The 54,314-nt window shown below is 59.0% G+C and carries 37 protein-coding genes, 1 tRNA gene, 2 rRNA genes and 4 pseudogenes (2 of these 44 only partly in view); 16 read left to right on the forward strand and 28 right to left on the reverse strand.

The window, feature by feature from the left end:
- Positions 1–645, forward strand: a pseudogene (locus tag O3W47_RS04515) (LysR family transcriptional regulator); it begins 254 nt to the left of the window's first position.
- 121 nt (positions 646–766) lie between these two features.
- Here the strand turns inward: O3W47_RS04515 and O3W47_RS04520 are convergent.
- From O3W47_RS04520 to O3W47_RS04530, 3 genes and pseudogenes are all read right to left on the reverse strand, one after another.
- A pseudogene (locus O3W47_RS04520) lies at positions 767–1,847 on the reverse strand (alpha/beta hydrolase).
- A 23-nt stretch (positions 1,848–1,870) separates the two neighbouring features.
- Positions 1,871–2,335 carry a cyclophilin-like fold protein gene (locus tag O3W47_RS04525; protein WP_269313095.1) on the reverse strand — a complete coding sequence of 155 codons (465 nt, stop codon included), beginning with the start codon at positions 2,333–2,335 and terminating at the stop codon, positions 1,871–1,873.
- Positions 2,332–3,519 carry an MFS transporter gene (locus O3W47_RS04530; protein WP_269313096.1) on the reverse strand — a complete coding sequence of 396 codons (1,188 nt, stop codon included), beginning with the start codon at positions 3,517–3,519 and terminating at the stop codon, positions 2,332–2,334. The genes O3W47_RS04525 and O3W47_RS04530 overlap by 4 nt, the downstream gene beginning before the upstream one ends.
- 117 nt (positions 3,520–3,636) lie before the next feature.
- Here O3W47_RS04530 and O3W47_RS04535 point away from each other — a divergent pair, with 117 nt between their 5' ends.
- The 6 genes from O3W47_RS04535 (at position 3,637) to O3W47_RS04560 (ending at position 18,209) form a co-directional block, all read left to right on the forward strand.
- Positions 3,637–4,530, forward strand: coding sequence for a LysR family transcriptional regulator (locus O3W47_RS04535; RefSeq protein WP_120947705.1), 894 nt, complete (start codon positions 3,637–3,639; stop codon positions 4,528–4,530).
- Between the two features lie 767 nt (positions 4,531–5,297).
- Positions 5,298–8,240 carry an ice nucleation-like protein gene (locus tag O3W47_RS04540; protein WP_127758117.1) on the forward strand — a complete coding sequence of 981 codons (2,943 nt, stop codon included), beginning with the start codon at positions 5,298–5,300 and terminating at the stop codon, positions 8,238–8,240.
- A 94-nt stretch (positions 8,241–8,334) separates the two neighbouring features.
- Positions 8,335–9,300, forward strand: a complete 966-nt coding sequence (locus O3W47_RS04545; protein ID WP_127758116.1) for a glycosyltransferase — start codon at positions 8,335–8,337, stop codon at positions 9,298–9,300.
- Between the two features lie 220 nt (positions 9,301–9,520).
- Positions 9,521–11,566 carry an O-linked N-acetylglucosamine transferase, SPINDLY family protein gene (locus O3W47_RS04550; RefSeq protein WP_442864606.1) on the forward strand — a complete coding sequence of 682 codons (2,046 nt, stop codon included), beginning with the start codon at positions 9,521–9,523 and terminating at the stop codon, positions 11,564–11,566.
- A gap of 102 nt (positions 11,567–11,668) precedes the next feature.
- Positions 11,669–12,826, forward strand: coding sequence for a UDP-galactopyranose mutase (gene glf, locus O3W47_RS04555; protein WP_020811333.1), 1,158 nt, complete (start codon positions 11,669–11,671; stop codon positions 12,824–12,826).
- Between the two features lie 196 nt (positions 12,827–13,022).
- Complete coding sequence (locus tag O3W47_RS04560) at positions 13,023–18,209, forward strand: beta strand repeat-containing protein (RefSeq protein WP_269313098.1); 5,187 nt, start codon at positions 13,023–13,025, stop codon at positions 18,207–18,209.
- Positions 18,210–18,311: 102 nt separating this feature from the next.
- Here the strand turns inward: O3W47_RS04560 and O3W47_RS04565 are convergent, their stop codons facing one another.
- The 11 genes from O3W47_RS04565 to O3W47_RS04615 all read right to left on the reverse strand — a co-directional run bounded on the left by O3W47_RS04565 (position 18,312) and on the right by O3W47_RS04615 (position 32,412).
- Positions 18,312–19,739 (reverse strand): FAD/NAD(P)-binding protein, encoded by a 1,428-nt coding sequence (locus O3W47_RS04565; RefSeq protein WP_135398750.1) that lies wholly within the window; start codon positions 19,737–19,739, stop codon positions 18,312–18,314.
- Between the two features lie 181 nt (positions 19,740–19,920).
- A complete protein-coding gene (sfnG, locus tag O3W47_RS04570) occupies positions 19,921–21,024 on the reverse strand; it encodes a dimethylsulfone monooxygenase SfnG (protein ID WP_269313099.1) in 1,104 nt (367 codons plus the stop codon).
- Between the two features lie 22 nt (positions 21,025–21,046).
- Positions 21,047–21,637: an FMN reductase gene (gene msuE / locus O3W47_RS04575; RefSeq protein ID WP_269313710.1), complete on the reverse strand. Its 591-nt coding sequence runs from the start codon at positions 21,635–21,637 to the stop codon at positions 21,047–21,049.
- Positions 21,638–21,932: 295 nt separating this feature from the next.
- Positions 21,933–23,876: a methyl-accepting chemotaxis protein gene (locus tag O3W47_RS04580; protein ID WP_080819762.1), complete on the reverse strand. Its 1,944-nt coding sequence runs from the start codon at positions 23,874–23,876 to the stop codon at positions 21,933–21,935.
- A gap of 300 nt (positions 23,877–24,176) precedes the next feature.
- The gene (locus O3W47_RS04585) at positions 24,177–26,066 is read right to left on the reverse strand and encodes a M48 family metalloprotease (protein ID WP_269313100.1); all 1,890 of its coding nucleotides are present in this window, start codon (positions 26,064–26,066) and stop codon (positions 24,177–24,179) included.
- A gap of 8 nt (positions 26,067–26,074) precedes the next feature.
- Entirely contained in the window at positions 26,075–28,111 is a 2,037-nt protein-coding gene (locus O3W47_RS04590) for a DUF4034 domain-containing protein (protein WP_269313101.1), read from the reverse strand.
- A gap of 128 nt (positions 28,112–28,239) precedes the next feature.
- Entirely contained in the window at positions 28,240–28,566 is a 327-nt protein-coding gene (locus O3W47_RS04595; RefSeq protein WP_127758109.1) for a hypothetical protein, read from the reverse strand.
- A gap of 119 nt (positions 28,567–28,685) precedes the next feature.
- Positions 28,686–29,462 carry an ABC transporter permease gene (locus tag O3W47_RS04600; protein WP_003523941.1) on the reverse strand — a complete coding sequence of 259 codons (777 nt, stop codon included), beginning with the start codon at positions 29,460–29,462 and terminating at the stop codon, positions 28,686–28,688.
- A complete protein-coding gene (locus O3W47_RS04605; RefSeq protein WP_127758107.1) occupies positions 29,449–30,270 on the reverse strand; it encodes an ABC transporter ATP-binding protein in 822 nt (273 codons plus the stop codon). Before O3W47_RS04605 ends, O3W47_RS04600 begins: the two co-directional genes overlap by 14 nt.
- Positions 30,271–30,279: 9 nt before the next feature.
- A complete protein-coding gene (locus O3W47_RS04610; RefSeq protein WP_269313102.1) occupies positions 30,280–31,281 on the reverse strand; it encodes an ABC transporter substrate-binding protein in 1,002 nt (333 codons plus the stop codon).
- Positions 31,282–31,329: 48 nt separating this feature from the next.
- Complete coding sequence (locus O3W47_RS04615) at positions 31,330–32,412, reverse strand: 4-oxalomesaconate tautomerase (RefSeq protein ID WP_269313103.1); 1,083 nt, start codon at positions 32,410–32,412, stop codon at positions 31,330–31,332.
- Positions 32,413–32,517: 105 nt separating this feature from the next.
- On the opposite strand from O3W47_RS04615, the gene O3W47_RS04620 reads away from it, so the two are divergent.
- Entirely contained in the window at positions 32,518–33,414 is an 897-nt protein-coding gene (locus O3W47_RS04620) for a LysR family transcriptional regulator (protein WP_111793759.1), read from the forward strand.
- Between the two features lie 106 nt (positions 33,415–33,520).
- Here O3W47_RS04620 and O3W47_RS04625 read toward each other — a convergent pair whose 3' ends face one another.
- A complete protein-coding gene (locus O3W47_RS04625) occupies positions 33,521–34,066 on the reverse strand; it encodes a MarR family winged helix-turn-helix transcriptional regulator (protein ID WP_269313104.1) in 546 nt (181 codons plus the stop codon).
- Between the two features lie 148 nt (positions 34,067–34,214).
- Here O3W47_RS04625 and O3W47_RS04630 point away from each other — a divergent pair, with 148 nt between their 5' ends.
- From O3W47_RS04630 to O3W47_RS04640, 3 genes are read left to right on the forward strand one after another with little or no spacing between them, the layout of a single operon-like run.
- Entirely contained in the window at positions 34,215–34,550 is a 336-nt protein-coding gene (locus O3W47_RS04630; protein WP_080819752.1) for a cupin domain-containing protein, read from the forward strand.
- A gap of 27 nt (positions 34,551–34,577) precedes the next feature.
- Positions 34,578–34,982, forward strand: a complete 405-nt coding sequence (locus tag O3W47_RS04635) for a VOC family protein (RefSeq protein ID WP_269313105.1) — start codon at positions 34,578–34,580, stop codon at positions 34,980–34,982.
- A 33-nt stretch (positions 34,983–35,015) separates the two neighbouring features.
- Complete coding sequence (locus tag O3W47_RS04640; protein ID WP_269313106.1) at positions 35,016–36,374, forward strand: peptidase S41; 1,359 nt, start codon at positions 35,016–35,018, stop codon at positions 36,372–36,374.
- Between the two features lie 237 nt (positions 36,375–36,611).
- Here the strand turns inward: O3W47_RS04640 and O3W47_RS04645 are convergent, their stop codons facing one another.
- Positions 36,612–37,385 (reverse strand): SDR family NAD(P)-dependent oxidoreductase, encoded by a 774-nt coding sequence (locus O3W47_RS04645; protein WP_137453485.1) that lies wholly within the window; start codon positions 37,383–37,385, stop codon positions 36,612–36,614.
- An 87-nt stretch (positions 37,386–37,472) separates the two neighbouring features.
- Between O3W47_RS04645 and O3W47_RS04650 the strand changes: the two genes are divergently transcribed.
- Positions 37,473–38,108, forward strand: a complete 636-nt coding sequence (locus tag O3W47_RS04650) for a TetR/AcrR family transcriptional regulator (protein ID WP_269313107.1) — start codon at positions 37,473–37,475, stop codon at positions 38,106–38,108.
- Positions 38,109–38,294: 186 nt separating this feature from the next.
- Here the strand turns inward: O3W47_RS04650 and O3W47_RS04655 are convergent, their stop codons facing one another.
- The 6 genes from O3W47_RS04655 to O3W47_RS04680 form a co-directional block, all read right to left on the reverse strand.
- Positions 38,295–38,579: a MurR/RpiR family transcriptional regulator gene (locus O3W47_RS04655; RefSeq protein ID WP_269313108.1), complete on the reverse strand. Its 285-nt coding sequence runs from the start codon at positions 38,577–38,579 to the stop codon at positions 38,295–38,297.
- Positions 38,580–38,635: 56 nt separating this feature from the next.
- Entirely contained in the window at positions 38,636–39,655 is a 1,020-nt protein-coding gene (locus O3W47_RS04660) for a Gfo/Idh/MocA family oxidoreductase (RefSeq protein WP_269313109.1), read from the reverse strand.
- A gap of 26 nt (positions 39,656–39,681) precedes the next feature.
- Entirely contained in the window at positions 39,682–40,473 is a 792-nt protein-coding gene (locus tag O3W47_RS04665; protein ID WP_269313110.1) for a TIM barrel protein, read from the reverse strand.
- An 82-nt stretch (positions 40,474–40,555) separates the two neighbouring features.
- Complete coding sequence (locus O3W47_RS04670; RefSeq protein WP_003523955.1) at positions 40,556–41,344, reverse strand: ATP-binding cassette domain-containing protein; 789 nt, start codon at positions 41,342–41,344, stop codon at positions 40,556–40,558.
- A complete protein-coding gene (locus O3W47_RS04675) occupies positions 41,344–42,465 on the reverse strand; it encodes an ABC transporter permease (protein ID WP_137453489.1) in 1,122 nt (373 codons plus the stop codon). The genes O3W47_RS04670 and O3W47_RS04675 overlap by 1 nt, the downstream gene beginning before the upstream one ends.
- A 127-nt stretch (positions 42,466–42,592) precedes the next feature.
- A complete protein-coding gene (locus O3W47_RS04680) occupies positions 42,593–43,546 on the reverse strand; it encodes a sugar ABC transporter substrate-binding protein (protein WP_174022630.1) in 954 nt (317 codons plus the stop codon).
- Positions 43,547–43,727: 181 nt separating this feature from the next.
- Here O3W47_RS04680 and O3W47_RS04685 point away from each other — a divergent pair, with 181 nt between their 5' ends.
- A complete protein-coding gene (locus O3W47_RS04685) occupies positions 43,728–44,738 on the forward strand; it encodes a LacI family DNA-binding transcriptional regulator (RefSeq protein WP_269313711.1) in 1,011 nt (336 codons plus the stop codon).
- A 391-nt stretch (positions 44,739–45,129) separates the two neighbouring features.
- On the opposite strand, the gene O3W47_RS04690 is transcribed toward O3W47_RS04685, so the two are convergent.
- Positions 45,130–45,993 (reverse strand): hypothetical protein, encoded by an 864-nt coding sequence (locus O3W47_RS04690; RefSeq protein ID WP_269313111.1) that lies wholly within the window; start codon positions 45,991–45,993, stop codon positions 45,130–45,132.
- Between the two features lie 23 nt (positions 45,994–46,016).
- Positions 46,017–46,154, reverse strand: a pseudogene (locus tag O3W47_RS04695) (hypothetical protein); the annotation flags it as partial.
- On the opposite strand from O3W47_RS04695, the gene O3W47_RS25355 reads away from it, so the two are divergent.
- On the forward strand, positions 46,154–46,288 hold the full coding sequence (locus tag O3W47_RS25355; protein WP_442864614.1) for a hypothetical protein: 135 nt from the start codon (positions 46,154–46,156) through the stop codon (positions 46,286–46,288). The pseudogene O3W47_RS04695 and the gene O3W47_RS25355 overlap by 1 nt on opposite strands.
- Positions 46,289–46,348: 60 nt before the next feature.
- Here the strand turns inward: O3W47_RS25355 and O3W47_RS04700 are convergent.
- Positions 46,349–50,134 (reverse strand): annotated as a pseudogene (locus tag O3W47_RS04700) (tandem-95 repeat protein); the annotation flags it as partial.
- Here O3W47_RS04700 and O3W47_RS04705 point away from each other — a divergent pair.
- On the forward strand, positions 50,020–51,012 hold the full coding sequence (locus O3W47_RS04705; protein WP_269313113.1) for an HlyD family type I secretion periplasmic adaptor subunit: 993 nt from the start codon (positions 50,020–50,022) through the stop codon (positions 51,010–51,012). The pseudogene O3W47_RS04700 and the gene O3W47_RS04705 overlap by 115 nt on opposite strands.
- 34 nt (positions 51,013–51,046) lie before the next feature.
- Positions 51,047–51,295 (forward strand): hypothetical protein, encoded by a 249-nt coding sequence (locus O3W47_RS04710; RefSeq protein ID WP_269313114.1) that lies wholly within the window; start codon positions 51,047–51,049, stop codon positions 51,293–51,295.
- Positions 51,296–51,345: 50 nt separating this feature from the next.
- On the opposite strand, the gene O3W47_RS04715 is transcribed toward O3W47_RS04710, so the two are convergent.
- The 3 genes from O3W47_RS04715 to O3W47_RS04725 all read right to left on the reverse strand — a co-directional run.
- Positions 51,346–51,422 (reverse strand) — tRNA-Met (locus O3W47_RS04715).
- A gap of 102 nt (positions 51,423–51,524) precedes the next feature.
- Positions 51,525–51,639: ribosomal RNA gene (rrf, locus tag O3W47_RS04720) — 5S ribosomal RNA — on the reverse strand.
- A 389-nt stretch (positions 51,640–52,028) separates the two neighbouring features.
- Positions 52,029–54,314 (reverse strand): 23S ribosomal RNA (locus tag O3W47_RS04725) (it continues 514 nt past the right edge of the window).

The following is a 54,314-nucleotide window of genomic DNA, read 5'->3' on the forward strand; positions in this document are numbered from 1 at the left end:
CGCCCACAAGGCAGATGAAGGGCGTCTGAGGATCAGCGCGCCGACATGGCTCGGCAAGACGGTGCTGCCGCCGATCCTGTCCGGTTTCCGGGAACTCTATCCGAAAATGTGCTTCGAGATCTCGCTGTCGGATGGTCTCGTCAACATCGTGGATGACGACTACGATCTGGCGATCCGTATATCGTCGGCCCCATCGGACAAATTCACAATCTGGCGCAAGATCAGGGCCGTGCCGAGAATATTGGTGGCGGCCCCGGGCAGCCGGTTTACGCAGATGGAACATCCCGGCGAACTGACCCCTGACGATTGCCTTGCCTATAGCGGCGAAAGCCGGAGGGAGAACTGGGTCCTGTCGGATGGCGGATCGAGCATCGCCATCTCCGCGGGACGCGCCTTCAGCGCCAATAATGGCGAGGTTCTGGCCGATATGGCGGCGGGGGTGCAGGTGTGGCCATGTTGCCGGGATTCCATATCGCCGAACACATCCGCAGCGGCCGGCTCGTTCATGTCCTGCCCGGCTGGGCGCCGCAGGAACTCTGGTTGACGCTCTATTATCCGCCCTATCAGAAACTGCCGCCCCGCATTGCGACCTTCTCGAAATTCTTCGAAGAGCAGCTACCGGCGCATATGGTAATGCTGGACTAGAGCCTACAAACCGCAACGCCGCCGACGCGCACGAGCGCGCCGGCATGCTGCGTGACGTAAATGTAGCGGCAGCAAGAGCTGGCAATGGCCCGGGCTGCCGTGACATTTTTATGGTCGGCTTCTACGCCAGATGCTGGTTGAAGAAGGCGGCGATCCGGTCGAACGGGATCTTGTCGGCGCGGTCATACAGGTCCGTATGGTTGGCGTCCGGAATGATCACGAGTTCCTTCGGTTCGGCAGCCGCCGCGAAAGCGGTCTCGCTGAAATAGCGGGAATGCGCTTTCTCCCCATGGACGAACATCACCGGGCGCGGCGATATTTCGGCAATATAGGTCAGGATCGGCATATTCATGAACGACAGGGGTGTCGTCTGCGTCCAGGCATTGCCGGAGTTGACGGCACGCGCATGGTAACCGCGCGGCGTCCGGTAATAGTCGTGATAGTCGATCAGGAACTGCGCTTCGCCACCCTTGAGATCGTTATAAGGCGGTTGATAGGCGGGGCTTCCCCTTTTCCGCATCCTGCCAGCGCTGCCGGCTCATCTGCTCCAGCGCCTGCGTGCGCTGTTCGAGGGTAACGCTGTCGTTGTAACCTTTGGACATCACCCGCGTCATGTCATACATGGTGCTGGCCACGACTGCCTTCACGCGCTTGTCCACCGCGACCGCATTCAGCGCCATGCCGCCCCAGCCGCAGATGCCGATGACACCGATGCGTTCGCGATCCACATAGGATTGCAGCCCGATATAGTCCACCGCGGCACTGAAGTCCTCGGTGTTGATATCCGGGGAGGCGACGTTTCGGGGCTCACCGCCGCTTTCTCCGGTATAGGACGGATCGAACGCCAGCGCGGCAAATCCGCGCTCCGCCATGGTCTGTGCATAAAGGCCGGACGACTGTTCCTTCACGGCGCCAAAGGGACCGCTGATGACAAGAGCGGCCAAAGGCGCAGTTCCACGGTTCTTTGGCAGGTAGAGATCACCTGCGAGAGTGATGCCGTAGCGGTTCCTGAACGAGACCTTCTGGTGGTCGACATTGTCACTCTTCGGGAAGACCTTGTCCCACGTGGAGGTTTGGGCGAAGGCCTGTGTAGTACCCGCCATCGGCGCCATGCCCATTGCGGCGACGGCGAGGCCCGTTGCCTTCATCAGGTTGCGCCTGCCGGTATTGCAGGTTTCATCAGTTTCGATTGGCTTGCTCATGCTGGGAACTCCTGTGGTTCGGTTCATTGGACGCGTTCGATACGCAGCGGAAATTCCCCGGGGATATGGAGCGCTTCATAACCTTCATCGAAGCGTCCCAGCCGGATGAGGCCGGGATGCCTGTAGTCGGCATAGAACATCGCGAGATTGCCCCAGGGCATGTAATAACAAAGGTCGTAAGGCCGCTCGTTGCCGAACGGACCATGGCCTTCGACTGTCAGTTTTCGAGGGAGATAGGCGATCTTCTCGTTGGAGCCGAAGTCGGCGATCTTGAGATCGAGCGGCAGCATGGATGCGAAATCGCGCGCCGACGGATTGTCGTAGAGCGTCGCCATCATCGTGTTTTCTCCGAAAGTCAGCTTGATCTTCAAGTCGCTCCGCTCCTGATTGTTGGGGCTGCTTTTGCTGAAAGCCCGCCCGGGCAAGATGATCGCAGCGGCCAGCGCCAGCAGGGCGCGTCTGGAGGAAGAGGTGAGGCGAACATTCATGATGGCCTCCGCACCAGCCGCCAGGCGGCAAAAGAGGCAAGCGAGGAACCGCAGAGCAGCAATGCGCTCAAGGTGAAGGCGGACCACCAGCCGAAACTGTCGAATAAAATGCCGCCGACAGAGGCCCCCGCCGTGATCGCCAGTTGAATGACCGCAACCTGCAGCCCGCCGCCGGCCTCTGCATCGTCGGGCAGAATGCGGCTCAGCCAGGTGCCCCAGCCAACCGGCGCGGCGGTTCCAAGAAAACCCCAGCCGACAAGCGCGGCGACAACAGGAAGTTTCGTATCACCAAAGACGACCATGAAGAGCGCGATACCGGCCATCATCAACGGAATGATCACAAGAATGCTGAAAAGACGGCGCTGCAGCAACCGGCCGATGACCCATGTGCCAACCGCTCCGGCCAATCCCATGATCAGCAGCAGCAACGACAGCACCGTGATTTCGACCCGCGTGACCTGCTCGAGAAAGGGTCGCAGATAGGTGAAAAGTGCGAACTGACCCATGAATAACAGCAGGATCGCGATCATGCCCGCGGCCACGGCTGGACGTCCAAGCAGCCTGAAAACATTCGAGGATGCACGGTCGCGCTGAGGCGGGAGTTCCGGCAGGACGATCCATTGCCACAGGAACGCAAGCAGGCCGATCGGCACGACAAGAAAGAAGGCGCCGCGCCAGCCGATATAGGCGCCCAGCAGGCTGCCGAGCGGGGCGGAAACCGTTGCCGCAACCGCATTGCCGGCATTCAGCAGGGCAAGCGCCTTCGGCACCTGGGCATGGGAGACAAGACGCATGACGATGGCGGTGGACATCGACCAGAAGCCGCCGATAGAAATGCCGAGCAAGGCGCGGCCAAGCATCAGAACCGGGAAAGACGGTGCAAGGGTGACCACTATGCCGGACAGCATCAGCAGCGCCGTCAGGCCGAGCACGACAACGCGCCGGTCGAACCGCCGGGTCAGGCCGGCAATGAACAGGCTGGTGATGACCGCAAAGATGCCGGAGACGGAGATCGCCTGCCCCGTATTGCCTTCCGAAACCCCGAGATCGGTGGCGATCGGCGTCAGCAGGCTGACGGGCATGAATTCCGAAGCGATCAATACGAAAGCGCAGAGCGTCATGCAAAGCACGGCGCTCCATGCCGCGCGCCTGCTGCCCATCTCTTCGTCATAGGTAAGAGCCATTCGCACAAAAATCCCGGTTTCTTTCGATGGCGGGAAGATATTGCCGGACGACTTTACGGACAATCCGTGCTAATCCGCATGGACTTATCGAAATTCAATATTAATCAGGGGATTCTGATGCAGCGAGAGGACATGAAGGATCTCCTCTGGTTCATGGAGGTTGCCAAGGAGCGGAGCTTCACAAAGGCTGCGGCGACGCTTGGAACATCGCAGTCGACATTGAGCTACACCATCAAGCAGCTGGAAGCCCGGCTGGGCGTGCGCCTGCTGACGCGGACGACCCGCAGCGTGGCCACGACGGAAGCCGGCGAGCGCCTGTTTCTGTCCATCGCTCCGCGATTTCAGGGCATCGAGGCGGACCTGGCGGACCTCGTCGCCTTTCGCGAAAAACCCTCAGGCACCGTGCGCCTGACGCTGTCCGATCACGCCCTTCAAACGACCGTCTGGCCAAAGCTGAGCCGCGTGCTCACCAACTATCCTGATATCCATGTCGAACTCTATAGCGACAACGGCATGCGCAATATTGTCGAGGAACGCTTCGATGCCGGCGTGCGACTGGGCGAGAGCGTCGACAGGGACATGATTGCCGTCAGGATCGGTCCGGACTGGCGTCTCCGGGCCGTGGCTTCGCCGGACTACTTCGCCAGACACGGCATCCCTGCGACACCACAGGATCTGGTCGGCCATGTCTGCATCAATACGCGTCAGGCCACCTGGGGCGGATTTTACAGCTGGGAGTTTGAAAAGGACGGGCGAGAACTGCGGGTCAGAGTTGACGGGCAACTCAGCTTCAATTCCTCGATCTCCCAGATCGACGCGGCGATGAAAGGCTACGGGATTGCATATGTTCCGGAAGATCTTGTCGAGGCGCACATAACCGAAGGGAAATTGCAGGCGGTTCTGGACAATTGGAGCGCGCCCTTCACCGGTTATCACCTCTATTACCCCAGCAGGCGTCAAATGTCTCCGGCGATGAAGGTGATCATCGACGCCCTGCGCCATCATGCCTGATACAGGGGATTGAAGTCTGACGAGGACAACCGCGTCAGACCAAAACAGCCCGTCATTCGTGGCGGGTCATCGCGCTTTGGACACCCATTTTCTGGAATCCCCCAATTGGCACATCGCCAATTCGCCGCGTGACGCGCGCCTGTCCGTCCAAAGCATTACCGTAGCCCGGAAACCGGAAATAACAGCTTCCGCTTCAAAAAAACCAACTACACGGCACCCGAAATAAAGGCGACAAAGCAAAGCATTGTTCGATTCTGGCAGCCGTTACATAGACGGATCAGCTGCCGGCAAGAATCTCGGGACAGTTTTAGACGAAAATAACGGTCAAACCCTTGCGCTCTCGCCCCTCCAAACGGATACTACTTATCCGAGAGCAGCCATGTCTGATTGCCCGCAGTGGAAGATGATCGAATCGATAGTTAGCTTTGTAATTTTATACTCCATAAGACTCTAAGATACGCAAACATCAAGAATAAAATGCACCGCCTCCAAATATTAACTAGGCTTTAAATGTTGGCCTGATATGACACGCACGTCGCGAAAATCTTAAGCGACGGAAATTATTAAGCGGCATTCGCACAAGCTAGCGTGGAAAATCCGGGCCCCCTTCTCCGGCTCGAATTGCATGATGCGTTTCCAGCGCAGGTTCACATGAGCCATGTTCTCCACAATTTCGCTTTATTTGCGGATGTCGGACCGCTGTCATCACGGGCAGTGTCTGGCAGCAGATAGGCGTGACCAGTCGCCATCCGGTAAAGGACACGTTCATGACGTCTATTCTCTCCTCACTGTCTGCTGTGCAGATTTCCAAGCTTTCCACTTCCACGATCGCCAGCCTAACCTCGGAAGACGTGAATGCGCTGGACAGCACCAAGATCAAGGCCCTCTCGTCGTCTCAGATCGCTTCTTTGAGCACAGATAACCTTGCTCTTTTCAGCTCTGAAGATCTTCGGGCCATTTCGGTCAGCGCCTTCAAGGGCTTGACTCTGACCCAGATCGCAAAGCTGAGCTCCGCTCAGATCAGCGGCCTGTCGGCGTCTCAGGTTACGGCGCTTTATACCAGCCAGATCGACGCCCTCTCGACCGACCAGATCAAGGCTCTCAACTCGGCTCAGGTCGCCGGTCTCAGCTCCGCACAGGTTGCAACCCTGAACAGCAGCGAACTGGCGCTGTTCTCGACCGACGAAATCAAGGCGATCAGCGCCAACGCCATCGCCGGCCTGTCCGCAGCCGCGCTCGCTGCTCTCAGCACCGAAAACGCCGCCGCCCTGACAAAGTCTCAGATCGCCGCCCTGTCTTCGACGCAGCTGAACGCCCTGTCTTCCGACAGCCTTGCCACCTTCTCCGCCGACGAGATCAAGGCCATCAGCACCAAGCTCCTCGCCGGCCTCGATGTCACCAAGCTGAGCACCGGTAACGTCGCCGCCCTGAGCAGAACGCAGATTTCGGCGCTTTCCTCGGCACAGTTCGCAGCTCTGTCGACGGACCAGATCAAGGCCCTCAACTCCGATCAGGTCGCCGGCCTCAGCTCCGCTCAGGTCGCAACCCTCAGCAGCAGCGAGCTGGCTCTGTTCTCGACCGACGAAATCAAGGCGATCAGCGCCAATGCTGTCGCCGGCCTTTCCCTGGCTGGTCTCGGCACTGAAAACGCCGCTGCACTGACCAAGACGCAGATCGCCGGTCTGTCTTCGACACAGCTGAACGCCCTGTCCTCCGAGAGCCTTGCCACTTTCTCGACCGACGAGATCAAGGCCATCAGCACCAAGGCGCTTGCCGGCCTCGACGTCACCAAGCTGAGCACCGGAAACATTGCCGCCCTGAGCAGAGCGCAGGCGGCAGCGCTCTCCTCTGCACAGTTCGCAGCCCTGTCGACGGATCAGATCAAGGCCCTCAACTCCGATCAGGTCGCCGGCCTCAGCTCGGCTCAGGTTGCGACCCTCAGCAGCAGCGAGCTGGCACTCTTCTCGACCGACGAAATCAAGGCCATCAGCGCTAACGGCATTGCCGGCCTTTCCGCCGCTGCACTCGCTGCTCTCAGCACCGAAAACGCTGCGGCGCTGACAAAAACGCAGATCGCCGGTCTGTCTTCGACGCAGCTCAACGCCCTGACTTCCGATAGCCTTGCCACCTTCTCGACCGACGAGATCAAGGCCATCAGCGCCAGAGCCCTTGCCGGCCTCGACGCCAGCAAGCTGAGCACCGGCAACGTCGCCGCCCTGAGCAGAACACAGGCAGCGGCACTGTCCTCGGCACAGTTCGCAGCCCTGTCGACCGACCAGATCAAGGCTCTCAACTCCGATCAGGTCGCCGGCCTCAGCTCCGCGCAGGTCGCGACCCTCAGCAGCAGTGAACTGGCCCTGTTCTCCACCGATGAAATCAAGGCCATCAGCGCTAACGCCGTTGCCGGCCTTTCCGCAGCAGCGCTCGCTGCTCTCAGCACCGACAATGCCGCTGCACTGACCAAGACTCAGATCGCCGGCCTGTCTTCGGCACAGCTCAACGCCCTGACTTCCGATAGCCTTGCCACCTTCTCGACCGATGAAATCAAGGCGATCAGCACCAAGGCCCTTGCCGGCCTCGATGTCACCAAGCTGAGCACCGGCAACGTCGCCGCCCTCAGCAAAACGCAGATCACGGCACTCTCCTCGGCACAGTTCGCGGCGCTGTCGACCGACCAGATCAAGGCCCTCGGCTCGGAGCAGGTCTCCGGCCTCAGCTCCGCTCAGGTCGCGACCCTGAGCAGCGCCGAACTGGCTCTGTTCTCGACCGACGAAATCAAGGCCATCAGCGCCAATGCTGTCGCCGGCCTTTCCCTGGCTGGTCTCGGCACTGAAAATGCTGCCGCGCTGACCAAGACGCAGATCGCCGGCCTGTCTTCGACGCAGCTGAACGCTCTGTCTTCCGACAGCCTTGCCACCTTCTCGACCGACGAGATCAAGGCCATCAGCACCAAGGCGCTTGCCGGCCTCGACGTTACCAAGCTGAGCACCGGCAACGTCGCCGCCCTGAGCAAAGCACAGGCGGCAGCGCTCTCCTCTGCACAGTTCGCAGCCCTGTCGACCGATCAGATCAAGGCCCTCGGTTCCGAACAGGTCTCCGGTCTCAGCTCCGCTCAGATTGCAACCCTGAGCAGCGCCGAGCTGGCTCTGTTCTCGACCGATGAGATCAAGGCCATCAGCGCCAACGCCATCTCCGGTCTTACCCTGGCCGGTCTCGGCACTGAAAACGCCGCCGCTCTGACCAAGACGCAGATCGCCGGCCTGTCTTCGACGCAGCTTAACGCTCTGTCCTCCGACAGCCTTGCCACCTTCTCGACCGATGAGATCAAGGCCATCAGCACCAAGGCTCTCGCCGGCATCGACGCCACCAAGCTGAGCACCGGCAACGTCGCCGCCCTCAGCAAAGCACAGGCGGCAGCGCTCTCCTCGGCGCAGTTCGCGGCCCTGTCGACCGACCAGATCAAGGCCCTCAACTCCGATCAGGTCTCCGGCCTCAGCTCCGCGCAGGTCGCGACCCTGAACAGCACTGAACTGGGCCTCTTCTCGACCGACGAGATCAAGGCCATCAGCGCCAATGCCATCGCAGGCCTTTCCACCGCTGCCATCGCTGGTCTCAGCAGCAGCCAGGCCGGTGCGCTCTCGGCCCAGCAGCTGAAGGTCATGAACGATGCACAGGTCGAGGCGGTCATCAAAGCCTACAAGGCAGTATAAGCCTTAAACGACCCGACAAAACCTACGACGCGGCTCAGGCCGCGTCGTAACATTTTAATTGCAGAATGCCCCAGAAGGACATTCAGTATCTGTCATGGCAAAAATATCCGTCATCATCCCGGCCTACAACATGGCCAGTCTTATCGGCGAGACACTCGACAGTGTTCTGCGCAATGAAACCGAGATGGATATCGTCGTCGTCGACGATGCCTCCACCGACAATACCTGCGACATCGTCGAGCAATACATCGCGCGGCACGCCAATATAAGGCTGATGCGCAGCGAGACGAACACCGGGCCGGGCGTTGCCCGCAACAGGGCGCTGGCGACCATCGACAGCGAATATTGCCTGTTTCACGACGCTGACGACCTCCTGCACGACGGAGCTGTCGATACCGTTCTGCCCTTGATGGATGAGACGAATATCGATGTCGCCGCATTCAGATATAGCGTGCTGAGAACGGCAGATGGCCCTGCCGGCGAAATGGCGCCTATCGACAAGAATATCTGGGACAGCGTCCTCGGCAGCCGCGACAGTGCAATGATCGACCTCGACTCGACCGCGCAATTCCTGGTGACGATCAATTACCCATGGAACAAGATACTGCGGACCTCTTTCATTCGCCGGACGAACTGGCGCTTCTCCACGGCGCGGATCAACGAAGATATCCTGCCGCACTGGGCGGCCTATATGAATGCCGGACGGTTTCTGGCCATTAACAGCAGCCTGACAACACACCGTCTCGTCCCCGGGCGGGAGCAGCATACGAGCACGTTCGACGAGCGCCGGCTTGAGATGTTCGCGGCGCTGAAAGACATCGAGAAGCTTTTCCTGGACAATCCGATCTTCAGGGCAAAATATTACCCGATCTTCATCGTCTTCAAGGCGGGTTTGCTGGAATGGGCGGCCAAGCAGATGCGGCAGGACCTGCACGGTCTTTTCCGCGAATATGTCGCACATTCATATCAATACTTCACGGATGAAGACTTCGACAGTGTTTATCGGATCAACCCGTCGATCGCGCTGGCGAGCTACAGGATGAAATACTCTCATCGCTAGATCATGAGAGTGATCCTTACTGCGGCATGACAGCATCAATCTCCCGGAAGCCGGCGCCTGACCGGGAGGAAACTTCGTCCGGCCACACCACAGGCTGATCCGGGCAAGCAACCCCGCTTCAAACACATCCAGCCACAGGCAAGTTACCTGCTATAGCTAAGGACGGCCCATCAACAGGCTGTTCTTATCTTCGACCCTTTGTCGCTTGCCGCAGGATGTCATGACCGCCAATCCCGTCTCACCTTCAAACGACGCCGCCGCTCCCAGCGCCCTTGATCTTGCGCGGAACCAGCGGATGAGTCTCATGGATCTGCTGAGCGTAACCGAGGCGCTCAGTGCCGCCGGTCAGCGAGCCGCGGCTGCGGAACTCTACAAGACCTGGGTTGCGTTCAACGACAACAATCCCGTCATTCATCTCGCCTATTTCAACTATGCCGTTGCGCTCAGCCAGCTTGGCGACCGTGCAGGCGCCGTCCAAGCTTTCCGCGCCTGTTTGAAGGCCAATCCGCAATTCGCTCCCGGTTACATCAATCTCGGTCGTGTCCTCGAAGATAGCGGGTTGATCGGCCAGGCCGTGGAACAATGGTCGCATTATGCCGAAACGACGAAGCACCTCGACGCCGAAGCGATTGGCCATCGGCACATGGCCCTGCAGAACATCGGCCGCGTTCTCGAAGGCGCCGGAAAGCTCGAGGATGCTGAAACCGCCTTGCTGCAGGCGTTCGAGCTGCGGCCGGAATTGCCGGAGGCAGGCCAGCACTGGGTGTCGTTGCGGCAGCGCCAGTGCAAGTGGCCGGTGCTTGCACCCTCCAGCCATGTCCCTGCCCGCAAGATGCTCGATGCGATGTCCTCGCTGACACTGAGCTGCTACGCCGACGATCCAATGTTCCAGCTGGCCAAGGCATATCGCTACAGCAAAACGGTGGTCGGCACGCGGCCGGACCTCAGCCGTTTTCCGCGCAGATCGCCGAAGCTGAAGTCCGGAACCGGTGAGCGGCTGCGCGTCGGTTACCTCTCGTCGGATCTTCGCGATCATGCCGTGGGCTTCGCTCTCTGCGAGGTTCTGGAGTTGCATGACAGGGACAGCCTTGAGGTCTTCGCCTATTATTGCGGTAACGTCCGCAACACCGACAGCACGCAGGAGCGGATCAAGGCAGCAGTCCATTGCTGGCGGGATATCCACGGCCTGGACGATGCCGCTGCGGCATCGCAGATCATCTCCGACGAAATCGATATTCTGATCGACGTGAACGGCTACACCAAGGACGCGCGCACGAAGATTTTCGCCTATCGCCCCGCGCCGGTCATCGTCAGTTTCTGCGGTTACCCCGGATCGATGGGAAGCCCGTTCCATCAGTACCTGATTTCGGACGGTTACATGATCCCGCCGGAGAACGACATCTATTACTCCGAGAAGGTCCTGCGCATCGCCTGCGACCAGCCGCTCGACCGCAAGCGGCCCATCGCCGCCCGGCCAAGCCGGGCCGAGGTGGGGCTGCCGGAGGATGCGTTCGTCTATGCCAGCTTCAACGGCATGCAGAAGATTACCGAAAGCTGCTTTGCGCGATGGATGACGATCCTGTCGCAGACGCCGGGCAGCCTGTTGTGGCTGCTGGCAGGCGATGAAGACGTCAATCAGCACCTGCAGGCCATCGCAGAAAAAAGCGGCGTCTCACCTGACCGGCTCGTATTTGCGCCGAAGGTTCCGAACCCGCAGCACATCGCCCGTATCGGCGTTGCCGATCTGTTTCTGGACACGTTCCCCTATGGCGCACACTCCACGGCCGCGGACGCCATAACATCCGGCCTGCCCGTCCTTACCATGTCCGGCAAGACATTTGCGGCACGCTTCTGCGGCAGCATCGTCACCGCAGCGGGTGTTCCGGAAATGATCTGCTCTTCGCCGGAAGACTATGTCGCCCGCGCCATCGGTTTCGAACGCGACAGGAAGAAGCTTCTGGAGGTCAGAGAATCGATCGCCCGGCAGCGGGATACCAGCGTATTGCGGGATATTCCCGCCCTGGCGCGCCGTCTGGAAGAGCTGTTCTGGCAAATGCAGGGCGAATGCGAACGCGGCGAGACGCCGGTGCCGGATCTCAGCAATCTCGATCTTTATTACGAGCTGGGCGCGGAAGCCGTGTTCGAGAACGTGGAGTTCGAAGACGAGCAGAGCTATCGCAATCGCTATCTCAAGAAGCTCTCTCAATGGCACGACTATTCGCCAATTCCCTATGACAATCGCCTCTGGCGGAAACCGGATAACTGAGCACGGGATAGTCTCGGCCGGCCGGGGCATGCGCTGCGCGGCACCTCTTCGATGCAAATCTCGACCGCCCGCCGGGCGACGTATGAACGGGACTGATTACCAATGTTCGCGGACGAAAGAATTGTGATTGTGGGCGCCGGACTTTCCGGCGCGGTCATCGGCCGGGAGCTGGCGCTGGCAGGCCACAGGGTCGATATCGTCGATGCCCGCGACCACATTGCCGGCAATTGCCACACCGAACGCGACGGTGAGACCGGCGTTATGGTGCATGTTTACGGTCCGCATATTTTCCATACCGACGACAAGGAAGTCTGGGACTATGTGAACGGCTTTCAGACATTCATGCCTTACAAGAACCGGGTCAAAACGACGAGCGGCGAGCGCGTCTATTCGCTGCCAGTCAATCTGCACACGATCAACCAGTTCTTCGGCAAGAATTTCCGGCCCGATGAAGCCAGAGCCTTCATCGAGGAAAAGGCCGACAAGTCGATTACCGATCCACAGACCTTCGAGGAGCAGGCGCTGCGTTTCGTCGGCCGCGATCTCTATGAAGCCTTCTTCAAGGGATACACCGAGAAACAATGGGGCTGCTCGCCGACAGAACTGCCAGCCTCCATCCTGAAACGCCTGCCCGTGCGCTTCAACTATGACGACAACTACTTCTTCCACAAATATCAGGGCATGCCGGAAACCGGCTATACGGACATGATCGAACGCATCCTCGATCATCCGAACATCAGCGTCAAACTTGGCACACATTTCCAGCGCGCCGAAGCGCCGGCCTCTGCACACGTCTTCTATTCCGGTCCGCTCGACGGCTATTTCGACTTTGAATTCGGCCGTCTGGCGTACCGGACGCTCAATTTCGAACGCTTCACCTATGACGGCGACTACCAGGGTTGCGCGGTGATGAACTATGGCGACGTTTCGGTGCCCTTTACCCGCATCACCGAACACAAGCACTTTTCTCCGTGGGAAGACCATGCCGGCTCCGTCTGCTACAGGGAGTTCTCCCATGAATGCGGCCCGCAGGACATTCCCTATTATCCTATCCGGCTGGTCGAGGACAAAGAACAGCTCGCCGAATATGTGGCGCGCGCCGAACGGGAAGCGTCGGTAACCTTTGTGGGGCGGCTCGGGACCTATCGTTATCTCGACATGGATGCGACCATTCGCGAGGCGCTCGACACCGCCCGCCTCTATCTCGCCCGGCGAGCGGAGGGCGCTCCCATGCCGGCATTCCTGCATTCGCCCGTCTGAGGGACGGGCCTGTCCGTTCTCTTCCATCAAAGCAGGCAATTAACGCTCCAGCGGCTGAAGCGTAACAACTTCAGGTTCAGGCAAGCCCGATTGCGTACTCAACATTTGAAAAATGGTGGACCTGCGTAACCGACCCCCTTCCGGGGCTTTAGCAGAAAATCCACCTGTTGGGCCTGGACTTTAGGATTTTTCAGACATGACGTCGATCATTTCTTCCCTGAACGTCAATCAGATCAGATATCTTTCGACAGAGGCGGTCGCAGCCTGGACAACCGACGACGTGGCGTCGCTTTCCACAACGCAGATCAAAGCGCTCTCGTCGGCCCAGATCGCGGCACTGGATGTGGAGGATGTCAAAGTCCTCAACTCACAACAGTTGAGCGCCATTTCGCAGGGGGCCATCGTTGGCCTGACGCTGGATCAGCTCAACATTCTCGATCAATACGCCATCAAAAGCCTTAATTCGAGCCAGATTTCTGCGCTTACCACCACCCAGCTCCATGCCCTGACGACGGAACAGGCGGAGGCTTTGACCTCATCTCAGGTACGCGCCCTCAATGCGACGCAGATTGCCGCGCTGAGCGCGGAAGATATAGCGACGTTCTCAACCGCCGATATCGCAGCGCTCACGAGCAAAGCCATGCCGGGTCTGAGCACGGAGGTGATCGCAGGGCTTACCCCCGAGCAGATCGCGGCCCTGAGCACGAGCGCCGTTGCGAGCCTGACGACCGACCAGATCGCGGTCCTGAGCCCGGAACAGGCCGAAGCCCTGTCGCCGGCGCAGGTCAAAGTGCTGAGCTCTATGCAACTCGCTGCCCTCGGCACGGACGATATAGCGACATTCTCGACCGCCGACATCGCGGCGATTACCGTCAAGGCCATGCCGGGCCTCAGCACCGAGGCAATCGCAGCGTTTAGCCCGGACCGGATCGCCGCCCTCAGCGCAAGCACGATTGCCGGTCTGACGATCGACCAGATCGAAACCCTGAGCACCGCCCAGATCGCCGCATTGACGACGGCGCAGATTGCCGCACTCAAGACGACGCACATCGCCGCCCTGAGCACCAGCCAGGTCGAAGCCCTGTCGCCGGAACAGGTGAGGTCGCTGAGCGCGGCACAATTCGTGGCTCTCAGCGCGGAGGACATCGCGACATTCTCAACCGCCGATATAGCGGAGATCACCGGCAAAGCCATGCCCCGTCTGGGTACGGAGACGATCAGCACCCTTACCAAAGAGCAGATCGCCGCATTGACCACGGCCCAGATGAACGCCCTTGGCGTAGCGCAATTTCAGGCCTTGAGCGCCGGTCAGATCGAGGCCCTGTCAACCGCTCAGATTGCCGCCCTCAGCACCGGCGTGGTCGCAAACCTGATAGCCGACCAGATCGAAGCCTTCAGCACCCAGCAGGTAGAGGCCCTATCCTCGGCACAGGTGAAGTTGCTGAGCTCGATCCAGCTTGCGGCCCTGAGCGCGGAGGACATAGCAACATTCTCGACCGCCGATATCGCGGCGATCACGAGCAAAGCCGTGTCCGGCCTGAGTGCTGACGCAATCGCCGCGCTTTCCACCGCCCAGATCGCCGCCATGACCACCAGCGCCATTGCCGGCCTTACGGCCGATCAGATCGAGGCTTTGAGCACCGAGCAGGTCGAGGCCCTGTCTCCGACGCAGGTGAAGTCCCTGAGTTCAGCGCAGCTCGCAGCCCTGAGCATCGAGGATCTGGCGACATTCTCGACCGCCGATATCGCAGCGATCACGAATAAGGCCATGTCGGGCTTGAACACCGATGTTATCGCGGCCTTCACCACCGCTCAGATCGGCGCCCTCACCACCAGCGCCATTGCCGGCCTCACTTCCGATCAGATCGAAGCCCTGAGCGGCAATCAGGTCAGCCTTCTATCCACCGCGCAGATCAAGGCGTTGAGCTCGGTTCAGGTCGCCGCCCTGGGCAACGATGTGGCCGCCCTGTCCACCAGCCAAACGGCCATGTTGAGCACATCGGGCATCAAGGGCCTGACCAGCGATCAGATTGCGGCCCTCAGCATCGATCAGTTCGCGGCCCTGACCACGGCCCAGATCGCGGCTTTCGGCTCGGGGCAGATTGCGGCATTGAGCACGGACAATATAGCATCGCTTTCCGTGGCCCAGCTTGCGGCAATGAGCACCTCCGGCATCCTGGGACTTTCGACCGGCCAGATCGCCGCCCTCAGCACCGACCAGGTTTCCAAGCTGTCGACCAAGCAGATGGCGCGGTTGAGCTCGGCACAAATTGCCACCCTCGGCACGGACGACATAGCCGCTCTTTCAACAGCCCAGATCGCCTCCCTGAGCGCTGCGGGCATTACGGGACTAAGCGCGCAGCAGCTGGCGACCCTCACCACCAGCCAGGTCGAAGCCTTAACGAGCGCGCAAATCGTCAATCTCGGCTCCACACAGATTTCGCAGCTGGGGACGGACGATCTGGCGAAATTCACGACCAAGGACATCGCCGCAATCACTTCCAGCGCAATCGCAGGACTGTCGGCAGAGACCCTCGCGTCCCTGACGACAGCCCAGATTGCCGCCCTGAATGTACAAAGCATCGGTGCGTTGAGCACCGCGCAGATCGCCGCCCTGAGTATCGCCCAGGTCGAGGCCTTGACCACCGCCCAGGTTGGCGCTCTCAGCTCGAAACAGATCGCCGCCTTGAGCGCGGACGACATTGCGACATTCTCGACCAAGGATATCGCCGCGATCAGTTCCAGTGCGATCGCCGGATTGTCGGCAGAGACCATCGCCTCCCTGACGACAGCCCAGATTGCCGCCCTGAACGTGCAAAGCATCGGTGCGTTGAACACCGCGCAGATCGCCGCCCTGAGCACCGCACAGGTCGAGGCCTTGACCAGCGCCCAGGTCGGGGCGCTCAGCTCGACGCAGATAGCGGCCCTGAGCGCGGAGGATATGGCCACGTTCTCGACCAAGGACATTGCTGCCCTCAGTTCGAATGCAATCCCGGGCTTGTCAACGCAAACCATAGCGTCGCTGACGACAGCGCAGATCGCAGCGCTGAGTACGGCTGGCGTTAGTGGGCTGAGCACCGGGCAGGTCGCAGCGCTCACTGGCGATCAGGTGGACGCCCTGACCAGTACCCAAATCGCGGCACTCAACTCCAAACAGGTTGCGGCCCTGAGCGTGGCTGACATCGCCTCGCTTTCAGCAGCCCAGATAGCCTCCCTCAGCACGGCGGGCATAACGGGCCTGACCACTGACCAGATCGCGGCCCTCGACACCGCGCAGGTCGAGGCTTTGACCGATACTCAGGTCGGTGCTCTCAGCTCGAAACAGATTGCAGTCTTGGGTACGGACGACATGGCAACGTTCTCGACCAAGGACATTGCCGCGATCAGTTCAAATGCCATCCCGGGCTTGTCAACGGAGACCATCGCGTCGCTGACCACGGCCCAGGTCGCAGCCTTGAGTGCGGCTGGCGTTGGAGGGCTGAACACCGGGCAGGTCGCCGTCCTGACGAGCGATCAAGTCGACGCCCTGATCAGTATCCAGGTCGGCGCCCTCACCTCCAGACAGGTTGCCGCCCTCAGCGTGGCCAGCATCGCCTCGCTTTCGGCAACCCAGATAGCCGCCCTCAGCACGGCGGGCATAGCAGGCCTGACCACCGATCAGATCGCCGCTCTCAACACCGCACAGGTCGAGGCCTTCACCAGTGCTCAGATCGGTGTCCTCAGCGCAAAACAAATTGCGGCCCTCAGCGCCGGTGGCCTTGATACATTCACTGCCGCCGAGCTGGCTGTCATCAGCTCGAGTGCAATCTCGGGCCTGTCGACAGCGGCAATCGCTTCGCTGACGACGGCGCAGATCGCCGCCCTGGGCGCGGCCGCAGTACCCGGCCTGACCACCGCCCAGATCGCGGCCCTCGGCACCGGTCAGGTGGATGCCCTCACCAGCGCCCAGATCGCCGCCCTCACCTCCAAGCAGGTTGCGGCTCTGAGCGTCGCGAGTATCGCCTCGCTCTCGGCAGCCCAGATCGCCGCCCTCAGCACGGCGGGCACGGCGGGCCTGACCACCGATCAGATCACGGCCCTCGACACCGGTCAGGTCGAGGCCCTGACCGGCAGTCAGATCGGCACTCTCAGTTCGAAACAGATCGCGGCCCTCAGCGCCGGCGATCTCGATACATTCACTGCCGCCGAGCTGGCCGCCATCAGTTCGAATGCGGTCTCGGGCCTGTCGACAGCGACCATCGCTTCGTTGACGACCGCTCAGATCGCCGCGCTCGGCGCGGCGGCAATACCGGGCCTGACCACGGATCAGATCGCGGCTCTCGGCACCGGTCAGGTGAGCGCGCTGACCAATGCGCAGATCAGCGCCCTCACTTCCAAACAGGTTGCGGCCCTGAATACGGCCGACATCGCCTCCCTTTCCGTCAGCCAGATAGCGGCTCTGGACGCCAAGGCGATTGCAGGCCTTGGCAGCGCACAGACCGGTGCGTTGAGCATTGAACAGGTCCAGACATTATCCACCCGGCAGATAGCATCGCTGAACTCGGATGCGCTCAAGGGCCTGTCCGCGGAGATGCTGGAAACCTTCTCGACGGAGGAACTCGCGGCTATCGGTTCAAGCGCGATAAAGGGACTGTCCACGGACTTTATCGCCGCTCTTTCCACCGCCGAGGTTGCGGCCCTGAGCACGGCTGGCGTCGCCGGATTGACCGGCGATCAGATCAATGCCCTCGGCAAGGACCAGATCGAAGCACTCTCCACCAGCCAGATCGCCGCATTGAGTTCGGCCGGACTTGCGGGATTGACGGCGGATGATCTGGATACATTCTCGACCGGGGAACTCGCCGCCATCAGTTCGACGGCGATCAAGGGACTGTCCGCCACCGTCGTGGCCTCCCTGTCTTCTCAGGAGATCGCCGCTTTGACGACGGGCCAGGTGGCTGCGCTGAGCTACGGTCAGGTCGCGGCAATGGGGTCCGCGCAAATCGGAGCGCTGTCACTGTCACAGGTCAGCGTCCTCAACGCGCTGCAGGCAGCCGCGCTTGGCGGCGACGACCTGACGGCATTTTCCACCGAGCAGATCATCAGCCTGAGTTCGAGCGCGATCTCGGGATTGGGCACCAGTACGCTCGCTGCCCTGACGGCCTCCCAGGCGGCAGCCTTCACGCCAGGCCAGGTCGCCGCCATGACATCGGCGCAGGTTACGGCCCTAAACAGCGCCAAGACCACCAACAGCTCAGTGCAGGATATCGCCTCCCTGATCTCAACCACCGATGAAACGACTTCAACCCAGGAGAGCGCGACCAGCACATCAGTGGAGGCTTCAAGTGAAACGCAGGAGGCGTCTGACGTCGCTGCAACCATTTTGTCGTATCTGGACGTCTGACTTTAGCCTGCGAATAGAGGGAAATAACCGGGCCGGGATAGCTGCCGTCGCCTGATGGCAGCCGTCATTTCGCCGGCTCATCAACGCCGCGTCAGTTTGCGTTCAGACCGGCGCCGGGCTGCTCGTCGCTGACGCAAGGCTCCGTGCGATTTCTCCGGCAACGAAGATCGCGTGCTCGGTGACCTGGGGCAGGCCCATCAGCTCACCAAAGGTTCCGCGCGCCAGCGGACCGCCGATCAGCAGCGTTTCAATGGCCTGGCCGCGGCTGTCGAGGGCGCGGGATCGCTCGTCGCAGTGAATGCCCAGCCCCGTCGGGCAAAAGGTCAAAAGCCCCGCCTGCTCCAGACCGGAAAGAAAAGCCTGCGATTTCAGAATTCCACCATGGGCGGGACCGGTCGTCACGACGATAGCATCGACGTCGAGCCGCGCGACGTCCCTTTTGCCACGAAACCGCAGATCGACATGCAACGAACCGTCTTCGCCAGCCTTTGCGGACACAAGCGACCCGGCGACGATCTGTAGCTGGCCCGAAATTATGGCCTCATCCAGAAGTTTCTCCACCTGCGGCGCGATCCTGAACCGGTGCGCGTCCCAGAAGGGCCGCAACCACCGCACCACCCTGCGCTTTTCGATCAGCGGAAGGTTCCGCCATATGTTGCGTCCCTGCAGGCGAACGGCGTCCAGAACGCCATGCCAGCTCGCACCGCCCGCTTGCGACACTCGCACAGCCTCTCGAATCCGCCGCAATAATTCCGATGCGCGTCTGGAGGGCGGATCGATAAAATCGCCGTAGGGTTCCTGCGGCAAGGCCGGATGGCCACGCGACCGCAAGCCGCGGCGCGACAGCGAAACGACCCGCGCATGATGGCCGCGCCGGTGGAGCGCGGCAAAGGCATCAGCCGCGGTCAAGCCATTGCCGACGATCAGAATGCGGTCACCCGCGGCGATATTTTCCAGCGCGGCGTCCGCATTCAAGTCCGCCACCAGTTTCAGATGACCGGCAAGCGGTTTCAACACCTGCGGAAGCGCCGGCGGCGGATGGCTTGTGGCAACCACCACGATGTCCGCGAAGTGGCTATCGCCGTCTGCGGTTTGCAGCTCCCAGCCATCCGCATGGCGGGCCACATGTTCCACCGTGCTGCGCCTGTGCTCAACAATGCCCGCATCCAGCAAAGGCGCGATCTCGGCCGCGACATAGGCGCCGAAGACCCTGCGTTGCGGATAGGCCTGCCCGTCGGGCAAAACCGCTGCTGCATCGCCCGCCAGGGCGTTCGATGTGTCGAGATAATGGAGGAAATTATCCGGATCATCAGGATAAAGCGTCATGCGGCCGGCCGGTACGTTGATCCGGTTGGCCGGCTCCGGCGTGGAATAGGCAAGCCCCGCACCCAACGCCTCTCTCGGCTCGAACACGACGATCCGCACATTTTCGAACGGCCCAGCGGCCCGATGGAGATGAAGGGCAATCGCTGCCCCGCTAAATCCACCGCCTATGATGGCGACAATGGCATTATTCCGGCTCACTGACATTTCAACTCACGCGATCTCGGCGGCCACGGACCGAATAACGTCCGATTTTAGCAGCCGGGATGAAAAATTCACAGCGATGCGTGTCAGGCCGCGCAAGTTCGAAAGCCTGCGTCCCGTCCGGTTCGGCTGCGGCACTTTCGGCGGATGAGCGGCGACGGCCGCTCCACCTGTTCTGCCTGCGTTATTCGGCTGCAATCGCCGCGCTTTCCTCGGCCTCTTCGAGTGCGCGCACCAGCGGAATGACGTGCTTGCCGAAATACTCGACCTCCTCCTGGAAATGCAGGAAACCGAGCAGGATAAGATCGGCGCCGGCGCGCTTCAGGCGCACGATGCGCTCCGCCACCTGTTGAGGGGTGCCGATGAGGTTTGAGCGAAAACCGTCATTGTACTGAACGAGATCCTCGAAGCTGGATTTCGCCCAGTTGCCCTCTCCTTCCGGGGAGGCCTGGCCGGCATTCTTCACTTCATGGCCAAAAGCGTTGACCGCTTCCGGATTGGCCTTCTCGATGATTTCGGCAAGCACGGCCTTTGCCTCTTCCTCCGTCTCGCGCACGATGGCGAAAGCATTTACGCCGACCTTGACCGAATGATTGTTCTCAACGGCCTTGGCACGAATGTCATCGACCTGCCTTGCGATCTCTTCCGGGGTGTTACCGTTGGTGAAGTACCAGTCGGAAACGCGGGCCGCCATATCGCGGGCTGCGCGCGAAGAACCGCCCTGAAAAATTTCGGGCTGCGGATCGACCGGTTTCGGCTTCAGGGAATAATTGTTGAAGCGATAGAAATCGCCGCGGAAGGTGAAGCTGTCTTCCGTCCAGATGCCGCGCAATGCACGGATGAACTCCTCCGAGCGGCGATAGCGCTCGTCGTGGTCGAGCCACGGTTCGCCGATGGCATGGAACTCGCCGCGAAACCAGCCGCTGACAATGTTGACCGCAACGCGGCCATTGGTGAGGTGGTTAATCGTGGCGATCTGTTTTGCAGCGAGCGCCGGGTTCCACGGCCCTGGCAGAATGGCGGCGATGACCTTCAGCGTCTTTGTCGACTCCAGCAGGGAATGGCTGAAAGACACGGATTCATGCTGGAACTCGGCGCCGTAACCGGCCGTGAATCGAATCTGGCTCAGCGCATAATCGAAGCCGCTCGCTTCCGCGATCTGCGCGAGCTTGCGGTTATAGTCGATGGTCCAGCTGGTGCGTTGTTCAATGTTGGAGATGACGAGGCCACCGGAAACATTCGGAACCCAATAGGCGAATTTAACGGGCTCGGCGGTGCGTGCGGTCATGATAAATTCCTCTCTTGCAATCTCAGTTAGCAGCCGCTTCGCGTGAAACGACGGAAAGCGTCGGATGGTGATCGCCGCCGCCAAGTGCTTTGGCGGGTAAAAGCTCGAACAGATCGGTGACGGCGCGCTCAATGCGCGCTTCGACGGCCGGGTTTGAAAGCGTGTATCCGGTAAGATCCGCCTCGACGGCATAAACCGTGGTCGGCACGGTAAGAGCGCCGAAGAAGCCAAACAGCGGACGGAACTGGTGTTCCAGCATCAGGCCATGCAACGGCGAGCCGCCGGTCGCGGCAAGGATCACGCGTCGACCCTGCAGGGCACGGAAATCGACAAGATCGAATAAATGCTTGAGCGCGCCCGTATAGGACGCGCGATAGACCGGCGAACCGACGACGAGCACATCGGCAGCCTCGACGGCATCGATGATCCTACGCCCGGCCTCGTCGAGCTGGTCTGCGCGCAATGCCCGAAATAGAACCGGCGCGGCATCGGCAAGATCGATGAGGTCGGTTTCAACCTTCGCCGTCCGCCCGATCGCCGCAACAATTCGTTCAACGACATGCGCCGTGCGGGATGGCCGCTTCACACTACCGGAAATGCCAAGGATCTTCATATCCATTCGCCCTTCTTTTGTGTGTATTTTCTATGTTTTTAATAGGTTATCAAAGACGCTCATTCCAAAAGCCGTATATTTTGAGAAATGCTTTCGCGTATTTGGGCCAAAGCGCCGACTGTTTCACACGGGGTAAGGCGGTCGCTGCAAGTGCCGAAGCGGAAAGCCGCTCATGCCCTCAACGGGCATATACCGCCCAAAAGCAGGACACCGGGGATCTCCGATCCCCGGTGTCGATATTTAGAGCGATGCTTTCAGCGCCTCAACCGAGCGTGCCGTAAAGGCAGGGCAAGGATCAAAACTCCTCCCAGTTGTCGGGGGCGGTATTCAACGCGGCATTACCTGAAAACGCCGCCCTTATCCTGCCGCCAAGCGCACGCGCGGGAGACGCTGCAGGCCTGTCGGCAACCGATGCCGTGCGCACGGGCGCGGAGGCCTCGCCATAACCGCCTTCGGACAGTTTGAACTGCGCGATCAGCCCGTTGAGCGAAGACGCCTCGCGCGCAAGCCCGTGGCTGGCGGCGGTGCTTTCCTCCACCATGGCGGCGTTCTTCTGGGTGTCCTGATCCATCTGGTTCACGGCCGTGTTGATCTGCTGAAGACCGGAGGACTGCTCCTGTGCCGATTCCGCAATGGCGGCAACGTGCCGGTTGATTTCCTGCACCTCCGTCACGATCAGTTCCAGCGCCTTGCCGGTTTCACCAACCAGCTGCACGCCCTGCTGAACCTGACCGTTGGATGTCGTGATCAGGTTCTTGATCTCCTTGGCCGCACCGGCAGAGCGCTGCGCCAGTTCGCGAACCTCCTGCGCGACAACGGCAAAGCCCTTGCCCGCCTCACCCGCACGGGCAGCTTCCACGCCCGCATTCAGCGCCAGAAGGTTGGTCTGGAACGCGATCTCGTCGATTACGCCGATGATGTTGGAAATCTCATTGGCGGATGTCGCGATCTGCTCCATTGCAGCGACGGCCTGCTGCACCACCTCTCCGGATTTTTCAGCGCCGACTTTTGCACGGCCGACGAGGTGACCCGCTTCCTGCGCCCGCTTCGTGGCGTCCTTCACTGTCGTGGTGATCTCTTCCAGCGCAGCCGCAGTCTCCTCAACGGCGGCAGCCTGCTGCTCCGTGCGTCTCGCCAGATCGTCCGCCGCAGACCTTATCTCGTTGGCGCCGGCGTCGATGCCGCGCGCGTTCTGCGCCACCTGGCTCAAGGTCGACTGCAACTGTTCCGCAGCCCGGTTGAAATCGCCGCGGATACCGTCAAGACCGGAAACGAACGGCTGAACGATCCGGTAAGTAACGTCGCCCTGGGCGATCTTCGAAAGGGCCGTGGCAAGATTGTCGACGGCAAACTGTACGTCGGCAGCTTCCCTGGCCTTCTGCTTCTCGCGCTCGATCCGGTCCTTTTCGGAAGTCGAACGGTTGGCCTCCGTTTCATTCTCAAGCCGGAGGCGTTCGATTGCGCTTTCGCGAAACGCCTGAACCGCAGCAGCCATCTGGCCGACTTCATCCCTGCGATCCATTCCGGAAATTTCGCTGGCCGTATCACCGGCCGCGAGCGATTCCATGCGCGCACGAAGCCGCGCAATCGGGGTGGTGATGCCCCGGGAGGAAATGAGCAGGCCAAGTGCGATCACGGCCAGCGAAACGAGCGCGAGCGTAATCAGACCCGTCCAGATCGTCGTATTGGTGCTGGCTGTAAGGCGTTCTCTCCCCTCATTCATCACCTGGATGAGCTGTTCATTGCCGGCGCTGATCTTTGGCGAGACTTCGGCAATTTTCCGAAGCACGTTGAGCGCCATCTGCTGCGCTTCGGCGCGTTGCCCTGCCTGCATGAGGGCGATGACCTGATTGCCGATTTCCTCGACTTCGACAACACCCTTGAGGATATCGCGGGCGGCATCCGTGCGCGCCGGCACCAGCTCCATGATCTTGTTCTGGCGTTCCTCGAGCTGCTTACGGTCGGCTCTGAAGGTTTTGACGGCAGCTTCGAAATCAGCGCTGGCCGGCTCGTTAAGGCTGGCGCGAAGCATCTGCATGCCGAGTGCATTGAGGTTCCCGCTGGTTCTGGCGTTCAGAACCGCAGCAAGGGCCTCATGGCCGATGAAATCGCTATAGACGCTGTCGGTGCCTTTATATTGAAGGCTGACGTAGCTTATTCCGGAAAGCGACATCAGGCTCATCAGAGAGATGACAAAAACGACCTTCGTTTTTATCTTGGTATTGTTCAGGAAAGACATGAATGGCCTCAAGGCAAGCACTCCTCCAGCCGCCCTCTCGGGAGGCCGGGGAATATATAATGAAACATCGCGGGTAGCTGTTGCCCCTCCTCATAGGGCGACAAGCGGATGCCTTTTTCGAGCCGCCGCCGGGCAGGTCGTCATGGGTCCGCTTGTTCTACCGGCTCCGCCGATGAAACCTTGGAACCTGCGTATTTTAGATTTCACAAAATCACTAAATGAAGTGTTACCCGGGATAGGCAAGTGCTGACAATTCGCCGCGCCGCTGGCCGGTTCGAGCATCGTTTTCAAGCCTGTAAGCTACGCGACAGCGGCCGTGCCCGCTCGGGCAATCAGGCTATCGTGCCTGCAATGGGCCGGGACTGGATCGTTCGGCCCGATAAAGCGAAGCTGCAGATGAAGATGCAGCCGCGCCTGCAAACGCTCAAACAGCCGCTTGCAGGCGGAAGCGTTCCTGTCTTCCTCGCCGGTCAGTTTGCCGACGAGGCGCATGAACCAGCCGTCATAGGCCTGCACATAAAGGAACCATCGTGTCGGGTCCGGCGCACCGGGCGGCGTGTCGCGGCAGAGCCAGATGGCGTGCGCATGCTGAAACAGCGGATGAAGCGTGCCTTGCAGCAAGGTGAGTTCGGATGCTTCCAACCCGTGAGGATGGAGACCGGCATCGTTGGAGGCGGATCGGACGGCATCTTCGCTCGTCCACAGGCGGTCGGCGATCTGCCGATGCTGCTCCGCCGCCGGCCTGTCTCCCACCCGCAGGCAGAGTTCGCAGAGGTGGCGATGGAGCCGATACCTGGAGAAAGAGGGGTTCCGGCCGATACGGTGCCACAAGGACATCGCTCCGTGTATGTCTCCGGCTTTCTCCATATCCTCTGCCCGTAGCTGTAGAAGCGTCGTCTCTTCAGGCGAATACCGCAATCCTTCCGCAATCGCCTCGGCGCGCAGCATGCCTGACGGATCGAATTTCTCTGAAAGCAGCGCCAGTTGCAGCCAGTCCTGCTCGTCGAACATCTGTTGTTCGCGACGCTGCAGGAGCCTTGAGAAGTCGCTGCGCTGACGGCTATGCCAGTCTTTTGCGTCCTGCCAGCCTCGTGCGGCATTGTCGCGCCAGTCTGCATCAAGCCGTGCCGCGATGCCGGGGGCTTCCTCCCCCAACCATTCGGCGGCGGCGGAAGTCTCTTCGAGACGCCAGGGCAGATGATCGGGAAGCGGGCCTGCCGGATCAAACCCCGTTGCGGCAATGCGCTCCGACAAAACGGGATGGGTGCTATGACTATCCGGTTTCTGGCAGAGGTCTTCATGCAGCCAGACGGCCGCCTGCGCGCCATCTCGCGGGCGGCTGTTCTCCGGCTCCGCCAACATCAGGGCAAAGGGTCGCGCCTTGGCGATGTCATCTTTGTCTGCCCCAGCAAACATATCCGGCCAGAATTGGCTGGACAGGGCTCTTTGCCGCAATGTGAGAGCGATTTCCGTCTCAAATGCGATGTCGGCGCCGCAGACCGTGATCGCACGCGCATCGGCAACCGCCTCGCAGCGACGGGAAAACTCCAGCGTCTCGCGCATCATGCGCGGTACATACCAGGCAAGAAACAATCTGAGCGGCGCGGTGACCAGCCGATGATTGCGCTCATGCAATTTACCAAGCGCCGCCCAGCGCTGGCGAGCCACATGGGCCCAGCGCGCAAAATGACCGTGCAACCGGGAAATATGGGTGTATTCATGCGCGACGACGGTCGCGGCCTGCCGTTGCGTCAACAGGGCGAGAAGCGGCAGACCGAGAACCAGAACATGCCTCGGCTGGCCGCCACGGGAGCCTGTCTGATAGATGGACGCGTTAAGCTCGGCATTGATATAGACGGCCGTAAAGGCTGGCGCATCGCAGGCAAGGCGCAGCCGTTCAAGCTCTTCGGCAAGGACGGGAACCTTGTCGGCCTGCAGCAATATTCCATCCGAAACCGGTGGGGGCGGTACTGCCGCATAGGCTCGCAGGACCATCAGCCCGTAAAAGACCCATGACAGCGCCGGCAAGGCAAGAAGCACCAGCAGAAGCCACGAAGACACCAGCAACACAAGCAAAAGAGGCGACAGGATCAGCGCAAGGCCGCAGGCCAACAAGAATATGTCGCCAAAGGCAAGCCAGGCCAGGGCTCGCCATCTGCCTTCGCGCGGTGACTGGAGGGGGCTTGCCATGCCGTCGCTTATTTCGGCGGAAGATGGTCGCTTGAAAGTTTCTTGCCGAGGAAGAAGGCCTTCAACGCCCGCCCGGCCATCTGCAATCCGCTCGATCCATAAACTTGCGTTTCCATCCACTCCAGTGACGAATGATCGGGGAAGAGTTCCTTGTAACGGTCGAACCATTGCATGGCGATAAACTCGCTTTTGGGAACGCCATCGCCGTATTTATAGGCGAGAACGACCTGGCCATAAGCCTCTCCGGCAATGTGGTCGTCATGATAGTCGATGAGGGATTTCATATTGGCGACGGCCTGCTGTTTTTCCTCCGCAGTGCCGTGCCGGCGATCAACGCTCGCCAGTCGGATGAGGGACATATCCACGCCGCCTTCCATCGCGCCACGGTAATATTCCTGAACCCGTTCGAAATTTTCCCGGAGCGACAGATCGAGATTGTCGACATTTTCCAGCCGCCAGGCATAGTTATAAAGTGCGACCGGCTCACCCTCCTCGACCGCCTGCTGAAGCCAGCGGCCCGCTTCGTCGCCGTCGAGCAGTTGCGGGTCTGTATCGGGCCGGAATCCCGTTGCGATGTCATACATGCTTGCCGCGGCCGAATAAACGCGCCGTTCAGCGAATGCGCGGGTCAACCAGGCCGACTCCTGCTGGAATCCTCCATCCCAGATCATCCGGCAGGCATGCATTGGCGTGAACTCATCGGGCTCGTAGAGCGGTTCGAGTTGCGCGACCCGGTCGACCAGCTGCGTGGCGATGGCCGGGTTCGCCTCTATTCCCCACATGCCGAACTGCCAGGCGAATGCCGCCATGGTCAGCATGGTCGGCTCATCAAAACGGCGGACGGCCGTCTGCAACACATTTGCATAGGCGCCGTCGTGATCCTCGAAATGCTGGATCAGCATCAGATTGGTGAAGTCCCGGAACGGGCCGTCAATGGCCGGATAGGTTCCCGGCGCCTTGCAGTAACGGATGGATTCGACATGGCGCTGGTGCGCCAGTTTTTCGTCCTGGAGAGAATAATGGGTGAAATTGGCGTATTTTCCGAGGGAAACGAAACGCAGGCGATCCGTGAGATCCCGCGCCAGCCAATTCTTGAAAATCCTCTCCCGGGCAGCAATTTCGCGGGTATCGCCGGGTTCGGGATAATCGGGAATGGTCAATGCATCCTGCACCCCGGGCCAGCGCACGGAATTGCGCTCCTGTTCACTCAGTGCGGAACATAAGGGGCCTTTGGCGAATTTTTCGACCTCGCCATCATCGCCACCCCATCGCGGGCTCAAATATTGCGCGTAAGAAACCAGGATTTCCGGCCACCGGGGCCGAAGCGAAAGGCAGTAGCGCAGCCAGTAATAGCCGGGATTTTCGGCGTCCCCCTGCTGCAGGGGCGGAAGCGAGGGAGGAAGCGTCGCCGTTATGATACCAGGCGGCGTCAATCCATGTCTGGCAAGGCGGGCGCTTGCGGCTTCGTAAAGCTCCGGTTCCAACTCATCGCGCGCTACCGTCTTTTCATCGGGCGTACCCAGAAACAGCGCATCGACGAAATCCGGCTGCCCGAGATACTGGCTCATCTCCATCATCGTTTCCGCGGCAAGAGCAGGCCGCGCGGAAAGGGCCATCGCCTTCAGCAAATGCTCTGCCGCAATTATGCAGGCCATGTGGGCGGCGGCCCACTGGTCTTCCCCAACATCCGATGCCCAACTCGCCGTTCGGATGTCGCAGGCCCGGCGGAAATAATAGTGACCGGCGACCTGCCTTGCATGGTACGAAGCCGGGTATGCCTGCCTCCAGCCATCGAGCAGTTCCAGTCTGAGGGCCGCGTCGACGCTGGCGCTGTCGAACAGGCCCGTGTCCGTCGAAAGATGGATATAGCGATCGTCCGCCAGATCGTCGGACTGCCACCATGCCGCCTCAAGCGCCGCGAGTATACGCTCCACCTCGTCGAAGCGCCGTTCAAGCATCGCCTTCCGCAACTCATCCCGCTGACGGAATCTCACCCATTGCGGGCCATCCAGTGGCAGGGGAGACGAAATTGTGACTGTTTTCATGAATGGCTCCTCAGCGGATACGTCCTTCCTTGGAGCATCAAAAAGCCCCTTGTGTCGAGATATCTGAGGAGACTTTTCCCGGCACTTTTACAAATCTCACCGCCAGGAACATAACACCGACCCGGCACTCAATCAGCAAAAGCCAAAAGCCCCACGCCTCGCTTTGCAGCTCGCTCCAGGAGATCACGCATCGAATTGAACGCGGCCAGCGCGTGTTCGTTACCTTCAAGAATATATTCGTTTGTCAGGAGGATATTCAGCAATATCCCGACCTGCACCGGTTCAAGCAGCGTATCTTCGAAGTAGCTGAGGTGGGCGCCCGCCTGCCGGCCCTTATCGAATAAAGCCGCAAGCAAACGGTGCGCATCAAGATCGATGGAACCGGCGAGCTCGAGGCCACAGGCGTCCGCAGGCATCAACTTCGTGTCTAACTCGGCGTAGTAGATGTCCAGCATGTGCAATTTGTCCAACGAATGGAAGGATTTGCACGTCGCCATTTCGCTTGCAAGGCTCAGCCAGTTAAAAAGGGGCGATCACGGACCGCCCCGACGGAAATAGTCTTGTTTCAGTCCGCTTACGCGGGGCGCTCCTCGCCTGCATTGGGTCGCCAGGTAATCAACCTCTTCTCCGCAAAATCCAGAATGAGGTCAATAACAAGAACGAAGACCGCCAGAATGATGATGCCTGCGAAAACACCGACCGCATCGAAGTTGCCTTCCGAGCGGGCGATCAGGTAGCCGAGACCGGCGGAAGCTCCCAGATATTCGCCGATGATTGCGCCGACCACTGCAAATCCGACGGACGTGCGCAGCGACGACAGAATCCAGCTCGCCGCAGCCGGGAAATAGACGTGACGCAGCAGGTCCGAGCGCTTGGCGCCCAGAATGCGGGTATTGGAAAGCACGACCGGGTTCACTTCGCGCACGCCCTGCATGGCGTTGAAGAAAGTGACGAAGAAGACGAGCGTAACCGCAAGCGCAACCTTCGACCACAGGCCAAGACCGAGCCAGAGCACGAAGATCGGGGCCAGAACGACACGCGGAATGGCGTTCACGGCCTTGATGAACGGATCGAGCACCCGCGCGACGAAGGGGCTGAGGCCCAGCCAGACGCCGGCGCCGACGCCGAGACCTGTACCGATGAGATAGCCCAGCACCGTTTCGCTCAGCGTGATGCCGACATGCTTGTAAAAACCGGCATCGGCAACCCAGTCAATCACCTGTTTGACGATGTCATAGGGTGCCGGAAAGAAGAAGCGGTCAATGGCGCCCGAGGTGACACCGAGCTGCCACCCGCCCAAAAGCACGACCAGAAGAGCGATCTGGATGATACGAACATTAACGGCTTGCATAGCTTTTCTCCACTTCGCCACGCAGGGACGCCCATATATCGCGATAGAGCGTCATGAATTTTGGATCGAGTTTGATTTCCGCGACGTTGCGGGGCCGCTCGAGATCGACAGGGAAGCTCTCGATGACGCGGCTCTTCGGGCCGGCAGCGAGAACGACGACGCGGTCTCCGAGCGCAATCGCCTCTTCCAGATCATGGGTGATCATGACCACCGCACGGCGGTCCTCCTGCCACAGGCGCAGCAACTCGTTCTGCATGAGGTGGCGGGTGTGGATATCCAGTGCAGAGAAGGGTTCGTCCATCAGGATAACCTTCGGCTCGGTGATGAGCGCCTGCGCCATCTGCACGCGTTTGCGCTGTCCGCCGGAGAGCTGGTGCGGAAAGCGGTCTCCGAAGCCCTTCAGGCCAACCTTTTCAAGCCAGGCCTGAACCTTGGCGCGCCGCTCATTTTCGGGAACGCCGCGGAACATCAAACCAAGCTCGACATTCTGAAACGCTGTCTTCCAGGGAAGAAGCGCGTCCTGCTGGAACAGATATCCGATATTGTTCTGTACGCCCTTGACGAGCGAACCGTCGATGGAAACCCTGCCCTGCGCTGGCTTCAACAGGCCCGCAATCGCGTTGAGAATGGTGGACTTTCCGCATCCGGTCGGCCCGACGATGGAGAGAAACTCGCCATCGCCGACCTTGAGATTTACGTTTTGCACGGCAACGAACGAACCGAACGCCATGGTCACGTCGTCGATTGCCACCATCGGCTGGGGCTTGAGTTCCGTCACGGGTTCTAGCTTTCTGGCTGGCGAAGACATGGCGGCCTCTCAGTTTGCGGCCTTCGAGGCCGCAGCCTCGACGAACTTGTTGGTGTAGGTGGTGTTGAGATCGATCGTCGCCTTGGCGACCGCATCATTGAAGCTTTTCAGAACGGCCAGCGGCGTTTCGAGATCGGCAGGCTCAAACTTGCCGTCTTCGGAGAAGATCGCCTTGGCTGCTTCAACGGCCTTGATGTAGGTCTGCTTGTCGCCGGACACGAAATCATCGGGAAGCTTTGCGACGATTTCTTCCGCAGAATGCTGCTTCATCCAGTGCAGCGCCCGAACCGTCGCATTGGTGACCTTCTGGATCACTTCGGGATTGGCATCGATATAGTCCTGCGTGGCGTAAAGGACCGAGGTGGGATAGATGCCGCCATAGACATCCCTTGCACCCTGATCGCTGCGGGCATCGATGAGGATCTTGCCCAGCCCGCGCTCCACGACGATGGTTGCGGCAGGGTCGTAATTGACGAGCAGATCGATCTTGCCCTGCTGCAGGGCGGCAACGGCCGCAGCGCCCGAACCGACGCCGATGATGGAGATGTCATTGTCGCTGAGATTATGCTGCTTCATGTAGTAGCGAATGAAGAAGTCCGAAGAGGAGCCGGGCGACGTGATGCCGACCTTCTTGCCCTTGATCGTCTCGGGCTTGGCCGGATTGAAATCCGTGTCGTTCTTGCCGGCGAGAACCAGGCCCGAGTTACGGGCAAGCTGCACGAAGCCGACCACGTGCTTGTTCTGCGACTGCATCTGGATCGTATGATCGTAGAAGCCCACGGCAACGTCCGTGGAACCGGCAACAAGCGCCTGCAGAACCTTCGATCCGCCCTGGGCAAAGTTCTCGGTCGTTACATCAAGGCCCTCCTCCTTGTAGAAGCCGAGGCTCGCCGCCACGGGGAAAGGCAGGTTGTTGAGGTTGTACGAGCCAACGCTCATCCTGACGGATTCGGCATTGGCAGATGCCGCCAGCGCACAGAGCGCCGCGGTTGCAAGCAGATATTTACGCATAAGGGTCTCCTCCCGGTTTGACTATATTTTGCGCCACTATGGCCGCGTCTAGGCTGCGTCTTCAATCGCAGCGATTGGTTTGGCGAAGGCGAAGCCTTCGAAAAGCCTGCGCGCCGTTCTTACGAGGCCGGCCGTTATTGCGCCGTTTCGCATCTCCAGCTGCACGTCGAGGCAGCCGGCGGGATGTTCGATGCGGATCTGGGTCGGCACCGAAAGGCCTCCAGCCGCATCATAAGCGATGGAGCCTTTGGTGACAGCCGCGGTTGCGATACCAACGGCACCGGTCGTCGCCAGTGCAGGATGACACTCGTTGGGCATGAAATACCGCACCGAAAGAGTGCCGCCTCTGCGGGCCGGTGCAACGAGCACCGGTTTCGGAATGACCATGTCTTTCACATCACCCATTCCCATCAACTTTCCGGCCTCGATGCGGATGCGGGTCATCCGTGCGATGAGATCCTTGTGAGCGCTCAGGGTTTGCGGATCCTCGTAGCCCGTCACGCCGAGATCGGCTGCGCGGATGAGAACCATCGGAATGGCGCAGTCTATGGCCGTTATGTCGACGCCATCGATCAGATCGGCCGGCTTTCCGGTGGGCAGCAGCTTACCGGTCTTCGCACCCGCCGCATCCATGAATGTCAATGCGATGGGCGCCGCCAGACCCGGAACACCGTCGATCGAGGCGTCGCCGAGATAAATAACCTCGCGGCCGCGTGTCGGAACCTTCGCCTCGATCAGCTTGCCGGTATTCACGTTATGGATTCGCACAAGAGTATCGTTGCCCTGGGCTTCGACAAGCCCCGCTTCGATGGCAAAGGGGCCGACGGCGGCCAGCATGTTTCCGCAGTTTGGCGAATAGTCGACATACTGCCTGTCGGTCCGAACCTGCGCGAACAGATAATCGATGTCGGCGCCCCTGACGGTGGAAGGGCCGATAATCGCAACTTTGGACGTGACCGGATTGCCCCCGCCAATGCCGTCGATCTGAAGCGGATGGCCAGACCCCATGATGGAAAGAAGGGCCGCGTCCCGGTCTGCTCGATCACGGGGAAGATCGGATGCGAGAAAGAACGGTCCACGCGACGTTCCACCGCGCATCAGCACACAGGGTATCTTCAGCAGATCGTTCATGGGTTGCCTCAATATTGCATTTGGCGGATCAATGCGCCGCGTTGTTGCAATATGAGCAAAAGAGTCTAATCTGTTAAATGCAATGTTTTGGAGCTTTATTGCGATATGAGCATCAATTGTGAAATTCTGGATTTGCGGGCGTTTCAAGCGGTGGTTGAACTAGCCAGTTTCCACAGGGCCGCCGAGGCACTGCATATCTCGCAACCGGCGCTCACCCGCCGTATCCAGAAACTGGAGCAGGCGATTGGCGCGCCACTTCTGGAAAGAACGACGCGCCACGTTGCCCCCACCGCCATGGGACAGGAAGTCATGCCGCTCGTTCGGCGCATGCTCGAGGAATTTGACGGATCGCTTTTTGCCATGAAGGACGGTGCGCAACGGCGCGGGCTTATCACCATGGCCTGCGTTCCCACCGCCGCCTTTTACTTCCTTCCCACCGTCATCAAGACCTTCAGCCAGCAATATCCCCATATAAGGCTGCGGATCAGGGATTTGACAGCCAATGAGGGTCTGCAGGCGGTCGCCAGGGGCGAGGTGGAATTCGGCATCAATCTGATGGGCAATTCCGATCCCGAGCTCTCATTCGAGCCGCTCATCGATGACCCCTTCGTGCTGGCAATGAGGAAAGACCATCCTCTGGCAGCTTTCGAGACAATCGAGTGGGACCAGCTGGAGGCCCATCCGCTGGTTGTCGTGGACCGTTCAAGCGGCAACAGGACGCTTCTCGACAGCGCGCTTGCGCGACACAATCTAAAATTGAACTGGTTTTATGAGGTGACGCATCTCAACACGTCGCTCGGTCTCGTAGAAGCCGGACTTGGGATTTCCGTCCTGCCGCGATTGGCAACGCCGCAGGACGATCACCCATTCCTTATCACCCGACCGATCGTCAACCCGGTGGTCTCCCGTACGATCGGCATCGTGCAAAGGCGAAGCAGCGCTCTTTCCCCAGCTGCTGAAAAATTTGTGAGGATGCTGCTCGAGACCTGGAAAACACAGTGATCGCTTGAGGAAAATGCTGCTACGGCCGGCAGGTCGCGAGCCGCAGATGCCCGGTAAACAGCTCGGACTTGTAGGTTCGCTCGAATGAAAAAACCTGCACCGGAGCCTACGCACGGGCCTCGATATCCAGCACCAGCTTTTTCAGCAGCGCCGCGAGATTATCGCGCTCCTCCGGAGTGAGCCCCTGCAGGAAACTCAGTTCGCTTTTCATATCCTTGCGAAACGCCTTTTCCGCCAGCTCGATGCCCGCCGGCATGAGGCACACAACGACACTGCGCCCATCGAGCGTCGATTTTCTGCGCTCGATGAGGCCGGCCTTTTCCAATCGATCAAGCCGGTGCGTCAGGCCGCCCGAGGAGAGCATCAGCGTCGTGTACATTTCCGTCGGCGTCAGCTGGTAGGGCGGTCCAGACCGGCGCAATGTGGCTATAACATCGAACTCGCCGCGGTCGAGACCGAAGCCGGCAAACGTCTCTTCGATTGACGGCGCCAGAAGGTTGCTGAGCCGTTTGGCGCGCCCGAAGACAGCCATCGGCTCCGTATCGATATCAGGCAGTTCCCGCGCCCACTGGCCACGGAGACGGTCGACATGATCTTCCCTGTCAGCTTCCACCATCCGATCCGTCGTCGTGTCCGGCATCGCCTGCTTCATCTCATCACCCCTTCACCACTTCGAAAACCATATACGGCTTTGCCTGCTCCGTGAATATATCTTTGCGAGAAGATAGATATCTTGACAGGAAGATAAATTGCACATATATCTTCTCGAGAAGATAGTTTTGTCTCAGGGAGGAGACCAGATGTTTTCCATCCGTCGTCATCAGGAACCGAACCCCGGCCAGAGCCGGACGGTGCGTTATGAAGGATGCGAATACGGAAGCGCCGTATCCATCTTTGTCGTCAATGCCGACCCGGGTCGCGGCCCTGATCTGCATGTTCACCCCTATGCCGAAACCTGGGTGGTGCGCAAAGGCGAGGCCGAGTTCACAATCGGCGATCAGCGGGCGCGCGGTTCGTCCGGCGACATCGTCGTCGGGCCTGCCAATATCCCCCACCGCTTCGAAAATATCGGCACTGACCGGCTGGAGATCATCTGCATCCATCCGAGCGAGACCTTTCAGCAGACCTTCCTGTAACCCCGTTCCACCATGAGGAGAAAGACAATGGCCAAAATGATTTTCCTGAACCTGCCGGTGAAAGACCTGACCGTTTCGACCGCCTTCTATAAGGCGATCGGCTGCGTGAAGAATGAAGAGTTTTCCAACGAAGACGCAAGCTCGATGGTGTGGTCGGAGACCATCACCTTCCAGCTTCTGCGGCACGACTACTACAAGACCTTCACCGCCAAACCGATCGCCGATGCCCGTACAACGAACGGCATGCTGATCGCCCTTTCGCGCGACAGCCGCGAAGAGGTCGACGCCATGGTTGGCGCCGCGGCAAAAGCAGGTGGGCAGGCGGATGTCCGTGAACCGCAGGATCTGGGTTTCATGTATCTCCGCACCTTCGCCGATCCCGATGGCCACGAATTTGAACCCGCTTACATGGATTTGAGCAATGCGGGCTGACGTCATCATCCACGCGCGTGAGGGGTTGTTCCCATGAGAACAGCCTCACGTCGCACGCTTGTCCTTGGCTTTCTCGCAATCCTGCCGCTTACGGGATATGCAAACGAGAACTCGATGACGGCCCGGCAGATGCGGGAGGATCTGTCGGCGCTTAAACAGCAATGGGCGCCCCTCGATAAAAGCTTCAGCCCGGATCAACGGCAGGCATTCGAGCGCCACGTCAACTTTATCGAAAGCGAGGTTGATCGCTTGAGCCCGGAAGCTTTCGCAATGGAGATCATGCGGTCTGTCGCGATTGCCCGAAACGGCCATACGAACGCCAATATCGGTGCTTTTCTGGGCGGCGACCTGCCCATTCGCCTGTGGTGGTTTGCCGACGGCCTCTATGTTGTAAAGGCCCATCCGGATTATGCGCATCTGCTCGGTGCGCGCATAGAAAAGATCGGCTCGCTCACGGCAGCGGAAACGGAAAACCGGCTCAAGCCCTATCTTGCGGGCACAGATCAGAGAATCCACTTTCTCAGTCCCGGTTATCTGGTGACGCCGAGGGTGCTCCGGCATATAGGCGCCATTGACGACACCGCGAAAACACCGCTGACGCTGAATCTAGGGTCCGGAACGCTGGAGACGGTGTATTTGCCTGTTGTAACGAAAGACCCGGGCGATGAGCGCAGCACCGGGCTGAACAGGGGCTATTCGGTTCTCGTTCCGGATGCGGAAAGGACGCCGGGACGCTGGCCGCATGTGCTCGACCAGCTAAAAGAAAGTCCTCGCTTATACAGCAAACGGAGCGATGTAACCGCGTCTTTTCTCGATGACGGAAAAACCACGCTCTACATTCGAAACGATACGGCGCGGAGTGTCGACGATAAGCCGCTCGTCGAAAAATTCGGCGGCATCATTCACAAAGACATCCTGCCTTTCCAGCCGAGGCACATCGTCGTCGATCTCCGTTTCAACAACGGCGGCGATTTCTTCAACAGCATTCTCTTCGCACAGGCACTGCCCCGCCTTCTCCCTGATCAGGGGCGGATTTCTGTCCTTGTGGGACGCGCGACGTTCTCCGCAGGCATCGTCACCGCAGCCTTGATAAAGGGAAGCGGAGGCGAGTGGGTATCTCTGATCGGCGAAAAAATGGGGGATGGCGGCAGGTTCTGGGCGGAAGGCGATAAAATAACACTGCCAAACTCAGGGATAAGCGTCCGCTACAGCTCCGAATTCGAAGACTACGAGCAAGGCTGCAGCGATGTCCGAACCTGCTACTGGGCGACCGTCGCATTTGGGCCCCGCAATATCTCTCTTTCACCCGACATCTCTGTTGGTCTCAGCTTCGACGATTATAAGCGCGGTCGGGATCCCGCGCTGGAAAAGGCACTGGAGCCTGCACGATAGGTAGCCGGCGACACATTGATAACGTAAACCGCCTCCCGATATGTCAGGCGGCGTTGCGCGCCCACGAGACGAAGAAAGCGCCGGCTCGCGCCTCTGTCGGGTGGGCCACGACGCCAACATCGCAAGGCACGCGCGCCGATAAAAAGTTCGCCCGGGAGAAGGAACGCAGTTGTCCCATTCGGGCGTCAGGCGAAACCGCCCGACGCCAGTCGTCCAGGGACATCTGCTATGCCTGGATCAAATCCGCGCACCGCCCGTCGCATCAATCATCTGTCCGGTCGTCCAGCGGGCGTCGTTCGAGGCAAGGAATGTGATGACGTCCGCAATATCGTCGGCGCGTCCGACACGCGAGAAGACTGACAGGGCTTCGGCGCCTGCGCGGGCCTCCGGCGCTGCCAGCCATCCGGCGTTCATGTCGGTTTCAGTGACACCCGGCAGCACCGAATTGACCGTAATTCCGCGCCGGCCGAATTCCGGGGCAAGCGCCAGCGTCAATGTCTCAAGCGCCCCCTTGGACGCCGCATAGGCGGGATGCGTCGGCGCCGCGATGCGCGTGAAGCCGGTCGAGACGTTGATGATGCGGCCATTGTCGCGGAGATGATCGGCAACGGCCTGAATGAGAAAGAATGGCGCCTTGAAGTTGATCGTCATCAACTCGTCGAACGCGGCTTCCGTTGTTTCTTTCAACGATGTCGCCGGGGCAATGCCCGCATTATTGACGAGAATATCAAGCGATGGCGAGCCGGTGAAAGCGACCGTGGCTTCCCTGAACTGCTCCCACAAGCTGTCTGTCGCCGCTTTCCCAGACCGCAGATCGGCATTGAGAGCGACCGCCTTCGAACCGAGAGCCTCGATCTCGCGGATCGTTGCCTTTGCCGCATCGGGGTTCGCACCATAATGAACGCCGATAAGACCTGCACCCTCTTTCGCGAACGCCAGGGCCGCGGCACGGCCGATGCCGCGTGAACTGCCCGTTATGAGGGCGACTTTGTTCGATAGTTTCTGAGACATGGATCACTCCGTTGCGATTTAACTAGCGATCGTTATAATAAAATCCGGCCATGATCTGTCAATGTTTTTATAGTGATCGATATAAAAATGTCTGAAATGACGCGAAAACAACGCGGTAGACCGCGCCTGCTTGATCGGAATGCCGGGCTCGACGTCGCAGCCCGGCTGTTCTGGGAGCACGGCTATGAGGGAACCTCGATAGCGGACCTCACCCATGCGATGGGCATCACCCCGCCGTCCCTCTACGCGACCTTCGGTTCGAAGGAAGAATTATTCCGGCTGGCGCTTGATCATAGCATTGCGCAGCAAAGCGAACGCCGCGCCGAAGTGCTGCAGGCGCAAATACCCGCTTACGAGGCGCTCGCCTCTTACCTTTACGATATTGCTGAAGGACATACCCAGCCCGACAAGCCGCGAGGATGCATCGTTTCCACGGCCGTTCTCCAGCATTCGGAAGCAAACGCCTCTGTCGCCCGCACAACGGCACAATTGCGCGAGGCGGCAATACAGATTCTAAAGACGCGGTTCGACCGCGCCGTCAGCGAGGGCGAACTACCCACGCAAACCGACACGGATACGCTCGCCCGCTTTTACGGCGCCGTCATTCAGGGCATGTCCGCGCAGGCTTGCGATGGCGCGTGCAGGGCTAGGTTAAAGGCTTTGGTCGACGTCGCGCTGACAGCCTGGCCCGGAAAGCGTGGGGCCGCTGGCCATCCAGGTTGAATCGCAACCTCTTGAACGGGTCGTCCGAGGACCGGAGACGGCAAAACGGCATTCGACCAGGAAAGCGGGCTGATGGCGAGGCGGACCCCTGCCGGCAAAATCTTGGCGAGATTCATTTTCTTCTCCACCTTGCAGAACCTGCGACTTTCACTTTCACGGGGTAAAACCTATAGAAAATCCATTATGTTACGCCCCCTTCCCTTCCGACAGTACGTGCGTGCGAAAAACCCGCCTGAATTGGCTGAACCTATCAAAGCCCAGCGAGTTGGCGACACGGACGACGGTGGATGGAGACACGGCGCATTCGCTGGCGAGGGAACCGATCGTACCAAAGGCGACGATATGCGGACGAGCCAGAATGGTTCGCGCGACATGGTCCTGCTGCTCCGACAATCGCAGGCTCCCCGTTACGATCAGACCCTTCATGTCCTGAATGCTGGTCGGCGTTTTAAAGGTCTGCCGCGTACGCATGGAGCCTGCTCCTTGTCGATCTGAAGGCACGCCGGCAAGCCACCGCGCCTTAGGGTTCAATTCAGGGCGACCGGTTGCTTCCGGGATACCGATTGAATAGCGGCAAGGGCGACCGCCAGTGCGTTGCGTGCATCCTGGCCCGTCGGCCCTTCACTCATCTCCCCCTGACGGACGGCGGTCATGAAAGAGGCAAGTTGCGCCGTGTAGCCATGGACAAAGTGATCGGTATCGCGACGCCAGGTCTCATTCGAGACACCGCGCCCATCGAACAGCGTCATGCTTGAACGACGGACATCGCCCATCGTCACCATGCCGGCCGATCCAAAAACCTCGCCGCGAATGTCATAGCCGTAGAGCGCTGAAAAATTGGCCTCTGCAACGGCTATGGAGCCGTTGTCGAAACGGATATTGACCACCGCCGTATCCAGAAAGCCTTCACCTTTCGCGTCAGGGCGAACGAGCGCATCCGCCATGGCGAAGACTTCGACCGGTCTGGCGCCGGGGTTCAGCCATAACAGCGTGTCGAAATCGTGGATGAGGGTCTCGTAGAAAATCGTCCAGAGCGGAATACGGCCGGGGTCTGCGGCGAATGGGCCGGGATCACGCGTCAGCGAGCGGATGAGCTGCGGCGCACCGACCTTGCCGACATCGATCGCGGCCCGGCCTTCCGCAAAGGCCTGATCCCACCGGCGGTTGAAGCCCACCTGAAGGGGAACGCCGGCCGAGCGTGCCGCGGCAATCGCCCGATCGGCATCTTCCAGCGTCAGCGCCATCGGCTTTTCGCAGAAAATCGCTTTTCCCGCCTCGGCAGCCTGAACAAGAACATTGGTATGGAAACGGGCCGGCGTTGCGATGATGACGGCGTCGAGACCGGGATGTGCAAGCAATGCGGCAATGTCGGTATAGGCGGCGTCGACGCCGAGTTTTTCCGCAAGACCTGCTGCCGCACCCGGTGCGGGATCGGCAATGGCGACGAGTTCGGCATCCACCAGTCGCCGGGCGACGGTTTCACCGTGGAAAGAGCCGATGCGGCCGGCGCCGATGAGGCCGATATTGACGGGTTTTGTCTTGGGCATGGGGATCGTCCTGTGGGTTTATGGTGTCAGATTGTGAATGCAGCGCGGAAAGCCGAGAGCGCTGCGTCGGCATCGCCGGATGCCCAGGCCTCCATGCCGACCGGCCCGGAATAGCCCATCGCTTTCAGCGCCCGGGCAATGCCGTTCCAGTTGACTTCGCCCGTACCGGGCTCGCAGCGACCGGGCACGTCGGCAACCTGAATCTCTCCTATCCACGGCAGGGCCCTGCGGCAGAGTTCGATCAGGTTTCCTTCACCGATCTGGGCGTGGTAAAGATCGAGATTGAGGCGCAGACGCGGGTGGTCGATGCTGGAAACCAGCGCCAGCGCATCTTCCGCGCGCGCAAACGGTACGCCGGGATGATCGACGGGAAGGTTGAGGTTCTCCAGGGTGAAAACCACATCCTCTTCTTCCGCGAGGTCAACGATACGGCAAAGCGTGTCACGCGCCTTGAGCCACATGACGCCCGTGACCACCTCGACAGGCTGCACCGGCAGCCCGCGATCTCCAAGGCCCGTACCATGCAGGTTCAGTCGCTGAACGCCAAGGCGTTTGCCCACCTGGGCGGTCTGGCGGGCCGTGCTGAGCAGCTCTGCCGCGCCTTCGTCATCCGTGAGCCGGCCGGTGAGATAACCATTCATGATGGTGAAGGTCGCGCCGGTCGCTTCAAGTCTGCTGATGTCATGTTCCGGCCAGTTCCACAGGCCGACACCGAAGCCCAGATCCTTGAGCCGGGAAGCGCGCCATTCGATCGGCTTGTCACGCCACAACATCTCGGCGCAGGCCGCCAGTGGGAAGGAAGTCGCAGAAGCGCTCATGGGTAATACCTTGCTGATGAGTATGAGGGATCGTGGCGCGGCGCGATCGCGCCGAACCGGATATTCGTTCGGGAATGTCTAGTCAGATGGTTCCGCCCAGCTCCTCGGAGATGGACTGCAACTCCTTGCCGCCTGCCATCAGGTTCTGCAGATCGTCGATGCCAATTTCACTCTTCGAATATGTTCCGAGGGTCTTACCGCGATTCAGCGCCGTGAAGCGGTTGCCGACGGCATAGGCGTGGCGGACATTATGCGTGATGAAAATGACGCCGAGCCCGTTATTGCGGACCTGGTTGATATATTTGAGAACCATCGAGGTCTGCGCGACGCCGAGCGCCGACGTCGGCTCATCGAGGATGAGCACCTTCGCCCCGAAATAGACAGCGCGCGCGATGGCGACACATTGCCGTTCACCGCCCGACAAAGTGCCCACCGCCTGATCCGGCTCGCGCACATCGATGCCGATCTTGCGCATCTCCTCACGCGTGACCCTGTCGGCAAAATCCATGTCCATGCTCTTGAAGGGGCCGAAACCCTTCAGAGGTTCGCGGCCCATGAAAAAGTTCCGCGTCACCGACATCAGGGGGATCATCGCAAGATCCTGATAGACGGTCGCGATGCCGGCATCGAGCGCATTCCGCGGACCGTCGAATATGCGTGGCTGGCCTTCGACGAGGAATTCTCCCGATGTCGGCTTGAACACGCCGGACAGGGTGTTGATGAGAGTGGACTTGCCGGCGCCATTGTCTCCGAGAAGGCAGAGAACCTCGCCGGCATTGACACTCAGCGATACGCCGTTGAGCGCGATGATGGAGCCGAAATATTTGACGAGGTTCCTTACCTCGACGATTGGCGTCTGAGATGTGCTCATCAGCGTTCTCCCGTGACGCGTTTGCGGATCACATTGTTGAATATGACGGCCGTCAGCAGCATGCCGCCGAGGAACACGAGGTACCAATCCTGATCTATCGACGTGTAGGTGAGGCCGATCAACACCATGCCGAAGACAATCGAGCCGAAGAACGCGCCGATCGCCGAACCGTAACCGCCTGTCAGAAGGCAGCCGCCGATGACGGCCGCGATGATGGCCTCGAATTCCTTCTGAAACCCACGGCGGGCATCCGTGGAGCCGGCATCCAGCACGGTGAGGATCGCTACGAGTGTGGCGCACATCGCCGTTATGATGAACAGGGTGGTTTTCACGCGCGCCACTGGCACGCCCGACTTGCGCGCCGCACGCGGGTCACCGCCGGCGGCAAATATCCAGTTGCCGAAACGCGTCCGTAAAAGCACCCATGTAGCGAGCAGGGCGATCAGGACGAACCACAGGATCTCCACCGGAATACCGGGAACCTTCGGTGTTCCATTTGGAAATGTCTCGATGATGCCCCGGCTGCCGAGCCAGGAGAACAGGCCGGTAAAGGCCTCGCCGGAAAAAATCGGGGCAAGCGGGCTGTCGGCGGCGGCTTCCTTCATGCCGCGAAGTTGTGTCGCTCCGCCGCTTGCCCATTTGAGGCCAACCAGCGTGAGGCCACGCAGAATGAAGAGGAATGCAAGCGTGACGATGAACGAGGGAAGACCCGTTCGCATCGTAAGCTGGGCATTCGTGACGCCGATGACCACGGCAAATCCGAGCGCAATCAGGATCGCCACACTGAGCGGAAGATTGAGAACCACCAGCGCCGTGCCAAACACGAGACCGGCAAAGGCGACCATTGATCCGATCGACAGATCAAATTCACCGCCGATCATCAATAAAGCGGCGCCGATGGCAAGAATGCCGAGCTGGGCGGCCGGAGCCATGAAATTGACCACGCCGGCCAGCGTGAACATGGCGGGATTGGCGGTGAAGAAAAAGAAAATGGTGACAAGCACCAGCCCGGCGACAGCGCCGAGTTCCGGACGCCGCAGGAGCGCGGTCATCATCGAAACCTTTTTTAGCCGCTCGTCGGATCGGGTCGACGACCCGTTCTGTTCGTTGGCCAGCGTCATGGGTTCGTTCCTCAGATTGGGTGTCATCTTTGCGCGCAACGGCGTTCGGCCGAAAAGGTCGCGCATCGAGGCAAAGGTTGCGTTCGGGGTGGCTCCCGCTTTGGCGGGAGCCACACTTCCATCCGGCCTAGCGGATGCCCTGGGAGGATTTTTCGATGACTGCGGCCGCCGTATCCTTCTCGACGAAGCTTGGGCCGGAGGCGACGTTGCCCGCCGGAATGGTGCCGTAACGCGCGTTCAACGCAAGAAATGTCACCGGTAGATAACCTTGCAGGAAGGGTTGCTGATCAACCGCAAACAGTGCCTTCCCGTCCGCGACAGCCTTCAGAAAACCCGCCGACAGATCGTAGGATGCAACCTTGACCTTGTCGCCGACACCCAGCTTTTCGACAACCGCAACCGCGCGTTCGCCGACCAGCGGCGCAGAAAGACCGAGAACAACATCCACCGAGGGATCGGAGGTAAGCGCCGCCTGAATCTTGGCCTCGATTTCTGCCGGGTCGGCTGTCGTCGGCAACACCGTTACCTTGCCGCCTTCAAAACCCTTTTCCGTTCCGGCGCAGCGCTGGTCCAGAGCCGCATTGCCCACCTCCTGGTTGACGCAAAGAACGTGCTTCAAACCGAGAGACTTCAGTTTCTCCCCAACCTTGACACCGGCAGGCAGTTCATCCTGACCGACGTGCAGCCTGATGCCGAGCTTTTCCGTGGCGGAGATGCCGGAATTCATCGAGATGACCGGAATGCCCGCGGCAACTGCTTTTTCAATCGCTGGACCTAGGGCATCTGGGTCCGGGTTGGAAATCACTATCCCCGCCGGGGTCTGGTTTGCGGCCGCATCGATGAGTTGACCCATCGCGACCATGTCGAAGGTCTCGGGCGCGCGATAATCGACCCGGACATTACTGTCCTTGCCCGCCTGCATCATGCCATTTTTGACAATAGACCAGAAAGGATCGGACGCCTGACCGTGGGTGACCGCGATGATGGTCAACTGATCCTGCGCCTTGGCCGCCGCAGAGCATGACACGGCTATTCCGGCGACGAGTACGCCATGGGCGAGTTTCCTGAGAATAGATTTCATGTGGTTCCTCCTCCTTGTACCGGCCCACTCCTCAGACCGATAAAATACACATGCTACCGGGTGCAAACATCTTGCTACCGGGTGCAAGCAGGTGCATCATAGCTGCGGATGGGTTAAAAGCAAGCGTTCATTTCATCGAAGTCAGAAATGGAATGTTCGTTCTATTTTGGTCGGAGGCACTATGCGCAAGCGGGAAACTACCAGGAGAGCGACGGCGAAGGAGGTGGCGACCGCAGCCGGCGTCTCTAAATGGACCGTTATCCGGGCCTTCACACCCGGTGCGTCGATCACCGAGGAGAGCAAACGGCGCGTGCTGGAATCGGCGGCCGCCCTGAATTACTCGCCGAACCTTCTTGCCCGGAGCCTTGCCACCAATCTGACCCATCAGGTCGCCGTCTTCGTTGATGACTTCGCCAATCCCCAGAAACTGCCGTTTCTTGAAACACTGACGGAGCGTCTGCAGGCCGCCGGCCTCGTTGCCATGCTCATCAACATCAATAACCACTTCGATCACGTTCACGCCCTGCTGCATGCCGACCAGCGTCAGGTTGACGCCATCATTCTTTTTGGCACCGCATTTCGCGATGAAACGCTGACGGACCGCCAGCTTGGCCACGGAATGCCGCCCATGTTCGTTCTGGCACGCGATAGCCAGATCGACGGCGTACCCGCCGTCGTATGTGACGCCGAGCTGGCGCTGAGAGACATCGTCAACCATTTATACGAACGGGGATATCGAAAGCCCGGCTTCATGAGCGGCGCGACGGCGCTTTCGACAGCGCTAAGGCGCCGGCAGTACTTTACGGATTTCTGGGCGGAAAAAGGCGTTGGCGAGATCGAACTGCTATCTGCCGAAAAATACAGCGCCGCAGCGGGAGCAGCATCCGTCCGCGAATATCTCTCGCATACTGCACCTTCCGAACGCGTCGATATCCTTATGTGTGAGAACGATATCCTGGCTTTCGGCGCCATGGATGAAATTCGCGGAAACTTCGGGCTGAGAGTGCCTAAAGATATGGCCATCGTCGGATTCGACAATTATGAACTCGGAGGTTCACCCGCATACGGCCTCACCACATATGAACAACCGCGCCACGAAATGGTCGAGGCCATCATCGGAATGATCACCGGAGCCATTGAAGCCGAAACAGTTACCTTGCCCGGTAAAATGATTGTCCGAAATTCCACGTGACAACAAAAACTCCCCGGAGCGTTGGCTACGGTTTTTTTGTTAGATCTGGTTGCGGGGACATGACGGCACGGAGACTTATGAATTTCAAGCGTCAAGACATTCCGTGAATGTGATGCCCACTTTGGGGTCGTGAGCGGAGCTACCGCTCTCCGTTGAATACAACTTGTTCCCGACGCAAGGGCGGACGTCGGCAAGTTTTCAACACACTGAAATGCTCTTTTCGGATCAGTCAATGCTTGACCATCGCCATGCTGACAGGAGTCGTCTCGATAGGCGCTGGGCTGGTTGTTTCAATAAGAACAGCCTTTCGGGCAGCCCGTCCGCCGAGATCGGGCGAGCTGCACGTCGAGCAGAACGCATGATCAATGCTGGAGTTATCGTTTCTTTACGGTCAAGCGTAGAATTCGACGGGTCTCGTTGCCTGCGCTTTACGTGATGAAAGCTCGCTATCTCCTTCTATTTTCCCGAATGCCGCCATGTCCTGGCGCATCAGCGCGAGGACTCGACCGGATTCGAGATCATTACGTCCAGTGTCACAAGAGCCAGGAATGTGACTGCCGGTGATAAGATTATTGTAGTCAACGCCAGCGCGAAGTGATTTGAGAGCCGCCTCCAAGCCGTCAGGTTCCGCCCCTTCTTCCTGCATTCGACGCGCAATCCCGTCGCGTGGCTGGAACTTTGGTTCTGAAGCAGCCGAGAAATAGCTCAATGCAGCGTCGACATATTCCATCGAACTCCCGTCAGTGCGCAAATAGCGGCCCTGGTTAACAATAGCCGTCGAGCCGAATTCCCATTGCGCCTCTGTGGCTGTTGCGGCGAGATCAAGCGCGAGTATCTTGGCATCGGGGAGGGTCGTGATTTCCGTTTCCTGCGCCGTGCCGTCACCATTACGGTCTTGCCAGATTCGGAAATCACCAAAGCGCATGTCATCAGCAGACAATATTCCATCGCGGTTGCTGTCAAATGCGCGCAGGCCTTCGAGGTCGGAGAGCGCACCCTCGACATCGTCGATGAAGCTCATCTCGCCGATACCACTGACGGTTCCGTTACCGTCGCGATCGAGAAACATGAAGCCCTCCGTTGAACCGATCCAACTGGTGTCGTCGGCAACCCCATCGCCGTCGGTGTCGAACAGCGCCGCAGCCTGCTCCGCGGTCTGCAGCTCTACGCCGGCGCCATCCAGATCCAGGATGATCGGCGCGGCGAGCGCGACACGCTCCCCATTGCGGAAGAACAGCTGTTCGATACTCGACAACGTATCGACCCCATCATTGCCGTTTACGCTCGGCTGATTGTCAGTGACTTTGACGCTCCCCCGGCCGTGACAAGCGAATAGCTTGCCCTGGCACCGTTGAAATAGACCATATCCGTTCCGGCACCGCCATAAATCATATCGTTACCAGCCATACCCCAGAATTCATCCCTCCCGTCATTGCCGTAGAGTTTGTCGTTGCCGCCGCCGCCGCCAGGCGGTCCGCCTGATCGCCACCGCTGATTGTATCGTTGCCGCGGCCACCAAAAATCCTGTTCAAGACCCCGTTGTCACCTGAGAGAGTGTCTGCATTTTCGGTTCCCTGGGTCCACCCATCGAAAGGACTTGATACGGTGAGCCTGACTGCTGCAAACGCAGTGAGACGGCCATCGCTGACCAGATAAACGAAACTATCTGTCCCTTCATAACCGAAATCTGGGGTGTATTGGATCAGGCCATCGGCACCCATTTTCACGGTACCCATCCGGGCCCCACCGACCGACAGAACGAACAACGGATCGCCGTCAGGATCGACGTCGTTTCCGAGCAGGGCTCCAGTTGGACCTGCCAAGGTCTCACCTCGAGTGACAGAGAAAGGACCATCATTTACCGCGACCGGCTTATCGTTCACTGGAGTAATCACGAGCTTGAATACGTCGCTCACGGACAGCAAACCGTCACTCGCAGTGACCTTGATATCGAATATTCCGTTGAAGTTCAGAGGTGGTGTTCCAATGAACGTGAGGCCATTGAATATGAGCCAAGATGGCAGTGGACTACCGTCCGAGAGGGCTGCCGAGTAGGTCAGTGAGGTTTTTTCGACATCGGTAAAACTACCCGCCGGGATCGTAATCCAAACGGCTTTGTCCTCAACCATGTTTACATCGGGGAGAGGTTTCGTCAGAACTGGCGCGTCATTCACTGGCTTGATTGTCAGGCGGAAGACATCGTCCACCGAAAGCGATCCGTCGCTAGCCGTCACCTTGATATCGAATACACCATTGTAATTCGCCGGCGGCGTACCTGTGAACGTCGTGCCGTCAAATTTCAACCATGAAGGCAATATAGCGCCACTGGACAGCTTGGCTGTGTATATCAACGGATTGCCATCTCTATCGGTGAAACTGCCTGCCGGGATCGTAATAGAAACCTCCGTGTCCTCGGGCAGACTCACATCCCGCAACGGCACCGCGACCGCCGGAGCAACGTTGGTCGCCTTGACAGTCAACCGGAAAACATCGCTTGTCCTCAACGCGCCGTCGCTCGCCGTGACCTGGATGTCAAGCGCGCCGGTAAAATTGCTCGGCGGTGTCCCAAAGATCCGGCCGTTCGAGAGGCGGAGCCAGGAAGGGAGCGGTTTGCCATCGGACAGTGTTGCCGAAAGTGTCAAGCCGTCTCCATCAGCGTCTTTAAAAATATCAACGGGAATCGGGATCGAGACGGGCGCTTTACTGGGCAACACGACGTCCGGGAGTAGGTTTGCAATAGCCGGCGCATCGTTGACAGTAGTGATAGTCAAACGGAACATGCTTGTAGCCGAAATTGATCCCTCACTTGCCGTGACCTTAATATCGATGGCGCCATTGTAATTTACGGGCGGCATGCCTGTGAGCCGGGCACCGTCGAAATTCAACCAGTTCGGCAAAGCTTTGCCGTCGCCTAAGGTTGCGGAATAAACCAGAGGATCACCATCAACATCGGTGAAGGCTGTCGCGGAGATCGAGATATCCACTGGCGTATCTTCGGGCGAGCTTACATCAGCAAGCGGCAGCTTGAGAACGGGAGCGTCGTTAACCGGCGCAACAGTCAAGCGGAACGTGCTTGTCGCCGATAGCAGGCCATCGCCAGCCGTCACAGCAATAGCGATCACACCGTTGAAATTGGCCGGTGGCGTTCCGGTGAACCACGTGCCGTCGAAGGTTAACCATTCAGGCAATGCATTGCCGTTGGCGAGTACCGCTGAATAGGTCAGCGGATCGCCGTCGCCATCTGTAAACGCGCCTGCGGGAATAGCAAAGGAAATCTCGTGGTCTTCCTGCACAGAAACATCTGGCAATGGCCGCGCCAGCACCGGCGCCTGATTGGTGGGGACGATGGAAAGTCGGAACAGACCATATGTCACGAGCGATCCATCGCTTGCGGCGACCTCGATATCGAGCGAGCCGAAATAGGTCTGGGGCGGCGTTCCAATGAAACCACTACCGTTAAAGGTAAGCCAACTCGGCAGTTGGCCGCCGTCCGCCAGCTGAGCAGTGAAAACCAGAGCATCTCCGTCAACATCCGCGAAAATCGACTTGTCCAGCCCCACATCGATCGGGCGAGCCTGCTGTCCGGTGTAGTCAGCCAAGGCATGAACCAGAACCGGCGCGTCGTTGACGGGACGGACCAGGAAACGGAAATTCCCGGTGGCGGATAATGCGCTATCGCTGGCGGTCATTGCCAGTTCGATGACCCCGTTAAAATTCGCTGGCGGCGTGCCGATCAGATTGCCGTTGACGACTGACATCCACGCTGGAAGTGGCAATCCATTGGTGAGGCTGACAGCGTAGCTCAAATCATCGCCATCACCATCAGAAAAGGAACGGGTGGGGAGTGCAACCGAGAAGGAGCGGTCTTCATCGACTTCAATATCAGGAAGCAAATCTGTGACAACCGGCGTGTCGTTGACCGGAGCAATGAAGACCAATAGGTCTCTGACCGTGTGGGCTTTCCCGTCCGAGACGGCAATTTCAAGCTGGACCAAGCCGTTGAAATTGGTCGGCGGTATGCCACTGAGCGTCCTGGTCTCGTGCTCATATGTGAGTGGCGATGGTAGAGCCGAACCGCCCTTCCCGCGCAACTCGACCAGCAACGCATCGCCGTCGACATCGGTGACAAAGCCGTTTGGCAGCGTCGCCCGGAAAGGCTGGTCCTCGGTTCCCTTAAGAACCGGCATAGCAGCAATGACAGGAACATCGTTGACCGGCGCAATCGCGATGTCGACGCGCGCCGTTGCCGTCCGTCCGGTGCTGTCTTCGATTTCATAATCGAACCAGGCCGCACCGCTGAAATCCGTCCCAGGCATGATCCGGAGTTGGCCAAAGCCAAGATCGCTTACCGTAACACCCGAAGCACCGACAACGCGTGTAAAAACAAAGGCCTGCCTGTCTGCATCACTGTCATTGGCGAGCAATTGGCTGGCAAAGACGGTGAGTGGCAAGTCCTCGTTCATCTCCAACGTATCCGCGCGGGCAACCGGTGCGTCGGCAACCGGCAGAACATTGATGGTGACTGTCGTCGAAACCGGGAAACCCTGCTCATTCTGAACTGAATAACTTAGTATCAGCTCGCCATTAAAGTCAGCGGCGGGGGTTACGCGATAAGTTCCGCTTTCGAGGCGCGCCGCTCCCTCAAGGCCGACAAAGGTAATGGTCGATCCTTCCGGCACATAATCGTTGGCCATCAGTGCTGCGGGCTCTATGTCGATGAAGCTGTCCTCTAGCACCTCGAACCCGAAATCCGAAACCGGGATCGGCAGTGGTACAAGAGGCATCACAAGAAGCGTGGCGTAGCCAATGCTGGAAGCGCCGTGGCTGTCGGTGACGCGATAGTGGAAGCCAGCGTCCCCGATATAGCCTGCATTTGGGGTGAACACTGCCGTCGAGCCAACCTGCACGACTGTACCCTGGTCGGCATCCAATATCTCGACAATCTCGAAGCTGTCGGCTTCGACATCACGGTCATTTCCGACGAGTGCGGAGAAATCGACGACAATTGTCTGATTCTGTTTCGTCCGGAAGACACCTTCCGGATCGTTCATCGTGCCGGCTCCATCAGCATTGGCGATTGGCGCGTCATTCACGGCGGCGATGTTGAAGATGATCTTTCCGGTCGACGTCTTACGGCCATCACCGATCATATAGCTGAAGCTGATCGGACCGCTGACGTTCTCGTTCGGAACAAACCGCCAGCGTCCGCCGGGCAATTCGATGATGCGCCCACCATCGGCGCTGCGCGACAGCGACTGTCGAAGCGCGCAATACTGCCCTTTTGAACTATCTTGACGGAGGCTTGGGGAAATACGTTTTCCCGGAAGGCACACCGCTCGCGAACGAACTCGTCGAAAAACAGTTCGTACAGACAGCCATTGCAGAATATGAAGCACAGGTTGCGAGCCTCAAGCAGCAAATTGCCCAGCGTCAGGCCGAATGCAACTCAACCAAGGCTGAAATCGCGAAGTTGCGCCAAACGCTTCCACTGGTTGACGAACAGCTCGAAGCACGCCGAGAACTCACCAAGCAAGGCACTTTCGCCAAGCTCAATCTACTCGACTATGAACAACGACGGGTTGAACACACGCAAAACATCGAAATACAGCTTGCCAAAGCGAAGCAGGCATTGGCCGCAGCAACCTCGCTTGAGGCAGAAATACGCAAATTGCGCGAAACATTCACCAAAACCGCAGTCGACGATCTGCTTCAAGCGCGAGACAAAACTGCGCTCGCGGCTGAGGAACTGCGTAAGATGAGCCGTCGCCGAGAAATGCTCCAATTGCGGGCCCCGGTCTCAGGAACGGTACAGCAGCTTGCGCTCGCTACAATTGGTGGCGTTGTGCAACCTGCGCAGGCGCTCATGACAGTCGTTCCGGATGGTACGGGCCTTGAGGTCGAAGCCTATGTGCTAAACAAAGACATCGGCTTCGTTCGCGAAGGTCAGCAGGTGCGAGTCAAGCTGGAAGCTTTCCCCTTTACAGACTACGGCTTGGTGCCTGGCGTTGTCGAAAGCATCAGCCGGGACGCCATAGACCTGTCGGAACCTCCTGCGGCTGAACAAGACGCTAAGGGGCGGCCAGTCCAACCGGGTCTCGTCTACGCCGCGCGCATCCGCTTGCTTGCGACAACCATTAATGTGCAAAACAAGGAGCACAAGTTGGGACCTGGATTGTCTGTGCAGTCCGAAATCAAGACGGGCCAGAGAAAAATCATCCAGTACTTACTGTCACCGATCGCCAAATCACTCGATGAGGCTGTGCGTGAACGATAACCGTCATGAACTGTCTATATCCGGGAGTATACCGATGCTGCGGCGAGAAGCCCTTCATCAATATCCTTCGCCAGTCATCCAGAAAGTGGTGATCGGCAAGTCCCCGAACCATCGGTCGGCCTCACTCGAAGTGTGCGGCCAGATCGCATTGATCCTGGCGGCGATGGAGACCTTTACCATCCTCGAAGAACGTATGAAGCTACTCCACGCGCATGATTTTGAGGAACGCTTCCGCCGGCGAACTGGAGACGTAGGAACAAAAAAAGCTCCTCGACTCATATGAGGGGGAGCTTCGTCGCAAATATCCCGAGTGGGCGAATTTGCAAGTTTCAGTGGTTGCGGGGGCAGGATTTGAACCTGCGGCCTTCAGGTTATGAGCCTGACGAGCTACCGGGCTGCTCCACCCCGCGTTGACTGGTTTTATTATAGCATAAAGGCCGCTTGATGCGGCCTTTTGATTTGGGCTTTGTGCCGGTTTTTGTGAATGAGAAGATTTGTGTTGCGTTTTGCAGACCTGGCAGCGACCTACTCTCCCGCGTCTTGAGACGAAGTACCATTGGCGCTGGGGCGTTTCACGGCCGTGTTCGGAATGGGAACGGGTGCAGCCGCCCCGCGATAACCACCAGGTCGGCAAAACGCAACATATGTTCATGCGGAACGCATGAACATATGTTGCTCTTTTTTGGATTGGCATGCCTTATCCCGTTCGCTTGTCGCTCACGGGGACGCCAATCGGCCATACGGTCACCTCTGATATGAGGGACCAGGTGGCCAAAGCAACCTAGTTCATGTTTTCACATGGAAACTGTTGTTTCGAGAAGCTGGAGAGCCAAGGCTCTATTTAATTTACACGTCTTTCTGTGACCGGTCCGTATTCAGCCTTTGCTCAACAGTGAGCATGGCAGCCATACAGGACGCTAGTCCGTCGCGCCTTATGGCGCGGCCCGTCCGGAGCCCTTCGGGCGTCAGGACAAAACAGATCATCAAGCTTGGCTTGATGAACATATTCAATGGGAACGAAGAAGTCGATCGAGCTATTAGTAACGGTAAGCTTCACACATTGCTGTGCTTCCACACCCGTCCTATCGACGTGGTCGTCTTCCACGGCTCTGATAGGGAACACTCGTTTTCAGGTTGGTTTCCCGCTTAGATGCCTTCAGCGGTTATCCATTCCGTATATAGCTACTCTGCTATGCCCTTGGCAGGACAACAGATCCACCAGAGATACGTCCATCCCGGTCCTCTCGTACTAGGGACAGATCCTGTCAATATTCCTACACCCACGGCAGATAGGGACCGAACTGTCTCACGACGTTCTGAACCCAACTCACGTACCGCTTTAAATGGCGAACAGCCATACCCTTGGGACCTGCTCCAGCCCCAGGATGCGATGAGTCGACATCGAGGTGCCAAACAACCCCGTCGATATGGACTCTTGGGGGTCATCAGCCTGTTATCCCCGGCGTACCTTTTATCCGTTGAGCGATGGCCCTTCCACACGGGACCACCGGATCACTATGACCGACTTTCGTCTCTGCTCGACTTGTCAGTCTCGCAGTCAGGCTAGCTTATGCCATTGCACTCGACGACCGATTTCCGACCGGTCTGAGCTAACCATCGCGCGCCTCCGTTACTCTTTCGGAGGCGACCGCCCCAGTCAAACTACCCACCATACACTGTCCCGGATCCGGATAACGGACCGCGGTTAGACATCCACGAAGATAAGGGTGGTATTTCAAGGATGGCTCCACAGAAACTGGCGTCCCTGCTTCAAAGCCTACCACCTATCCTACACATGCCTTGGCGAATGCCAGTGTAAAGCTATAGTAAAGGTGCACGGGGTCTTTCCGTCTGACCGCAGGAACCCCGCATCTTCACGGGGAATTCAATTTCACTGAGTCTATGTTGGAGACAGCGGGGAAGTCGTTACGCCATTCGTGCAGGTCGGAACTTACCCGACAAGGAATTTCGCTACCTTAGGACCGTTATAGTTACGGCCGCCGTTTACTGGGGCTTCAGTTCAGAGCTTGCACCCCTCCCTTTAACCTTCCAGCACCGGGCAGGCGTCAGACCCTATACGTCGTATTGCTACTTCGCAGAGCCCTGTGTTTTTGATAAACAGTCGCTACCCCCTGGTCTGTGCCACCCCATCATACTTGCGTACAAAAGGGTCACGCTTCTTCCGAAGTTACGCGTGCAATTTGCCGAGTTCCTTCAACATAGTTCTCTCAAGCGCCTTGGTATACTCTACCTGACCACCTGTGTCGGTTTCGGGTACGGTCTATACGGTGGAGCTATTTCCTGGAACCTCTTCGCCGCCCAACCAATCCAATAAGGTTGAACAACACACGAGATCCGTCACTACCACCAGGCCCACGAATATTAACGTGGTTCCCATCGACTACGCGTGTCCGCCTCGTCTTAGGGGCCGGCTAACCCTGCTCAGATTAACTTTAAGCAGGAACCCTTGGTCTTTCGGCGAGGGAGTCTCTCACTCCCTTTATCGTTACTCATGTCAACATTCGCACTTCCGATATCTCCAGCAGCCCTCACGGGTCCGCCTTCACAGACTTACGGAACGCTCCGCTACCACATGCACTTACGGCATATCCTCAGCTTCGGTGCATGGCTTTAGCCCCGTTACATTTTCGGCGCAAAGACCCTTATTTAGACCAGTGAGCTGTTACGCTTTCTTTAAATGATGGCTGCTTCTAAGCCAACATCCTGGTTGTTTTGGGATCCTCACATCCTTTCCCACTTAGCCATGACTTGGGGACCTTAGCTGGAGGTCAGGGTTGTTGCCCTTTTCACGACGGACGTTAGCACCCGCCGTGTGTCTGCCGACTAGTACTCCTCGGTATTCGGAGTTTGGTTAGGATCAGTAAGACGGTGAGTCCCCATAGCCCATCCAGTGCTCTACCCCCGAGGGTATTCGGTCGACGCTCTACCTAAATAGATTTCGCGGAGAACCAGCTATTTCCGAGTTTGATTGGCCTTTCACCCCTAGCCACAAGTCATCCCGAACTATTGCAACAGTTATGGGTTCGGCCCTCCAGTTGGTGTTACCCAACCTTCAGCCTGCTCATGGCTAGATCACTCGGTTTCGGGTCTAATGCAACTAACTAAATCGCCCTATTCAGACTCGCTTTCGCTGCGCCTACACCTACCGGCTTAAGCTTGCTAGTTACACTAAGTCGTTGACCCATTATACAAAAGGTACGCCGTCACCCTTGCGGGCTCCGACTGTTTGTAGGCATCCGGTTTCAGGTTCTATTTCACTCCCCTCGTCGGGGTGCTTTTCA

Origin of the sequence: Agrobacterium sp. LMR679, assembly GCF_027157905.1 — a bacterium.
Classification (GTDB): domain Bacteria; phylum Pseudomonadota; class Alphaproteobacteria; order Rhizobiales; family Rhizobiaceae; genus Agrobacterium; species Agrobacterium leguminum.

Excerpts from the sequence above, each read along its gene's own strand:
- glf (WP_020811333.1), top strand. The coding sequence starts at position 11,669 with ATGTTCGCGGACGAAAGAATTGTGATTGTGGGCGCCGGACTTTCCGGC.
- O3W47_RS04680 (WP_174022630.1), bottom strand. The coding sequence starts at position 43,546 with ATGAAATCTATTCTCAGGAAACTCGCCCATGGCGTACTCGTCGCCGGA.
- O3W47_RS04710 (WP_269313114.1), top strand. The coding sequence starts at position 51,047 with ATGCTGCGGCGAGAAGCCCTTCATCAATATCCTTCGCCAGTCATCCAG.
- O3W47_RS04605 (WP_127758107.1), bottom strand. The coding sequence starts at position 30,270 with ATGTCTTCGCCAGCCAGAAAGCTAGAACCCGTGACGGAACTCAAGCCC.
- O3W47_RS04675 (WP_137453489.1), bottom strand. The coding sequence starts at position 42,465 with ATGACGCTGGCCAACGAACAGAACGGGTCGTCGACCCGATCCGACGAG.
- O3W47_RS04535 (WP_120947705.1), top strand. The coding sequence starts at position 3,637 with ATGCAGCGAGAGGACATGAAGGATCTCCTCTGGTTCATGGAGGTTGCC.
- O3W47_RS04660 (WP_269313109.1), bottom strand. The coding sequence starts at position 39,655 with ATGCCCAAGACAAAACCCGTCAATATCGGCCTCATCGGCGCCGGCCGC.
- msuE (WP_269313710.1), bottom strand. The coding sequence starts at position 21,637 with ATGAAGATCCTTGGCATTTCCGGTAGTGTGAAGCGGCCATCCCGCACG.
- O3W47_RS04665 (WP_269313110.1), bottom strand. The coding sequence starts at position 40,473 with ATGAGCGCTTCTGCGACTTCCTTCCCACTGGCGGCCTGCGCCGAGATG.
- O3W47_RS04655 (WP_269313108.1), bottom strand. The coding sequence starts at position 38,579 with ATGCGTACGCGGCAGACCTTTAAAACGCCGACCAGCATTCAGGACATG.
- O3W47_RS04615 (WP_269313103.1), bottom strand. The coding sequence starts at position 32,412 with ATGAACGATCTGCTGAAGATACCCTGTGTGCTGATGCGCGGTGGAACG.
- O3W47_RS04610 (WP_269313102.1), bottom strand. The coding sequence starts at position 31,281 with ATGCGTAAATATCTGCTTGCAACCGCGGCGCTCTGTGCGCTGGCGGCA.
- O3W47_RS04645 (WP_137453485.1), bottom strand. The coding sequence starts at position 37,385 with ATGTCTCAGAAACTATCGAACAAAGTCGCCCTCATAACGGGCAGTTCA.
- O3W47_RS04540 (WP_127758117.1), top strand. The coding sequence starts at position 5,298 with ATGACGTCTATTCTCTCCTCACTGTCTGCTGTGCAGATTTCCAAGCTT.
- sfnG (WP_269313099.1), bottom strand. The coding sequence starts at position 21,024 with ATGACCGCACGCACCGCCGAGCCCGTTAAATTCGCCTATTGGGTTCCG.
- O3W47_RS04590 (WP_269313101.1), bottom strand. The coding sequence starts at position 28,111 with ATGAAAACAGTCACAATTTCGTCTCCCCTGCCACTGGATGGCCCGCAA.
- O3W47_RS04640 (WP_269313106.1), top strand. The coding sequence starts at position 35,016 with ATGAGAACAGCCTCACGTCGCACGCTTGTCCTTGGCTTTCTCGCAATC.
- O3W47_RS04560 (WP_269313098.1), top strand. The coding sequence starts at position 13,023 with ATGACGTCGATCATTTCTTCCCTGAACGTCAATCAGATCAGATATCTT.
- O3W47_RS04565 (WP_135398750.1), bottom strand. The coding sequence starts at position 19,739 with ATGTCAGTGAGCCGGAATAATGCCATTGTCGCCATCATAGGCGGTGGA.
- O3W47_RS04650 (WP_269313107.1), top strand. The coding sequence starts at position 37,473 with ATGTCTGAAATGACGCGAAAACAACGCGGTAGACCGCGCCTGCTTGAT.
- O3W47_RS04550 (WP_442864606.1), top strand. The coding sequence starts at position 9,521 with ATGACCGCCAATCCCGTCTCACCTTCAAACGACGCCGCCGCTCCCAGC.
- O3W47_RS04580 (WP_080819762.1), bottom strand. The coding sequence starts at position 23,876 with ATGTCTTTCCTGAACAATACCAAGATAAAAACGAAGGTCGTTTTTGTC.
- O3W47_RS04620 (WP_111793759.1), top strand. The coding sequence starts at position 32,518 with ATGAGCATCAATTGTGAAATTCTGGATTTGCGGGCGTTTCAAGCGGTG.
- O3W47_RS04530 (WP_269313096.1), bottom strand. The coding sequence starts at position 3,519 with ATGGCTCTTACCTATGACGAAGAGATGGGCAGCAGGCGCGCGGCATGG.
- O3W47_RS04670 (WP_003523955.1), bottom strand. The coding sequence starts at position 41,344 with ATGAGCACATCTCAGACGCCAATCGTCGAGGTAAGGAACCTCGTCAAA.
- O3W47_RS04625 (WP_269313104.1), bottom strand. The coding sequence starts at position 34,066 with ATGAAGCAGGCGATGCCGGACACGACGACGGATCGGATGGTGGAAGCT.
- O3W47_RS04545 (WP_127758116.1), top strand. The coding sequence starts at position 8,335 with ATGGCAAAAATATCCGTCATCATCCCGGCCTACAACATGGCCAGTCTT.
- O3W47_RS04635 (WP_269313105.1), top strand. The coding sequence starts at position 34,578 with ATGGCCAAAATGATTTTCCTGAACCTGCCGGTGAAAGACCTGACCGTT.
- O3W47_RS04685 (WP_269313711.1), top strand. The coding sequence starts at position 43,728 with ATGCGCAAGCGGGAAACTACCAGGAGAGCGACGGCGAAGGAGGTGGCG.
- O3W47_RS04585 (WP_269313100.1), bottom strand. The coding sequence starts at position 26,066 with ATGGCAAGCCCCCTCCAGTCACCGCGCGAAGGCAGATGGCGAGCCCTG.
- O3W47_RS04525 (WP_269313095.1), bottom strand. The coding sequence starts at position 2,335 with ATGAATGTTCGCCTCACCTCTTCCTCCAGACGCGCCCTGCTGGCGCTG.
- O3W47_RS04600 (WP_003523941.1), bottom strand. The coding sequence starts at position 29,462 with ATGCAAGCCGTTAATGTTCGTATCATCCAGATCGCTCTTCTGGTCGTG.
- O3W47_RS04630 (WP_080819752.1), top strand. The coding sequence starts at position 34,215 with ATGTTTTCCATCCGTCGTCATCAGGAACCGAACCCCGGCCAGAGCCGG.
- O3W47_RS04595 (WP_127758109.1), bottom strand. The coding sequence starts at position 28,566 with ATGCTGGACATCTACTACGCCGAGTTAGACACGAAGTTGATGCCTGCG.